The 57,671-nt window shown below is 52.4% G+C and carries 48 protein-coding genes, 7 tRNA genes and 1 rRNA gene (1 of these 56 running past the window's edge); 24 read left to right on the top strand and 32 right to left on the bottom strand.

The annotated features are described in order from the left end of the window. Positions 1-1,809, bottom strand: the 5' portion of a protein-coding gene (polA, locus tag L4D79_RS26270; RefSeq protein ID WP_428656043.1) for a DNA polymerase I. It extends 963 nt beyond the left edge of the window; only the first 1,809 of its 2,772 coding nucleotides appear in the window; the start codon lies at positions 1,807-1,809; the stop codon falls past the left edge of the window. A gap of 324 nt (positions 1,810-2,133) precedes the next feature. On the opposite strand from polA, the gene elbB reads away from it, so the two are divergent. Then, entirely contained in the window at positions 2,134-2,784 is a 651-nt protein-coding gene (elbB, locus tag L4D79_RS26265) for an isoprenoid biosynthesis glyoxalase ElbB (protein ID WP_428656041.1), read from the top strand. A gap of 243 nt (positions 2,785-3,027) precedes the next feature. On the opposite strand, the gene L4D79_RS26260 is transcribed toward elbB, so the two are convergent. The 4 genes from L4D79_RS26260 to recQ form a co-directional block, all read right to left on the bottom strand. Beyond that, positions 3,028-3,474 (bottom strand): GNAT family N-acetyltransferase, encoded by a 447-nt coding sequence (locus tag L4D79_RS26260; RefSeq protein WP_428656039.1) that lies wholly within the window; start codon positions 3,472-3,474, stop codon positions 3,028-3,030. A gap of 88 nt (positions 3,475-3,562) precedes the next feature. After that, the gene (locus L4D79_RS26255) at positions 3,563-4,258 is read right to left on the bottom strand and encodes a 7-cyano-7-deazaguanine/7-aminomethyl-7-deazaguanine transporter (RefSeq protein WP_428656036.1); all 696 of its coding nucleotides are present in this window, start codon (positions 4,256-4,258) and stop codon (positions 3,563-3,565) included. A 109-nt stretch (positions 4,259-4,367) separates the two neighbouring features. After that, positions 4,368-4,673 (bottom strand): DUF3630 family protein, encoded by a 306-nt coding sequence (locus L4D79_RS26250; RefSeq protein WP_428656034.1) that lies wholly within the window; start codon positions 4,671-4,673, stop codon positions 4,368-4,370. A 311-nt stretch (positions 4,674-4,984) separates the two neighbouring features. Then, on the bottom strand, positions 4,985-6,829 hold the full coding sequence (gene recQ, locus L4D79_RS26245; RefSeq protein ID WP_428656032.1) for an ATP-dependent DNA helicase RecQ: 1,845 nt from the start codon (positions 6,827-6,829) through the stop codon (positions 4,985-4,987). A 243-nt stretch (positions 6,830-7,072) separates the two neighbouring features. Here recQ and rarD point away from each other — a divergent pair, with 243 nt between their 5' ends. The 4 genes from rarD to ggt all read left to right on the top strand — a co-directional run bounded on the left by rarD (position 7,073) and on the right by ggt (position 11,556). Then, positions 7,073-7,987: an EamA family transporter RarD gene (gene rarD, locus L4D79_RS26240; RefSeq protein WP_428656142.1), complete on the top strand. Its 915-nt coding sequence runs from the start codon at positions 7,073-7,075 to the stop codon at positions 7,985-7,987. 113 nt (positions 7,988-8,100) lie between these two features. Beyond that, a complete protein-coding gene (locus tag L4D79_RS26235) occupies positions 8,101-8,895 on the top strand; it encodes a helix-turn-helix domain-containing protein (RefSeq protein ID WP_428656030.1) in 795 nt (264 codons plus the stop codon). 113 nt (positions 8,896-9,008) lie between these two features. Continuing rightward, positions 9,009-9,668 (top strand): LysE family translocator, encoded by a 660-nt coding sequence (locus L4D79_RS26230; protein WP_428656140.1) that lies wholly within the window; start codon positions 9,009-9,011, stop codon positions 9,666-9,668. A 118-nt stretch (positions 9,669-9,786) separates the two neighbouring features. Next, positions 9,787-11,556, top strand: a complete 1,770-nt coding sequence (gene ggt, locus L4D79_RS26225; protein ID WP_428656027.1) for a gamma-glutamyltransferase — start codon at positions 9,787-9,789, stop codon at positions 11,554-11,556. Between the two features lie 128 nt (positions 11,557-11,684). On the opposite strand, the gene uvrD is transcribed toward ggt, so the two are convergent. Beyond that, entirely contained in the window at positions 11,685-13,856 is a 2,172-nt protein-coding gene (gene uvrD, locus L4D79_RS26220) for a DNA helicase II (protein ID WP_428656024.1), read from the bottom strand. Between the two features lie 335 nt (positions 13,857-14,191). Between uvrD and L4D79_RS26215 the strand changes: the two genes are divergently transcribed. Genes L4D79_RS26215 through L4D79_RS26195 form a run of 5 tightly spaced genes read left to right on the top strand, consistent with a single transcriptional unit; the run spans position 14,192 to position 16,840 of the window. Next, entirely contained in the window at positions 14,192-14,458 is a 267-nt protein-coding gene (locus L4D79_RS26215; protein WP_428656022.1) for a BufA1 family periplasmic bufferin-type metallophore, read from the top strand. A 45-nt stretch (positions 14,459-14,503) separates the two neighbouring features. Continuing rightward, positions 14,504-14,764: a BufA1 family periplasmic bufferin-type metallophore gene (locus L4D79_RS26210; RefSeq protein ID WP_107351351.1), complete on the top strand. Its 261-nt coding sequence runs from the start codon at positions 14,504-14,506 to the stop codon at positions 14,762-14,764. After that, on the top strand, positions 14,765-15,634 hold the full coding sequence (gene bufB / locus L4D79_RS26205; protein WP_428656019.1) for an MNIO family bufferin maturase: 870 nt from the start codon (positions 14,765-14,767) through the stop codon (positions 15,632-15,634). It abuts the gene before it with no gap. Beyond that, a complete protein-coding gene (locus L4D79_RS26200; RefSeq protein WP_428656015.1) occupies positions 15,615-16,391 on the top strand; it encodes an HvfC/BufC family peptide modification chaperone in 777 nt (258 codons plus the stop codon). The genes bufB and L4D79_RS26200 overlap by 20 nt, the downstream gene beginning before the upstream one ends. Then, positions 16,385-16,840 carry a DoxX family protein gene (locus L4D79_RS26195; protein ID WP_428656012.1) on the top strand — a complete coding sequence of 152 codons (456 nt, stop codon included), beginning with the start codon at positions 16,385-16,387 and terminating at the stop codon, positions 16,838-16,840. Before L4D79_RS26200 ends, L4D79_RS26195 begins: the two co-directional genes overlap by 7 nt. Before the next feature lie 155 nt (positions 16,841-16,995). Here L4D79_RS26195 and yigB read toward each other — a convergent pair whose 3' ends face one another. From yigB to lptM, 6 genes are read right to left on the bottom strand one after another with little or no spacing between them, the layout of a single operon-like run. Beyond that, complete coding sequence (yigB, locus tag L4D79_RS26190) at positions 16,996-17,718, bottom strand: 5-amino-6-(5-phospho-D-ribitylamino)uracil phosphatase YigB (protein ID WP_428656009.1); 723 nt, start codon at positions 17,716-17,718, stop codon at positions 16,996-16,998. Positions 17,719-17,747: 29 nt separating this feature from the next. Next, positions 17,748-18,659, bottom strand: a complete 912-nt coding sequence (gene xerC, locus L4D79_RS26185) for a tyrosine recombinase XerC (RefSeq protein ID WP_428656006.1) — start codon at positions 18,657-18,659, stop codon at positions 17,748-17,750. Next, positions 18,656-19,360, bottom strand: coding sequence for a DUF484 family protein (locus L4D79_RS26180; RefSeq protein ID WP_428656004.1), 705 nt, complete (start codon positions 19,358-19,360; stop codon positions 18,656-18,658). The genes xerC and L4D79_RS26180 overlap by 4 nt, the downstream gene beginning before the upstream one ends. Continuing rightward, complete coding sequence (gene dapF / locus L4D79_RS26175; protein ID WP_428656137.1) at positions 19,357-20,187, bottom strand: diaminopimelate epimerase; 831 nt, start codon at positions 20,185-20,187, stop codon at positions 19,357-19,359. The genes L4D79_RS26180 and dapF overlap by 4 nt, the downstream gene beginning before the upstream one ends. 14 nt (positions 20,188-20,201) lie before the next feature. Further along, the gene (gene lysA, locus L4D79_RS26170) at positions 20,202-21,455 is read right to left on the bottom strand and encodes a diaminopimelate decarboxylase (RefSeq protein ID WP_428656002.1); all 1,254 of its coding nucleotides are present in this window, start codon (positions 21,453-21,455) and stop codon (positions 20,202-20,204) included. A gap of 26 nt (positions 21,456-21,481) precedes the next feature. Next, the gene (gene lptM / locus L4D79_RS26165; protein WP_428655999.1) at positions 21,482-21,601 is read right to left on the bottom strand and encodes an LPS translocon maturation chaperone LptM; all 120 of its coding nucleotides are present in this window, start codon (positions 21,599-21,601) and stop codon (positions 21,482-21,484) included. 78 nt (positions 21,602-21,679) lie between these two features. Between lptM and cyaY the strand changes: the two genes are divergently transcribed. Continuing rightward, positions 21,680-21,991: an iron donor protein CyaY gene (gene cyaY, locus L4D79_RS26160; protein WP_107351361.1), complete on the top strand. Its 312-nt coding sequence runs from the start codon at positions 21,680-21,682 to the stop codon at positions 21,989-21,991. 61 nt (positions 21,992-22,052) lie between these two features. On the opposite strand, the gene L4D79_RS26155 is transcribed toward cyaY, so the two are convergent. Then, complete coding sequence (locus L4D79_RS26155) at positions 22,053-24,611, bottom strand: class I adenylate cyclase (RefSeq protein ID WP_428655996.1); 2,559 nt, start codon at positions 24,609-24,611, stop codon at positions 22,053-22,055. 411 nt (positions 24,612-25,022) lie between these two features. Here L4D79_RS26155 and hemC point away from each other — a divergent pair, with 411 nt between their 5' ends. Genes hemC through L4D79_RS26135 form a run of 4 tightly spaced genes read left to right on the top strand, consistent with a single transcriptional unit; the run spans position 25,023 to position 29,152 of the window. Continuing rightward, complete coding sequence (gene hemC, locus L4D79_RS26150; protein WP_428655994.1) at positions 25,023-25,955, top strand: hydroxymethylbilane synthase; 933 nt, start codon at positions 25,023-25,025, stop codon at positions 25,953-25,955. Then, positions 25,955-26,722 (top strand): uroporphyrinogen-III synthase, encoded by a 768-nt coding sequence (locus L4D79_RS26145; protein WP_428655992.1) that lies wholly within the window; start codon positions 25,955-25,957, stop codon positions 26,720-26,722. The genes hemC and L4D79_RS26145 overlap by 1 nt, the downstream gene beginning before the upstream one ends. Next, positions 26,715-27,968, top strand: a complete 1,254-nt coding sequence (gene hemX / locus L4D79_RS26140; protein WP_428655990.1) for a uroporphyrinogen-III C-methyltransferase — start codon at positions 26,715-26,717, stop codon at positions 27,966-27,968. The genes L4D79_RS26145 and hemX overlap by 8 nt, the downstream gene beginning before the upstream one ends. After that, the gene (locus L4D79_RS26135) at positions 27,965-29,152 is read left to right on the top strand and encodes a heme biosynthesis protein HemY (RefSeq protein ID WP_428655988.1); all 1,188 of its coding nucleotides are present in this window, start codon (positions 27,965-27,967) and stop codon (positions 29,150-29,152) included. The genes hemX and L4D79_RS26135 overlap by 4 nt, the downstream gene beginning before the upstream one ends. Before the next feature lie 351 nt (positions 29,153-29,503). On the opposite strand, the gene L4D79_RS26130 is transcribed toward L4D79_RS26135, so the two are convergent. The 3 genes from L4D79_RS26130 to L4D79_RS26120 all read right to left on the bottom strand — a co-directional run bounded on the left by L4D79_RS26130 (position 29,504) and on the right by L4D79_RS26120 (position 34,031). After that, positions 29,504-29,986: a hypothetical protein gene (locus L4D79_RS26130; RefSeq protein WP_428655986.1), complete on the bottom strand. Its 483-nt coding sequence runs from the start codon at positions 29,984-29,986 to the stop codon at positions 29,504-29,506. An 82-nt stretch (positions 29,987-30,068) separates the two neighbouring features. Then, on the bottom strand, positions 30,069-30,839 hold the full coding sequence (locus L4D79_RS26125; RefSeq protein WP_428655984.1) for a class I SAM-dependent methyltransferase: 771 nt from the start codon (positions 30,837-30,839) through the stop codon (positions 30,069-30,071). Positions 30,840-30,899: 60 nt separating this feature from the next. Next, positions 30,900-34,031 (bottom strand): EAL domain-containing protein, encoded by a 3,132-nt coding sequence (locus L4D79_RS26120; protein ID WP_428655982.1) that lies wholly within the window; start codon positions 34,029-34,031, stop codon positions 30,900-30,902. 137 nt (positions 34,032-34,168) lie between these two features. Here L4D79_RS26120 and asnC point away from each other — a divergent pair, with 137 nt between their 5' ends. Next, positions 34,169-34,630 carry a transcriptional regulator AsnC gene (asnC, locus tag L4D79_RS26115; RefSeq protein WP_428655980.1) on the top strand — a complete coding sequence of 154 codons (462 nt, stop codon included), beginning with the start codon at positions 34,169-34,171 and terminating at the stop codon, positions 34,628-34,630. A gap of 102 nt (positions 34,631-34,732) precedes the next feature. On the opposite strand, the gene hemB is transcribed toward asnC, so the two are convergent. The 12 genes from hemB to L4D79_RS26055 form a co-directional block, all read right to left on the bottom strand. Next, positions 34,733-35,782: a porphobilinogen synthase gene (hemB, locus tag L4D79_RS26110; RefSeq protein WP_428655978.1), complete on the bottom strand. Its 1,050-nt coding sequence runs from the start codon at positions 35,780-35,782 to the stop codon at positions 34,733-34,735. 48 nt (positions 35,783-35,830) lie between these two features. Then, complete coding sequence (tatD, locus tag L4D79_RS26105; protein WP_428655976.1) at positions 35,831-36,628, bottom strand: 3'-5' ssDNA/RNA exonuclease TatD; 798 nt, start codon at positions 36,626-36,628, stop codon at positions 35,831-35,833. Between the two features lie 63 nt (positions 36,629-36,691). Next, positions 36,692-37,633 (bottom strand): ABC transporter permease, encoded by a 942-nt coding sequence (locus L4D79_RS26100; protein WP_428655974.1) that lies wholly within the window; start codon positions 37,631-37,633, stop codon positions 36,692-36,694. 3 nt (positions 37,634-37,636) lie between these two features. Further along, positions 37,637-38,614, bottom strand: a complete 978-nt coding sequence (locus tag L4D79_RS26095; RefSeq protein ID WP_428655972.1) for an ABC transporter permease — start codon at positions 38,612-38,614, stop codon at positions 37,637-37,639. Between the two features lie 89 nt (positions 38,615-38,703). Beyond that, on the bottom strand, positions 38,704-40,260 hold the full coding sequence (locus tag L4D79_RS26090; RefSeq protein WP_428655969.1) for an ABC transporter substrate-binding protein: 1,557 nt from the start codon (positions 40,258-40,260) through the stop codon (positions 38,704-38,706). A gap of 92 nt (positions 40,261-40,352) precedes the next feature. Next, entirely contained in the window at positions 40,353-42,071 is a 1,719-nt protein-coding gene (locus tag L4D79_RS26085; RefSeq protein ID WP_428655967.1) for an ABC transporter ATP-binding protein, read from the bottom strand. 564 nt (positions 42,072-42,635) lie between these two features. Next, positions 42,636-42,711, bottom strand: a tRNA-His gene (locus L4D79_RS26080). A gap of 99 nt (positions 42,712-42,810) precedes the next feature. Then, positions 42,811-42,887, bottom strand: a tRNA-Pro gene (locus tag L4D79_RS26075). A 127-nt stretch (positions 42,888-43,014) separates the two neighbouring features. Continuing rightward, positions 43,015-43,090: transfer RNA gene (locus L4D79_RS26070), tRNA-His, on the bottom strand. A 9-nt stretch (positions 43,091-43,099) separates the two neighbouring features. After that, a tRNA-Pro gene (locus tag L4D79_RS26065) sits at positions 43,100-43,176 on the bottom strand. A gap of 61 nt (positions 43,177-43,237) precedes the next feature. Further along, positions 43,238-43,313, bottom strand: a tRNA-His gene (locus L4D79_RS26060). Positions 43,314-43,348: 35 nt separating this feature from the next. Next, a tRNA-Arg gene (locus L4D79_RS26055) sits at positions 43,349-43,425 on the bottom strand. 292 nt (positions 43,426-43,717) lie between these two features. Between L4D79_RS26055 and L4D79_RS26050 the strand changes: the two genes are divergently transcribed. Then, entirely contained in the window at positions 43,718-44,128 is a 411-nt protein-coding gene (locus L4D79_RS26050; RefSeq protein ID WP_428655964.1) for a c-type cytochrome, read from the top strand. Between the two features lie 94 nt (positions 44,129-44,222). Here the strand turns inward: L4D79_RS26050 and rep are convergent, their stop codons facing one another. Beyond that, entirely contained in the window at positions 44,223-46,238 is a 2,016-nt protein-coding gene (rep, locus tag L4D79_RS26045; RefSeq protein WP_428655962.1) for a DNA helicase Rep, read from the bottom strand. Positions 46,239-46,422: 184 nt separating this feature from the next. Between rep and L4D79_RS26040 the strand changes: the two genes are divergently transcribed. The 4 genes from L4D79_RS26040 to ubiK all read left to right on the top strand — a co-directional run bounded on the left by L4D79_RS26040 (position 46,423) and on the right by ubiK (position 51,663). Further along, complete coding sequence (locus L4D79_RS26040) at positions 46,423-46,989, top strand: TetR/AcrR family transcriptional regulator (protein ID WP_428655960.1); 567 nt, start codon at positions 46,423-46,425, stop codon at positions 46,987-46,989. Positions 46,990-47,023: 34 nt separating this feature from the next. After that, positions 47,024-48,130: an efflux RND transporter periplasmic adaptor subunit gene (locus L4D79_RS26035; RefSeq protein WP_428655958.1), complete on the top strand. Its 1,107-nt coding sequence runs from the start codon at positions 47,024-47,026 to the stop codon at positions 48,128-48,130. A 12-nt stretch (positions 48,131-48,142) separates the two neighbouring features. Then, positions 48,143-51,262, top strand: coding sequence for a multidrug efflux RND transporter permease subunit (locus tag L4D79_RS26030; RefSeq protein ID WP_428655955.1), 3,120 nt, complete (start codon positions 48,143-48,145; stop codon positions 51,260-51,262). 131 nt (positions 51,263-51,393) lie between these two features. Then, positions 51,394-51,663 (top strand): ubiquinone biosynthesis accessory factor UbiK, encoded by a 270-nt coding sequence (gene ubiK / locus L4D79_RS26025; RefSeq protein ID WP_428655953.1) that lies wholly within the window; start codon positions 51,394-51,396, stop codon positions 51,661-51,663. Between the two features lie 70 nt (positions 51,664-51,733). Here the strand turns inward: ubiK and ilvC are convergent, their stop codons facing one another. Continuing rightward, entirely contained in the window at positions 51,734-53,218 is a 1,485-nt protein-coding gene (gene ilvC / locus L4D79_RS26020; protein WP_428655951.1) for a ketol-acid reductoisomerase, read from the bottom strand. A 131-nt stretch (positions 53,219-53,349) separates the two neighbouring features. Between ilvC and ilvY the strand changes: the two genes are divergently transcribed. The 3 genes from ilvY (at position 53,350) to L4D79_RS26005 (ending at position 56,969) form a co-directional block, all read left to right on the top strand. After that, a complete protein-coding gene (gene ilvY / locus L4D79_RS26015) occupies positions 53,350-54,228 on the top strand; it encodes an HTH-type transcriptional activator IlvY (RefSeq protein ID WP_428655949.1) in 879 nt (292 codons plus the stop codon). Positions 54,229-54,249: 21 nt separating this feature from the next. Next, positions 54,250-55,455: a Rossmann-fold NAD(P)-binding domain-containing protein gene (locus L4D79_RS26010; RefSeq protein WP_428655947.1), complete on the top strand. Its 1,206-nt coding sequence runs from the start codon at positions 54,250-54,252 to the stop codon at positions 55,453-55,455. A 284-nt stretch (positions 55,456-55,739) separates the two neighbouring features. Further along, positions 55,740-56,969, top strand: coding sequence for an erythromycin esterase family protein (locus tag L4D79_RS26005; RefSeq protein ID WP_428655945.1), 1,230 nt, complete (start codon positions 55,740-55,742; stop codon positions 56,967-56,969). 408 nt (positions 56,970-57,377) lie between these two features. Here the strand turns inward: L4D79_RS26005 and L4D79_RS26000 are convergent. Together L4D79_RS26000 and rrf are read right to left on the bottom strand one after the other, a co-directional pair. Next, positions 57,378-57,454 (bottom strand) — tRNA-Asp (locus L4D79_RS26000). Between the two features lie 65 nt (positions 57,455-57,519). Then, positions 57,520-57,635 (bottom strand): 5S ribosomal RNA (gene rrf / locus L4D79_RS25995). Between the last annotated feature and the right edge of the window lie 36 nt (positions 57,636-57,671).

The following is a 57,671-nucleotide window of genomic DNA, read 5'->3' as shown; positions in this document are numbered from 1 at the left end:
GGTCGAAGGTGTACCTGATGGTGTTTTCTTTAGCACCGGTAGGCCCATCTTTTCAAACAGGATAGCCTGCAACTGCTTCGGTGAGCTCAAGTTGAACTCATCACCCGCAATCTCATAGGCCTGCTTCTCCAGCTCATCAAGGCGGACGGCAATCTCGGTAGACTGTGCGCCTAGCTGCATGCTGTCAATCAGTACTCCAGTGCGCTCAATACGCGACAACACTGGTACCAATGGCATTTCAATCTCTTCAAATACCGATTTGAGCTTTTCATCAGCATTCACTTTTTCAACCAGCAGGTTATGAAGACGCAGGGTAATATCGGCATCTTCCGCCGCATAAGGGCCAGCTTGCTCCAAATCAATCTGATTGAAGGTCAGCTGCTTCTTGCCCTTACCGGCAATGTCTTCAAAGCTAATGGCTTTGTGCTCAAGGTAGCGTAGCGACAGGCTATCCATATCATGGCGGCCGACCACACTGTTGAACACGTAAGACTCCAGCATGGTGTCAAAACGGATTCCCTGCATTTCAATACCGTAGCGGGCAAGAATACTGGCATCGAACTTGAGGTTCTGGCCTACCTTGGCACGCTCAGGATCTTCCAGCAACGGCTTGAGCTGTGCCAGAACCCAGTCACGGTCCAGCTGGGCCGGGGCATCAAGGTAATCATGGGCAACCGGCACATAGGCCGCTTTGCCTTCTTCGACCGCGAACGACACGCCTACCAGATTAGCCGTCATGTAATCAAGGCCATCGGTTTCGGTATCGAACGCCACCACATCGGCGCTATTCAGCTGTTCGAGCCACTGATTAAAGGTCTCTTCATCCAATACGGTTTCATAGCCACTGCGGTCAATCACGGGTGCCACCGGCTTGGCATCAGCTGCAGGTGCCGACGCTTTTTCATCGGCCACAATACGGCCATCACTACCGTCGAGCATTTCAGACAACCAGCGGCGGAACTGCAACTGACCAAACAATTTGGTCAGCTCATCGGTATCCGGCGTGCTTTTCACCAACTGTTCAGGGGTCACATCGAGCTCAACATCCAGCTTGATGGTTGCCAACTCGTAGGACAGGTATGCTGCCTCTTTATTGTCCTGCAGTTTTTTCGGCATGGTTTTCGAACCACGGAAACCCAATGGCGGGATATCATCGAGGTTGGCATACAATGCATCTAGGCCACCGATCCCCGTCAGCAGGGCCTTGGCCGTTTTCTCACCCACACCCGGAACGCCCGGAATGTTATCGACCTTGTCGCCCATCAGGGCAAGGTAGTCGATGATCAACTCTGGGCCAATACCGAACTTATCAACAACCCCGGCCGGATCCATCACCACATCCGTCATGGTGTTGATCAGAGTAACGTTCTGATCAACCAACTGGGCCATATCTTTATCACCGGTACTGATCAAGACCGGCATACCGGCCTTTGACGCCTGGCTGGCCAAGGTACCAATCACGTCGTCGGCTTCAACCCCGGAAATCGAAATCAACGGTAACCCCATGGCCTTGATAACGGCATGAAGAGGCTCGATTTGAGAGCGAAGATCATCCGGCATCGGCGGACGATTGGCCTTATATTCCGGATACATATCATCTCGGAATGTTTTTCCTTTCGCATCAAAAATGACGGCAATATGCTCGGTAGAAAACTGGCGCAGCATACTGCGCAGCATATTCACCACACCATAAACAGCACCGGTTGGTTCACCGTCTGAATTAGTGAAGTTGGGCGCAGCATGGTAGGCACGATAAAGATAAGATGATCCATCAATCAGAATAAGTGGATTTTCTGGGATAGTTGCCATAAAGATAGTCTTATATCCGGGGGATGAAAGAGATAGGACACTAGGATGCCATGACTACCATCAACTGTTAACTGCTGTTTTCCAATCCGGGCCCTACATCTGTGGATAAGTTTGTTGGTAGTTCATTTTAAAGCGTTGATCAATTTATTAGACATCAAAAATAGCCACCATAAAAACATTAAAATACAGTAACTTAAATCAATATCGCTCATTTGATCCACGATCCTACAATGATCGTTAATTGTGGAAAAAGTTAACAGTGCGTTCTTAAATAAGATGATCTGAGAGTAAAAATAGACAAATCTGACGATAAAGGGAGCCATTATGAAGAAAATCGCAGTTATTTTGAGCGGCTCAGGGGTGTTTGACGGTGCAGAAATCCATGAAGCCGTTCTCTCCCTTCTGGCTATCGAGCAAGAAGGGGCCAGCTGGCATTGCTTTGCCCCGAATATGGATCAACATCATGTGATTAACCACCTGACCGGTGAAGAAATGGCAGAAACACGAAATGTGCTGATCGAGGCAGCCCGGATCGCCCGTGGTCAAATCGACGATCTGGCGACCTTGGAGCCCAGCCAGTATGATGGCCTGCTGCTACCCGGCGGCTTCGGGGCAGCCAAGAACCTGTCAGATTTTGCCTTCAAGGGGAGTGAATGCTCCATCCACCCCGAAGTTAAACGGGTGTGCCAGCGGTTTGCCGAGGAAGAAAAGCCTGCCGGCTACCTGTGTATCGCCCCAGCCATGATCCCGCTGATCTATGGCCCGGGAGCAAAAGGCACCATAGGAACGGATCCGGATACCGCCAAGGTGTTCAACCAAATGGGCGGCGAACATATCAAGTGCCCGGTGAGTGACTACGTCCTGGATCAAAAGCGTCGCCTGCTGACCACCCCCGCCTATATGCTGGCCGGTAGCGTGTCTGAGGCAGCAGAAGGGATCAATAAACTGGTCAAGGAATTGGTAAAAATAGCCTGAAGCCGTTCAGCAAAAATAACGCGGTAGATAAAGAAAAAGCGGCACTACTTTCCATCTTAAACCGGAAGTAGTTGCCGCTCAGCAGAAGGGATAGTCGTTTTTAGCCCTACACTAAAAACCCACCCTAGCTAAAGTACACTGGAAGCAATGTGAGCAATGTCGTGCCTTCAACCAGAGCCGGTTTGAACCGTTCTCGTTGAGTGCGAGTTAATAATAACCATTCTCATTTAAGATGCAAGCATTTTATTGAGAATTATTTTCATTTAGTTGCTTGACGAAATGCAGCCTGAAGTCTTCAATGCCATCTTTCTTTTCTAAGTGCTCGATTTGATAGTTATTTTTAAGCAATAAACGCAACATATCAGGAAATCGATTCCGGGATTTCACCCTCAATACCTGATAGCCTTGGGCCAACACCCACGCCTCCTGGGCCTCAAGCAGTGCCTGTGCCACACCTCGACGGCGGCCAGCCGGCGCAACCCCACCCAGCCAGCTGTAAAAACAGTCTTCCGACAGCTGGTAACCGATCTTGACCCCAGCCAATTCACCATCGATCTCAGCCACTAAAATCAGAGCCCGGTGGACACGGAGTCTCCGCTTTAGTTCATCTTCGGTAGCGGGACGAGCAAACTCAGTGATCGCGGCCAACACCGTTACCGCTTCTTCAATACTGGCCTCACGGATATGCATATTAATTCCTCTATACCAAATTGAATAAGGCCAGCAATGCTGGCCTTAAACTGTGCTTATTATGGTTCGAAACCCAGAGATGGGAAAGCTAGACACCCAAGGTGCGGCGCGTTTGCTTGTCATTGCTCTGTTGGGCCGATGGCAATGTCGTCAGCTTGTTGATCAGATAATTGAGCAACACCCCGTACATAGGTACAAACAAACCAAGGCTGATCAGCAATTTAAATCCATAATCCACCAAGGCGATCTCGACCCAATTCTCTGCCATGAAGGCATCAGGACTGTTGTAGAACGCAATCGCGAAGAAAGCCAAGGTATCGAGGGCATTACCGAACAAGGTCGAACAGCTCGGGGCGACCCACCACTGCTTGGTCTGGCGCAGCCGGTTGAACACCGACACATCCATGATTTGTCCCAGCAAATAAGCCATGAAACTGGCTATCGCGATCCGGGCAACAAACAAGTTGAATTCAGTGAGGTGACCTAGGCCCTGATATTCCCCTTGGTAGAAGAGTACCGACAGCACATAGGAAATCACCAGCGCCGGCATCATTACCCTGAGGATGATCTGCCTTGCCATTGCCGCACCAAAAATACGTACCGTCAAATCGGTCGCCAGAAAGATAAACGGAAAGGTAAAGGCGCCCCATGTCGTATGGAATCCCATGACCGTAAAGGGAAGCTGAACCAAATAGTTACTTGATGCGATGATCAACAGGTGGAAAACCACCAAGAAAGAAAGAGCCTTGCGCTGCTGCACAGGCGAAAATTGAGAAGTCGTCATTGTCAGACCTTTTTGTCATTGGGGGAGAGGGAACCCAAAACACTACTGCCAGCTCTCACACCGCCAGTAGCAACCGAAGGCGGGGATTATACACGCTTTGCGTAGCGATTCACCTTTTTGCCAGTAGCCCGGCGAGGAATAACAGTGTTTCTTGAGCTTCACTGTCGAGCCCTTCCAGCCACATCTGGCCACTGTAATGCTCACCCTTTAGCAGCAAGCGGCAGCCTTCAAAATCCACCAGCCATACATGCAGGTCCGCATTGGGCTCCTTTTCCACCACTGTCATCCCAAGCTGTTGCAGCAGAGTCTCTGCCACCAAGGCAAAGTTATCATAGTCGAACTCGGGCCCACCGATCTCAAGCAGTTTTGCTGCGGTATCCAATCGGCGACACCAATAGTGCGAGCGTGCTGTCATAGTGCTTTATTCCTTTTGGCAATGCTTGGCTACAGAAAGTTTCCTGTAACCAATTGTTTCTGTGAGTATCAAGCAATAACCAGCCTCTAGCCAAGGGACGAGGTTCATGGTTTTATGAAGATGTTGCTGATTGGGGAGACCCGGTTAGCAACCGGTGAATTTAACATTCTCACCAAATACGCAAGCTGTTTTGTAGCGAACAGAGCATGCTGGGGCTAAGCCCCTGTTTGTATCTAATACGCATTTTATACCGGACGTGGATTGTCCGGTATTTTTTTGCCCGGCCCGTACCCTCCGACTCAGAAAACAACTCAGAAGCCAACCTCTTCACCCGCAGTCAGGTGATCTTCAATCAGCCCCAAAAAGGCATTACCGTATTTTTCCAATTTACGGTGACCAACACCGTTGACCGACAGCAACTCACCCGCCGAGGTCGGCAAACGCTCAGCCATCTCCATCAAACTGGCATCATTGAATACCACGTACGGCGGCAAATCTTCTTCATCGGCAATCGCCTTGCGCAATTTGCGCAGCTTGGCGAACAGCTTCTTGTCGTACTGGCGGTTGGCCATCTTATCGCTCTTGGCACTGCGTGCGGCAATATCGAGCCTCGGTACCGCCAGCTCAAGGGGAACCTCTCCACGCAGTACTTCGCGAGCTTTGGCCGTCAGCTGCAAAATCGAACTGCGGACAATATTCTGGGTCAGGAAACCACGGTGGATCAGCTGGCGCAAAATACTGACCCAAAACTCATGGCTGTGCTCACGGCCAATGCCATAGGTGCTCAGTTTATCGTGGCCATATTCACGGATACGCTGATTCTGCATACCACGCAGTACTTCCACGACATGGGTAATACCGAAGCCTTGATTAACCCGGTAGACACAGGAAAGCGCTTTTTGCGACACTTCCAGAGCATCGAAATGCTTAGGCGGATCAAGGCACACATCGCAGTTTCCACAAGGCTCTTCCCGCGCTTCGCCAAAATAATTCAGCAACACCTGGCGGCGGCAAGTCTGGGCCTCGGCAAACGCCCCCATGGCATTGAGCTTGTGGCTTTCCACCAGCTTCTGGGAGCCGTCTTCTTTCTCATCCAGACAGCGGCGTAGCCAAGCTAAATCTGACGGATCATAAAACAGGATCGCTTCGGCCGGTAAGCCATCTCGGCCTGCTCGTCCGGTTTCCTGATAATAGGATTCAATATTACGCGGGATATCATAATGGACCACAAAGCGGACATTGGGTTTGTTGATCCCCATTCCGAATGCCACCGTCGCCACCACGATTTGGACATCATCACGCTGGAAGGCTTCCTGTACCCAAGCCCGCTCGTCATGATCCATACCGGCATGATAGGCAGCAGCACGGATCCCGCTCTGGTTTAACTTTTCGTTGATCTGCTCCACCCGCTTACGGCTATTGCAGTAGATAATACCGCACTGACCGCGTACCCCTGCCAGATAACGGGTCAACTGAGCCATCGGTTTGTATTTTTCCTGCAGGGTGTAGCGGATATTCGGCCGGTCGAAGCTACCGAGATAGGTATGCTGGGACTGCAGGGCCAAACGGGAAACAATATCTTGCCGGGTAGTGTCATCCGCTGTTGCCGTCAGGGCGATCACCGGCACCTCGGGAAAGGCCTGGCGCATGCTGCCAAGAGCGGCATATTCCGGCCTGAAATCATGCCCCCACTGCGAGATACAGTGCGCTTCATCCACCGCCACCATACTCAATGGCAAGCTGGCTAGACGCTCGGAAAAATCACGGCTGAGCAGGCGCTCTGGCGAGACATAGACCAACTTGATCTGGCCTTGTGCCATCGCCTGAAAGGTATTCTGCATCTCGTCCCATGACATGGTGGAATTGATACAGGCCGCAGCCACCCCATTGGCCTTTAGCTGGTCCACCTGATCTTTCATCAAAGAAATCAGGGGGGACACCACCAGTGTCAGCCCGTCACGCAACAAGGCCGGAATTTGGTAGCACAACGACTTGCCGCCACCGGTCGGCATGATCACCAAGCAATCCTGTCCGGATACCGCCGCCTCGATCACAGGCTGCTGGCCCTCACGGAACTGCTGGTAGCCGAACACATCCTGCAGCACCTGTTCACAGGTCGTTGGGCTTTCGGTCTGGCACGGCTGGCTTGCTGGCATAACGTTCTCATTGGCGCGGGTGACCCGAAACGGGGCACCTGAAAATGGACAAGGCTGGCTATTCTATACCATTCAGATCGCCGATGGGAGTCACCTCCCGCCCAATTCATTTCCGCTCCCTGCGGCCAGGGCTGCTGATGAAAAAGACAATAGTATTGAGATCGATCACGTTTTATACTGCGCCTGTATACGCAACTGAATATTTATTTCTCTCCCGCCAGTCCGGCACCAACTTTTCAGGTAATCATGGAAGCGCAAAATACCCAAACCCAGCGCGGCGTCATCCTCGCCCTAGCGGCCTACACCATGTGGGGGATTGCCCCGATCTATTTCAAGTCCCTCCAGCATGTCAGTGCACCGGAAATTCTCAGCCACCGGGTGATCTGGTCGTTTGTGTTTCTCGCGTTATTGTTGATGGTTAGCAAGGGGTGGGGGCAGGTCCGGGCCGTGCTAGGCCGACCTAAAGTCGTCATGCTACTGTTGGCAACCTCTTTGCTGGTTGGGGGGAACTGGCTGATTTTCATCTGGGCGGTAAACAACAATTACATGCTTGATGCCAGCCTCGGGTATTACATCAACCCACTGTTCAATGTTCTGCTCGGGATGTTTTTTCTCGGCGAGCGCCTCCGCCCGCTGCAATGGGTCGCAGTGGCATTGGCGGCAACCGGTGTGGCAGTCCAGCTGATCCAGTTCGGCTCATTGCCATGGATCGCTTTAGCACTCGCGACGAGCTTCGGCCTCTACGGCTTGCTTCGCAAAAAGGTCAACCTCGATGCCGCCACCGGGCTGTTCATGGAAACCAGCCTATTACTGCCCCTGGCGCTCGGCTATGTCTTTCTCTTTGCCAACAGCCCAACATCGGACTGGGCTACCAACGCCACGAGCACCAACCTACTGCTAATGGCAGCCGGCATCGTCACCACCCTGCCACTGCTGTGTTTTACCGGTGCAGCCACCAAGCTCAAACTCTCGACCCTGGGCTTTTTCCAGTACATCGGCCCGAGCCTGATGTTCCTGCTGGCCATCACTGTCTATGATGAAAGTTTTACCGCCGATAAAGGCTATACCTTCGCCTTCATCTGGGCGGCGCTGCTGATTTTCAGCATTGAAGGGTTACGTAACCACCGCAGCCAAAAGAGACAGTCTGCCTCCCGCTAGGTTGACGATTTGCGAGACGGTGCTGTTAATTTTTTACAAGCCGCACCGTCATCGCTATGGTGTACTCACACTCAGAAAATGACTGTCAATGAGCATCAAGGGGGGAACGCGTTATGAATAAAATCAGTCATCGCAAAAGCCCCATTGACGAAATCAGCCTGATCGATGCCCATTACCAGAGCTTTGCTTTTAAACGCCATTATCACCTCGATTACCATTTGGGCCTGATCACCCAAGGCCAGCAGCAGTATTACTATAACGGCAGCAAGCACATCGCAGGCGCCGGGCAACTGGTGATCATGCCGCCGGATGAAATCCACGACGGCCAAGCCAAAGAGCAATCGGGTTACCAGGTCAAAGTCTTTAGCATTACCCCCGACTGGCTCAGCCAGCAAGCCGAAGAAGTGTCCGGCAAAGGCCATTTCTGTTTCCCGCAAAATAATATTGCCGATCACGCACTATTCCAGCAGCTGGCCCAACTCCATCAACAACTGGACAACCCGTTGGTCTCGCAGTTGGCCAGAGACAGCTTGCCGGTAGCGTCCTTTTCCTACTTGCTGACCCGTTACGGTCAGGTTCGCGAAACCAGTGTCACGGCGTTAGGTAATAAAGATCTACACCAGCTACGCGACTATGTGATGGCACATCTGGATCAAAAAATCAGCTTGAAGCAGCTCGCAAGCCTGTGCGATCTCAGCCCATCGCAACTATTGCGCCAATTCAAAAAGGCCACGGGCATGACACCGTACGCCTGGCTAGCCCGGTTGCGACTGGAACATGCGATGGCACTGTTGAAAGCAGGCTTTAGCAGCACCGAAGTGGCCTATCACGTCGGCTTTTACGATCAGGCCCACTTCACCCACGCCTTCAAGCAAACCTTCGGCGTCGCCCCTTCGCAGATCCAGTAAGGCTTTATCCGGCAGTTTGTCATTTTTTTACAAGCATCCAATGCATGACTACGGCATGCTTCGACTTACGGGGCATACCGCCCTATTGTTTGAAGGATGACATACCCGTAATGATCAATGAAATGACCACCCTCGCCACGCTGGTAACCGTCCATATCGTCGCCCTGATGAGCCCGGGGCCCGACTTCGCCTTGGTGGTACAAAACGCCGGCCGCTACGGCCGCCAGACCGGAATTATGATCGCCCTCGGCTTGTCACTGGGGATCCTGCTCCACTCTATCCTCAGCCTGACCGGCGCCAGCTTGCTGATCCACCAGCATCCGATGTTATTTGCCTTGCTGCAAGCCGCGGGCGGCAGCTACCTGCTATGGCTCGGGATCGGCGCGCTCAAAGGCACGTGGCTGCACTACCAGCAACGCCACCAGCCCACTGAAAAAAAGACAGCTAAAACAACTCAGCGAGTACTTGCTAACCGTAAGCAAGCCTTGGCCAAGGGCTTTACCACCAATATCCTCAACCCCAAAGCACTGGTTTTCTTCATCAGCCTGCTATCGACGTTAGTGCCGGCCAGTATGTCCCTCGGTGGCAAGGCGACGGCAATCGGCTTGTTATGGGGAACCTCGTTCCTGTGGTTTGCCCTGCTGGCCTGGCTATTGACCGGTGCTCGCCTGCAACAAAAACTGCAGCGCTGGACACCATGGATTGATGCCACCTGCGGCGCCTTGTTCACTCTTATCGGCGGCCTGATATTGGCCAGCATCATCGTGCAGTAAACTTTGCCAACTTAATACCTCCACAGGTTGACCCGCTGCACAAAAAACAGCCACCAGTTAGACACCATCCCTTTCCTTACTTAGGCTAGCTACAGCCTAAGTAAGGAGTAAAAGACCCATGGAATGGAACCACCGACACCGGGTTGCCCTGCTGTCAGCCTGCCTGCTGACCCTGCCTGCGACCACCTTTGCCAAAGACAGCCAGCAAAGTGCCGATCAGCTCGCCCCGGAAGCGGCAACCGGCCTCACCGAACAGCAAGCAGTAACGGGCAAAGATTGGATGATCGCCTCGGCGAATCCATACGCCAGCGAAGCCGGCGCCGAGATCCTGCGCCAGGGTGGTAATGCCATTGATGCTATGGTCGCCACCCAGCTGGTACTGGGCCTAACCGAGCCCCAGTCCTCCGGCATCGGCGGCGGGGCATTTATGGTGTACTGGGATCAGAAAAAAACAGCCCTGACGACTTTCGACGGCCGTGAAACGGCACCGTTCGCCGTCACTCCCCTGCTGTTCCAAGATGACAAGGGCCAACCGCTGCAATTCTTCGATGCCGTGGTCGGCGGCCGCTCGGTCGGCACCCCCGGCACCGTCAGATTGATGTGGTATACCCACCAGCGCCACGGAAAATTAAACTGGAAAAAACTGTTTGATCCTGCGATCCAGCTCGCCAAGGACGGTTTCAGCGTCAGCCCGAGACTGGCGGCACTGGTCGAAAAAGACCAAGCCCACCTGCAACGCTTCGAAGCGACCAAAGCCTATTTCTTCAATGAAGATGGCACGCCGATTCAAGCCGGCCAAACCCTGAAAAACCCGGAATATGCAAATACCCTACGCCAAATCGCCGAGCGCGGGGCCAGCGCCTTCTACACTGGCGATATCGCCAAAGATATCGTCAAAGCGGTCCGCACCGCACCTGGCAACCCAGGTGTACTCAGCACCATGGATCTCGCCACTTATCAGGTCAAGGAGCGGCCTGCCGTCTGTGCCCCTTACCGCCAGTATGAGATCTGCGGTATGGGGCCACCGAGCTCCGGTGCCCTGACGTTGGGTCAGATCATGGGGATGCTCAGCCACTATCCCGTTGATGAACTGGGGCCAGACAGCCTAACCAGCTGGCGCTTGCTCGGCGACGCCTCCCGCCTGGCCTTTGCTGACCGCGGCCGCTATATGGCCGACAGCGATTATGTACCGATGCCCACCAAGGGCTTGCTGGCCGATGACTACCTCCAACAGCGTGCAGCCTTGCTCAACAATGATAAAGCCTTAGCCAAAGCCGAAGCAGGCAACCCACCGTGGGATCATGCCCTGCGCTATGCGATGGACGAGTCGCTTGAGCTACCCTCGACCAGCCACTTCTCGATTGTCGACAAGGACCGCAACGTGATCTCCATGACCACCACCATCGAGAACGGCTTTGGCTCCCGGGTAATGGTACGCGGCTTCCTACTCAACAACGAGCTGACCGACTTTTCCTTCCGCAGCCATGACGACGGTAAGCCGATAGCCAACCGGGTCGAGCCCGGAAAACGTCCCCGCTCCTCCATGGCTCCAACTATCGTGATGCAAAAAGGCAAGCCATACCTTGCCATCGGCTCACCGGGCGGCAGCCAGATCATCGGCTATGTTGCCAAGACTCTGGTCGCCCACCTCGATTGGGGAATGGAGCTACAGCAGGCCATCAACCTGCCGAACATGAACAACCGCTTCGGCCCGTTTGAACTGGAAGCCGGTACTGACGCAGAAAGCTGGGCACCCAAATTGGAAACCCTCGGCTTCACCGTGAAGATCAAGGAGCTCAACTCCGGCGTTCAAGCCATCAAGCTCGACGGCAAGACCCTGACCGGTGCTGCCGACCCGCGCCGCGAAGGCAAGGTCATCGCGAAATAAGCTCACCACCGGATAAGAAGCACCCCCGAGTGAAGTAAACCGGCATAAAAAAACCCGTGGCATCCGCCACGGGTTTCCTGTTTTCTTCGTCCGGCTAGCGTCGAGCCAGCCATTATTCTCTTCGGCGATTACATCGGCTCAAGCTTGGCGTATTGGGTCACCAACCATTTGATACCCTCACCGTTGAAAGCAACCTGCACCCGGCTCTGGGCACCGCTTCCCTCAAAGTTGATGATAGTCCCTTCACCAAATTTAGGGTGCTGGACGCGCTGACCAAGGGTATAACCCGTTTGATTAAAGTTATCGTTAACCTGGGTCTGGCTGAAGCGTCCGCTGCTGGCAGGACGCGAAACCTTGGCCTTCATCCGCACTTCTTCGACAAACTCTTCCGGGATCTCGCGGATAAAACGCGACGGCTTATGGAAGTTATCCTTACCGTAAAGACGGCGCATTTCTGCATGGGAAATATAGAGCTTCTGCATCGCACGGGTCATCCCCACGTAACACAAACGACGCTCTTCTTCCAAGCGACCCACTTCCTCGGTGGTACGCGAACTCGGGAACATCCCTTCTTCGACGCCGACCATAAATACCACCGGGAATTCCAAGCCCTTGGCACTGTGCATGGTCATCAGCTGGACCGCATCTTCGAACTCATCCGCCTGACCTTCACCGGCTTCCAGCGCAGCATGGGACAAGAACGCTGACAGCGGACTCATCTCCTCGGCTTCTTCCGGGATCTCGAACTGGCGAGTTGCGGTAACCAGTTCCTCGAGGTTTTCGATTCGCGCCTGAGCTTTCTCGCCTTTTTCCTGCTCGTACATCGCACGCAAACCAGAATTGCGGATCACCTCGTCGGTTTGCTGGTACAGCGGCAGTTCACGGGTATCATCTTCCAGGGCGTTGACCAACTCGATAAAGCGACGCAGCGAGTTGGCAGCACGGCCAGCCAGCACTTGTTCTTCCAGCAAGGCAACACTGGCCTGCCACATAGTCGCTCCGCGGTCACGGGCTGTCATGCGGATCGTTTCCAGCGTGCGATCACCCAAGCCACGGGTCGGAGTATTCACTACCCGCTCAAACGAGGCATCATCATTACGGTTGGCAATCAATCGCAGGTACGACAGGGAGTCTTTGATTTCCTGACGCTCGAAGAAACGCATACCGCCATAAATCCGGTACGGCATCCCCGCCTGGATCAACGCTTCTTCCAATACCCGCGACTGGGCATTGCTGCGATAAAGCAGGGCCGCTTCGCTCAAGGCCCCCCCCTGATCGCGCAGCTCTTTGATTTTACCGACCACAAAACGAGCTTCATCGAGCTCGTTGAAGGCCGAGTAAATCGAGATCAGCTCACCTTCGGCCCCCTCAGTCCACAGGTTCTTGCCCATTCGCTCGTTGTTGTTGGCGATCAGGCCATTGGCCGCTTTCAGGATGTTAGCGGTCGACCGGTAGTTTTGCTCAAGGAAGATTGAACTGGCCCCCTTGAAGTCATTGAGGAAGCGCTGGATGTTCTCCACCTTGGCGCCACGCCAGCCGTAAATTGACTGGTCGTCATCACCGACAATCATCACATTACAGTCCGGGCCGGCCATTAGGCGCAACCAGGCAAACTGGATGTTGTTGGTATCCTGAAACTCATCCACCAGAATGTGCTTAAAGCGGGCCTGGTAGTGTTCGCGGATATGTTTGCTGCGCTGCAGCAACTCGAACGCACGCAACAACAACTCGGCGAAATCGACCAAACCGGCACGGTCACACGCTTCCTGGTAGGCCGTATAAAGGCGCAGCCAGGTTTGTTCGACTGGGTCATTGAACGAATCAATGTGCTGCGGACGCAGGCCTTCGTCTTTCTTGCCATTGACGTACCACACTGCCTGACGGGCCGGCCACTGCTTCTCGTCAAGGTTCTGGGCCTTGATCAAACGGCGCATCAAGCGCATCTGATCGTCAGAATCAAGGATATTGAAATCTTCCGGCAAGCTGGCATCCAAATAGTGGGCGCGCAGCATGCGGTGGCACAGGCCATGGAAGGTGCCGTTCCACATACCCGCCGACGAACCGTGCATCAGCTCATTGATCCGGCCTCGCATCTCGGCTGCCGCCTTGTTGGTAAAGGTCACCGACATGATGGAGTAAGGCGAAGCCTGCTCTATCGTCATCAACCAGGCAATGCGATGGACCAAAACCCGGGTTTTACCACTCCCGGCGCCGGCCAAAACCAGGTGGTTACCCAACGGTGCCGCCACCGCCTCGCGTTGCTTGTCATTCAGGCCATCTAACAGAAGTGAAACGTCCATCGCTCTCTACTGGTTATTTATACAATGGTGATGATTATAACCGCAAAGCCCCCCACGATGCGAGAAACCTCCTCTAGGCCCCTCTTCCAGCCAACAGATGACAACGCAGCCAATACAGCGTGTTAAAAATTTCACCTTATCAACCTCTTGCCAGATTGTTTTGTTCTATGCTTGGAATGACTCAACGTTAACGAAAAGTTAAAAAATTCAAGAAAGGATGAAAGTTATTCCCGACTCCCCCTTTCTTATGTACCGAGAGCACCAACAGGTGCCAGTTAATCAAAAGGAAATATTGCATTTTCCTGCAACAGTCAGCGTATTTAAGAGGAATGAACATGAAAAAGACCACCAACATTGCATTAGCAACTGCAGTAACAGGCCTGATTGCACTCGCCGGTACCGCTATGACCACCACCACCGCAGTAGCTGCCGAGGAGAAAGAAAAGTGCTACGGCGTGGTGAAAGCAGGCAAGAATGACTGTGCCACCAAAACCAGCTCTTGTGCTGGCACCTCGAAAACCGACGGCCAGAAAGATGCCTTCGTGATGGTTCCTAAAGGCTTGTGTGATCGCCTTGCCGGCGGCTCAACCAGCTCATCGTAACCCTTGCCCCTAACCACTTGATAACACTCAAATGAAGGAATCATTATGAAAAAGTCTAATCTAGCTGTTGCTACTGCGGTTTCTGGTTTACTGGCCCTGGCCGGTACGGCACTAACGCCTTCTGTTGCGGTGGCAGCAGAAAAAGAAAAGTGCTACGGCGTGGTCAAAGCCGGTAAGAACGACTGTGCCACCAAAACCAGCTCTTGTGCCGGGACCTCGAAAACCGATGGTCAGAAAGATGCTTTCGTCATGGTGCCTAAAGGCCTTTGCGATCGTTTAGCCGGCAGCTCTAAAGAGGCCAAGTAATTGAGCGGATTGTCTCCTGACAGGATGGTCGGGGTGGGGCTTCGCTCCCCCCACATCCATCACTTTCTCTCTGAGCGGCCGGCTATCGGCTGGCTGGAAATCCACAGCGAGAATTTCTTTACGTCCCACTCGCCGGCCCGCCAGCAACTCAGGGATATAGCCAACCACTACCCCATTAGCTGCCATGGGATCGGGATGTCGCTCGGCTCTGCCGATGCACTGGATCAACGGCATCTGACCCAACTCAAACAACTGGTGGATGAGATCGACCCGATAGCTGTCTCCGATCACCTCAGTTGGAGTTCGGTCGACGGTCAGTTCTTCAATGACCTGCTACCACTTCCTTATACCGAAGAGGCACTGGCTCACTTCTGCCACAAGGTCGAGCAAGTGCAGGACGTCCTCGGCCGCCAACTATTGGTCGAGAACCCATCCAGCTACCTGAGCTTCAACCACTCCACTATTCCGGAATGGGAATTTCTGCGGGCTGTCCAACAGCGTACCGGATGCGGTTTGCTACTCGATCTCAACAACATCTACGTCAGCAGTTTCAACCACGGTTTCGATTGCCAAACCTATCTCGATGCGATCGACCCGCAGACCGTCAAGGAAATTCACTTAGCTGGCTTTACCGTCAAGCAATTCGAGCAAGGGGAGATCTGGATAGACACCCACAGCCGCCCGGTCAGTGAGCCGGTCTGGCAGCTCTACCGCCAGTGGGTACGCCAGCGCTTCACCCTCCTCGGCGGGGTGCCCACACTCATTGAGTGGGATCTCGATATCCCTGATCTCGATGTGCTACTAGGGGAAGCTGGTAAAGCAGAACAAATTATTGCTGAGGAGGCCAGGGATGGGATCTCCGCAGCCTAAACGCCTATATCAATTGCAACAGAACTTTGCCGACGCCCTGCACTACCGGCCGAGTCCGGCCACTGATGCCGTTGCGGCTGGTCAGTTTGGCCCAGAGCAACTGATACAGATCTACCGTAACAACTTTATTATCAGCCTGTCAGAAGTGTTGGAAGCCACCTACCCCTGCTGCAAGGCCGTCGTCGGCGACGAATGTTTCGCCCAACTCGCCCGCCAGCATGTACTGACCTATCCTCTCGGGGAAGGCAACGTGACCGATTACGGTGACAGCTTTGCCGATACCGTTTCCGCCCAGCCGTCGGTGATTGAGGCGGTTCCTTATCTGGCCGAACTGGCCCAACTGGAGTGGCTGGTTGACCGGGCCAGCCAGCATACCGCTATCACACCGGACTTTCCGTTTGAGCAACTGTCCCAGATCACCGAGGACAACCTCGGCCAGTTGACCCTGGAGGTGGCCGAGCCCACCTACAGCTTCGATGGGCACTATCCTGTCGCCAGCCTGTGGCAGATGATCACAGAGAATCAAATAGAACCGCTTGATATGGCCCTGCCGGAGTCGGTCATTATCCAGCACCGCCCGCAAGGCATGGTGGTGATCACCACAACCACTGCGGCGACGGCTTTGTTACGCCTGTGCCAGCAAGGTCGTTCACTGGGCGAAGCTGACAGCTCCATGCTGGCCATTCTGGGCGAGCTGATCCAACAACAACTTTTCACCCGTATCCACGGCTTGCCTGAGGGAGAGCGCACATGCTGAATTTTCTCAAACAAATCGATATCACGGCCCAGCGGATCACCGAACCTCTGATCCCCTTATTTCTACTGTTCACCCGCCTTTGGGTCGCATGGGTGTTCTTCAAGTCCGGGATGGTGAAATACAGCAGCTGGGACAGTACCCTCTACCTGTTCGAGTATGAATACCAAGTGCCGCTGATCCCCTGGCAAATCGCTGCCTATATGGGCACCGCAGCCGAGCTGATCCTGCCTGCATTCTTACTGCTCGGCCTGTTCACCCGGCCGATGGCACTGGCGCTGTTTATCTTCAATATTATTGCCGTAGTGTCCTACCCGCTATTATGGGAGAAGGGCTTCTTCGACCACCAGCTGTGGGGGATGATGATGTTGGTCAACGTGTTCTGGGGAGCCGGGATGATTTCCGTCGACCATTTGATCGGCAGCAAGCCGAAACAGTCCCTGCTGCAGTAGCTTGTTTCCGCAATAGACGAGCAATGTAATTCATTCATCTGGATAGAAGTTTCAAAAACGCGTAGATACATCCATGTAGCTCTGACTCGCCATCCATGGCGAGTAGGTTTTGAAACTTCATCCAGAAAAATGAAGCTCAAGTTAAATCACTCTAATTAGTCACTCACCAAAGCCAACAACTGTGAAAGCTGGTTGATTTCGACATCCGGCAACCACTTGGCGCGCGGCTCTCGACTTAGCACCCGTTGCTGGTCGTTGAACCAGCAGGCCTTGAAGCCGTTTTGCTTGGCACCACCGACATCGGTCACCAGGTGATCACCAATATGAAGGATATCCCCCGGGGCAATACCAAGGCCTACTGCCGCGCTGGCAAATAAATCGGGCTCGGGTTTGGCCAGCCCATCACGGCCCGCCATCAACACCCCATCAAAATACTGCGCCAACCCTATTTTTTCCGCATCGACATTACCATTGGTAATGGCCACCAGCGGCAACCGCTGTTTGAGCTGCGCCAATACCCGATGGGTTTCTTCGGGGACATCCACCTGATTTCTGACCGCGAGTACTACCGCCACGCCTTCTGCCGCAGCTTGCTCGGCGGCCGACAGGGGGTAGCCCAATTGCATAAAGCCAATCTTGAGCAATTCAAAGCGCCATTGGGTCACATCATGGCGCAACATAGGATCCGCCTTGGCCAGGCGCATTTTCAATTGCAGCCAACCGGCTCCCCCCATCCCTTTCGCCCTCGGATGGTTAACTGCCAGCCAATCATGCATCGACTGCTCGGCCCGGCGGATCACCGGTCGGTTATCATAGAGGGTATCGTCAAGATCAAAGGTCAGCGCCTTTGGCGTGGAAAAAGGTCGGTAAAACTGCATCAGCGGCTACTCTCGAAAGCTGCCCTAGCTCAACGCTTGTTGCGCTTGGCACGGGGATGGGCTTCATCATACACCTGTGCAAGGTGCTGGAAATCCAAGTGGGTATAAATTTGGGTGGTCGAGAGATTGGCATGGCCCAGCAATTCCTGAACCGCCCGCAGATCCCCCGAGGACTCAAGCATGTGGGTGGCAAAACTATGGCGCAGTTTGTGCGGATTAATATGGCTCGAAACCGCCTGCTTCTGACCCCACTCCGCCATCCGCTTCTGCACATTGCGGTTGGAGATCCGCTGGCCCAGTTTGGACACAAACAAACCCGGCTCGCCGGAAGAAGCCAATTGCCCCCGCACCTTCAGCCAGTGCCCGACCCATTCACGCGCCAGTCCGGCAAACGGCACAACACGTTCTTTGTCGCCTTTACCAATCACCCGCAAATCGCCTTTGCGCAGACTAACATCTTTGACATTGAGGCTGACCAGCTCCGACAAACGCAAGCCGGCACCATACATCAGCTCCATCATTGCCCGGTCGCGGATGGACAGGGGGTCATCATCGTCAACACTGAGCAGCTGATCCATTTCATCGACATCGAGGTTCTTCGGCAATGGTCTTGCCTTGCGCGGCGCAGATACGCCCTTGGCCGGGTTGGCCTTGAGGACACCTTGCTGGACCAGGTAATCGAAAAAGCTACGCAATGCCGACAACCGTATCGACAGGCTGCTGGCCTTGAGGCCATCCCGCATTCCCTTGGAGGCAAGCTGGCGAACCCAACCGGCATCGACGGTCTGCCAGTTATCGACACCCAATGCCACCAGCTGCTCGGCCAATGTCGTCAGCTGGCGTTTGTAGTTTTGTTGGGTATGAAGGCTAAGCTCCCGCTCACTGCGCAGGTATTCGTAAAATCGCTGCAGCGGCTTTTCCAGACCGGAAGGCAGGCTCACTCAATCACCTCGCGGGTATATTCCCAGTGGTGGATAAGCTTGGCGAGGACCATGGCCAGCTGCTCGACGAACAGGGTGTCCATGTTCGGCTGGAAATGGCCACCATCGGCACTGGCAAAGCTCAGCACACCGAACGGCCTGTCATTGCCTAGCGGCAACACCAAAAACGATCCCAGCTGCGGCGGCTGGTCAAACAGCAGCTCCGCTTCAAGCTTACGCAGCCGACCCAGGTAGACCGGGCGGGACGCCAGGCGTGAACGGCTGAAACTGTCGAAACTGCGGCGCTCGAGAAACAGGTTATCATCAAGGCTATCAAACAGGCGCAGGCTGACATTGAGATTCAGCTCGTCGGCCAGTGTTTCCAATACACACAATGCCTGGTAGATATTATGAGTTTGGAATAGCTGCTGCTGCGCCTTGGCAAAGGTATGGAAAAGCTGGCTGTTGTGGGTCGCGGCCCCAACCAAGCCGGAAATTTTCTCTTCCAGCTCGCCGACATTACTGCGCAGGCGCTCAAGTTGGATATCAACCAGCGACACCACGCCGCGGTCGGCATGGTGGACCTGGATCCGGCTTAGCAGCTCTGGGTGGCGAACAAAGAAGTCAGGGTTAGCCAGCAAAAAGTCTGCCACCTCCTGCTCGTTCAACGAGACGGCATCCTCATCGGGGGTACATACGTCAAGCTGAGATATATCGGTCATAATACAATTTGTCCATCAAACACGTGCGTTGCCTCACCAGTCATATACAAAGGCTTACCCTCCCCGGGCCAGCGGATCTGCAAATCGCCCCCCGGCAGCGACACCTTGACATTATCGTCCAGCAGCCCCTGCGTCCGGCCAATTGCCACCGCGGCACACGCCCCGCTGCCACACGCCTGGGTTTCACCGGCGCCACGCTCATAAACCCGCAGTTTCACTTCGTTGCGGTTGATCACCTGCATAAAACCAGCATTAACCCGCTCGGGAAAACGCTCGTGGGATTCCAAGATCGGCCCCAACGTCTCAACCTCCGCGGTCTCGACATCGTCCACCACGGTAACACAATGCGGATTACCCATACTGACGGCGCCGCAGAACACGGTTTTCTCGCCAGCCCGCAGGATATAGGTTTTCTCACTTTGCTTGGCACGGAAAGGAATTTTAGCCGGGTCGAACTCAGGTACCCCCATATTCACAGAGACTTGGTTGTCGTTCTCCAGCTTAAGCACCATTTTACCGCCTTTGGTGCTGACCGAAATGTGGTATTTGTTGGTCAGCCCCTTCATCCAAACAAAACGGGCAAAGCAGCGGGCACCGTTGCCGCACTGTTCTACCTCGCTGCCATCGGCATTGAAGATCCGGTAATGGAAATCCGTCTCGGGATCATAGGGCGGCTCGACCACCAACAGCTGATCGAATCCTACCCCGCGGTTGCGATCAGCCAAACGCCGGATCGCATCCGGCGAGAAGAACACGTTCTGGGTCACACAGTCGACGACCATGAAATCGTTACCCAGCCCATGCATTTTCGAAAAATTAACCTGCATGTTGTTCCTTCTCGTTATTCTGGCAACAGGTGCTCTGACTGCCACAGCTGCGCGAGTTCTTCACGCTCACGCACCACATGGGCCTGGTTGCCATCAACCATGATCTCCGCCGCGCGCACACGGGTGTTATAGTTCGACGACATCACAAAACCATATGCCCCAGCAGAGCGTACCGCCAGCAAGTCACCGGTTTCCAAACACAGTTCGCGATCCTTGCCGATGAAATCACCGGTTTCGCAAATAGGTCCCACCAGATCATAAGAAACCTTCTGACCGTTGCGCGGGATAGCCGGCACAATATCCTGCCAAGCTTGATAAAGCGTTGGGCGGATCATATCGTTCATCGCCGCATCGACAATGGCAAAGTTCTTGTGCTCGGTGTGCTTGAGGTATTCAACCCGCGTCAGCATTACCCCGGCATTGGCAGCTATAGCCCGGCCCGGCTCGAAGATCAGCTCCAAGTCTCGGTGCTCGGTCAGACGCGCCATCAAGGCTTTGGCATACTCCGAAGGCTGAGGCGGACGCTCATCGCTGTAGGTCACACCCAAGCCGCCCCCCACATCAAGGTGGAGGATCGTAATGCCTTCAGCTTTAAGGGTATCAATCAGGGCCAGTAGACGGTCGGTCGCATCGATAAATGGGTCAATGGCTGTCAGCTGCGAGCCGATATGGCAGTCCATCCCCGTCACTGCAAGGTGCGGTAGGCGCTGGGCCAAACGGTAAACTTCCGGCGCCCGCTCAAAGCCAATACCGAATTTGTTGTCGCGTAGGCCGGTCGAGATATACGGGTGGGTCTGGGCATCAACATCCGGATTGATCCGCAGCGATACCGGTGCGACTTTACCCAGCTCACCGGCAACCTGATTGAGCCGCTCCAGCTCAGGTTCGGATTCTACATTGAAACACTTGATACCAAGCTCCAGGGCGCGCTTCATTTCCGCTGCGGTCTTGCCGACTCCCGAGAACACCACCTTAGCCGGATCGCCACCTGCGGCAACTACTCGCTCCAGCTCGCCACCCGAGACGATATCAAAGCCCGATCCCAGCCGCGCCAATACATTAAGTACGCCGATATTGGAATTTGCCTTCACGGCATAACAGATCAGGTGGGGGTGATCAGCCACCGCTTGGTCAAAAGCATGCCAATGACGCTCGAGCGTCGCACGCGAGTAAACATATAGCGGAGTGCCAAAACGGTCAGCCAAATCGGCCAGTGGAATCTCTTCGGCCCATAGCTGGCCATCTTGCTGATAATTAAAATAATCCAATGTAGTCTCTTCCCTGTCTGAACCGTTTATTGATTGTTCTGCTGTTGCTGCTCGCTGTCGTCAGGCATGTACAGTGCCCCGCTCTGACCACAGCCGGTGAGGGCCAGTACGCCCAACACCAAAATCGCTAATAAACCTTTACGCATTTTTGAAAGCCAGTGATTATCATTTCATTGCCCTCTATAATCGCACCCACACTAGGAAAAGCAATAGGACGATCGGGGATGAATGATACAGAGTTTCATAAGTTAGCAGATGAAGTGCTGATGAGCATTGAAGAAGGCATCGACGAATCCGGTGCCGACATCGAATACGAAACCACTGGTAATGTGTTGACGCTGGAATTTGAAAACCGTAGCCAAATCGTGATCAACCGCCAAGAGCCGTTACACGAGATCTGGCTGGCGTCGAAATCCGGCGGCTACCACTTCAAGTACAAGGATGGCAAGTGGCACTGTACCCGCAGCGGTAACGAGCTGATCGCCCTGGTCAAACAGGAGTGCTCACTGCACGCCGGTGAAGCTGTCGATTGGTAAGCCTGACTACCGACCAACCCAAACAAAAAAGCGGAAGCCTAGGCTTCCGCTTTGTTTTTCTCTAGCGCGTCAGATTGGTATTCATCAGCGGCTGAGGTGTCACCACAGGTCGTCGCGATGGCTGCTGGCCGCTCTTGTAAGGCAGCACTTGCGGTGCGCCATTCTCGCTATGGACAATGTCGTAGAACTGCGGCAGGTTGAAATTGATAAAATTAGCACTATAGCTGAAACGATCATGCGCCGAGGTGTAAAAGCGGTTCACGCCATGCACCATTTCATCCTTGTCGCCACTACACTGACGATAAACCTCAATGCGGTTCGATTCATCCAGAATGTAGATATTAAAGCCGGAATCGCAATCTTCGAAGAAGAACTGGATCAAACCTTCACTGGCGTAGGCATCGACAATTTCCGGCGGATGCGGCTCGTCAGTCTTGCCCATCACCAAGTTGGCGGAGCCAAGCAACTTGTTGGTCGAGATACAGCTGTAGAAATCGACGGAATTTTCCAGCTTCTGCACCGACACGCCACGACGCTCGAAGAATAGGCCGTGGGTCTGGCGAGCAATGCGGATCGCCTTGAAACGGCGACGCTTTTCCTGCTCAACCGGCTTGAGGCGCATCTCGATACACTCGGCAACCAACTGATACACCAAGTTGCGGATCAAGCCACGCATGTGCTTGCTGTAACAAAATACGTCCACCGACTCTGGCGGCAACGCATCCTGATGCATCTTGCCCAATACGGTCTTCAATGCATCCAGCATGGCATTGTCACCGGTGAAGTTCAGAGTACGCACTTCGTTCCACGAGTTGCGGTACACCAAATCGACACTGCCCACCAAGCACATTTGGTCTGGGCCATAGCTGAAGATATCGGTATTTTTGAAATCAAATTTGACCGAGCGGCTGCGCAGCCGGGTCGTAGGATCGTTCTCCAGATTGACAAACAACCCAAGCTGGCGAATTTCACAGGGACTCGACAGCGCCTGCAAACTCGGTTGCGGACGACGGATCGGGAACGTATTACGAATATCACTGACCAACTGGTAAAGCTTGTCGATATCGACGGCCGAGTCGCGTACCACGTTGTGCAGGCAAGTCGATTCGGTCAACAGCCCATTGAAATAGGCCCAAGCCACTAGCTTGCTGAGGTAGCGGTTATGCTCCAGCGCAGGGCGACCCATGATAGCCATCGGATCAAGCGATTGCTTGTAGAGGTACCACCCCGCGGTATTGGTTCTGCCGGCCGGTACCTGGATCAGGCTTAGATCCTGCTCGTGCAAGTCCGGGGACAGCTGTGGGTTGAGCAAGGTCACCTTGCCCGGCAGCACCTCGAATGCCGCGTACAGCTTACGGGCCAGAATACTGATGTCTTCCGGGCTGATCGCCGAGGTAATGTTATTCCGGCGGGCAAAACGGATCAGGTTACGGTAGCTGAGCATCAGGGCATCAAGCAGCTCGTTGTGCGCGCTCTTGACCTGCTCGACCTTCCAGTCGCGGCGACGGTCTAGCTCTACAAGTACCTCTTGTGGCCACTGCCATTCGTCGGTCAGTTCCTGCAACACCTTACGGCGCCACGGTACCGAGCCAGACGCCGGCTCACGGGTCAGCTTTTCATGGGTTTTGAGATAGAAGCAACGACGAACCAGATCCAAACGACGGTGATCATCAATACGCTCAAGGTAACGGGTCACCTTCTCCAGCATCAAGTAATAGGCATCCATGCAGAACTCGGTGCGGTCAATAGCGAAGAAACGCCGTTTACCGTCGACACTGAGCAGCTGGGTATGCGGATATTCCCACGAATAGGCTTCAAGCAAAATGGCTTTCAGTACCGACTTATATGGCGAATCAATACTTTTGTAGAGTTGCCACAAGCTGGAGCCGAAATACTCCTCGGCCGGGATGCGCGACAGCCCGCCAAAATCAATCCATTCATCACGATGGATATACCCGCCATTTTCGAGATAGCAGATGTAGTCATCGTAACACTCCTCCATTTCCGGCGGCACCATGAACCATAGCAGGCGCTGGCCAGCGAGGTTGACGGCAGAACGGTAGAACTCATCAAGCAGCAATAAATGCTGGCTCGAACCACAGTTTTCACCGGTCATCTGCTCAGAGAAGTTTTCACGGAAGCGATTTTCGTCGATCAGGAAGAAGTTAGCCTCAACCCCCTGGGCCAGTGCCCATTCGGAGATCACCGCGCATTTGGCATCAAGCGCTTGGCGGCTTTCAGCTGGCATGTCGGTCCGGATACAGACCCAGATATCGAGATCGCTGGTGAGGCTCTGACCCAATGAGGCGGTACTGCCCATGGCATAGAGCCCCTGGATAGGGTGAATATCATTTGCAGGAGGAAAAATCGGAGTAGCACAAGCCAAGCCACAGTCATCGATCAACTGTTGCTGCTGCTCTGTGGCAGTAAAAGACGCAATCCCCACCGGTACGTCCTGATCAAGATAGCCAGGTACCGCCGGGTGATTATAGTGAAGTAGAACTGGCAACAGGTTGAACACCTGTACAGACTGCGGAGTCATGGCGCCACGCGCCCGCTCGAGTCTTAGCTCGTTGAGCTGATCCAATCTACCTTTAAGCGTTTCAATATAGTTCTGCAAATTACTCTTCCAAGAGCTACCAGCTTGAGAGCGGCCCAAATCTTGTCATTAAAGCGGTTGAGATGGCTCGAACCAGGAGTAAAAACGTGATCAATCTAACAGTTTTTGTATTAACCGTAAAGATAGTGCCGTTTTATGACAGGTTATGAATGGACTGAAATGTTGCCAGCGGACCTTTCCGTAGTCGCCTTCCCTCAAACTAGTACAAGCTCACCAAACCGCCACTTTGCGATCGGTTATCTGTATACCGCCGAGGACATATGTGACCAATATCACATTAATTACAGTTTATAGCAAGACAATATTGCCCCAACGCACTCACAGCCACACATCAATTACCATCCCCGCCCAGTAGTGGTAGGATTAGAAGCAATAATGATAGTGCCCAATTACATATATGGACCCGATCCTATGACCGATACCCCAATCCGTATTGCCACGCGCAAGAGCCCGTTAGCTATGTGGCAAGCCGAATTTGTCAAAGCTGCTTTGGAGCAAGCCCACCCCGGCTTGCAAGTCGAACTGGTTCCTATGGTTACCAAAGGCGATATTATTCTCGATACCCCGCTGGCAAAAGTGGGTGGCAAAGGGTTGTTTGTCAAAGAGCTGGAAGTTGCCATGCTGGAAGGCCGTGCCGACATTGCCGTGCACTCGATGAAAGATGTCCCGGTAGAGTTCCCTGAAGGATTGGGCCTAGTCACCATCTGTGAGCGTGAAGACCCACGTGATGCTTTTGTGTCCAACCACTATGACAACCTGGCGCAACTGCCAGCCGGTGCCGTAGTAGGAACATCAAGCCTTCGCCGCCAATGCCAGCTGCGTGCCCAGCGTCCTGATCTGGTCGTTAAAGATCTGCGCGGCAACGTCAACACCCGCCTGCGCAAAATGGATGACGGCGAATATGATGCCATCATTCTTGCCTGTGCCGGCCTCATGCGTCTGAAAATGGAAGATCGTATCCGCGAAGCCATCGCCCCGGAAACCAGCCTACCTGCGGTTGGCCAAGGCGCCGTTGGCATTGAGTGCCGCCTCGACGACACGCGCGTACGCAAACTGCTGGCCGCGTTGAATCACCAGGACACGGAAACCCGCGTATTGTGCGAACGCGCCATGAACAACCGCCTGCAAGGTGGGTGTCAGGTGCCAATCGGCAGCTATTCGGTACTGGAAGGCGATCAGATTTGGCTGCGCGCCCTGGTCGGTGAGCCTGACGGTAGCCAGATTGTCCGCGGCGAAGTCCGTGGCCATCGCGATGACGCCGAAAAGCTGGGTCTCGAGCTGGCCGACCAGCTGTTGGCTGATGGGGCCAAGACTATCCTCGACGAGCTTTACGGCAACGCCTAATGACCATACTGATCACCCGCCCGGCACCGGAATGCCACCAGCTAACGCAGCAGCTGACCACCGCGGGGATCAGCGCTATTGCCCAGCCCCTGCTGGAAATTCAGCCGGGGCAGCAACTTCAAGACCTACCTAACGCTCTCTCACACCTAAAAAATGGCGATTTCCTGATTGCCGTCAGTGTTCACGCAGCCAACCTAGCGCACAATTACATGATGTCGGTAGGTGCCAGTTGGCCAAAAAACGTGCATTATATAGCGGTCGGCCAGAAAACCGCCGCAGCGCTGCAAGACTATACAGGACAAGCCGTCCTGACCCCGTCCGAGCGTTGCGACAGTGAGGGACTGTTGGCTTTGCCAATATTGTCAGATGTAGCTGAGCGACAAGTGCTCATTCTACGCGGCAATGGTGGGCGCGAATTGATCTACCAGCGCCTTTGCCAAGGTGGAGCCGATGTCTCCTATTGCGAGACTTACCAGCGCCGTTGGTTACCGCTTGATGGCCCGGCCCTGAGCCGGAGTTGGCAGCAGGCCAACGTTGACACCCTGGTCGTCACCAGCGGTGAACAACTTGACCAACTGGTCAAGCTAATACCAGACAGCGCTATGGCTTGGTTTCTTAACTGCCAGCTATTCGTACCAAGCCAGCGAATCGCCGATCAAGCTCTCGAGCTTGGTTTTCGTTTAATTTCCAATGTGGGAAGCGCGGCCAATGGCCCGCTGTTCACGACCCTAAGCAAAATAGGCACAATGGGAAAATCGGATGACTGATAAAAAAACCAATAATGAAAACCCTGCAGATAAACAACAATCCGCAGCAAACAATACCAATAAGCAAGGACAAGCCAGTGCCAAGGCACAAACGCCAAAGCCAGCCGCCGAAAAGAAGCCAGCTCCTGAACAAAAACCTGCCGCTGAAAAACAGGTAAAAACAGAGCAGCCAGCGCAACCGGCCGCCGCCGCATCAGCCAGTCAACCGAGCGCAAAACAGGGTGGCAGCAAAACCGGTGCGATTGCTATCGCCTTGGTCATCGCCCTCGGTGCCGGCCTGTACTACCACGGCCACCAACAGACCCTAACTCAAAACAGCCAAATGGCAGCTTTGCAGCAAGAAATCTCCCAGCTTCAATCACAGCTCCAGTCATCTCTCAAAACGTCCCAGCAAGAAACCCTAAGCCAGGTCAATACCAACCTGCAGCGCACCGAAACGTCGATTGAGCAGCAGGAAAAGTCGATTACCGGCTTGCAGATGGCCCTATCAGAAATGAAAGGCCGCCGCCCGAATGACTGGCTGCTGGCTGAGGCCGACTACCTGGTCAAGATGGCCGGTCGCAAGCTATGGCTGGAACATGACACCGCCAGTGCCACTATTTTGCTTGAATCTGCCGATCACCGTATCGCAGAGCTTAACGATCCAAGCCTCACCCCTATCCGCCAGGCGATGCATACTGATATCACAGCGCTGAAGGCCGTCGCCCGTATTGACCGTGATGGCTTAGTACTGCGCCTGACCAGCCTCCAGGAAGAAATTGGCAAGCTACCACTGGCCAACGCAATCCTACCAGAAGCCGAAGCGGTAGAGACGACTGAAGTGTCTACCTCCGTCGACGATTGGAAGCAAAATGTGATGACTTCACTGAAGAACTTCAGTGATCACTTCATCACTTACCGCCAGCGCGACGGCAGTGTTATCCCTCTACTGACACCGAAGCAAGACTTCTACCTGCAGGAAAACATCAAGTCCAAGCTGGAAACCGCGATCAAGTCGGTATACCGCGAGCAGGGCGAGCTGTACACCACGTCACTGGCCATGGCCAAAGACTGGGCTGAGCAGTTCTATAATATGGATGATCCTGCCGTTCAGAGCTTCATCGCCACACTAGAGGCACTCGGCCAAGAGAACATCGAAGCCGACTATCCTAGCAAGCTGCAGTCGCAAGCGCTGATCACCGATACCATCAGCGATCGTCTACGCCAGCAGGTGAAACCGCTTAGCACAGAGGAGAACCCTGCATGATCAAACTGCTATTGCTGGTCGCCGCACTGATTGCCGGTATCGTTGCCGGCCCGATGCTGGCCGGAAACCAAGGCTATGTGCTGATCTCTGCGGCCAACCAAACGGTGGAAATGAGCCTAACGACACTGATCATCCTGGTGGTCGTGCTGTTCGGTGCTTTCTTTCTGCTGGAGAATATCCTCAAGCGCCTCTTCTCACTGGGTAGCTCAACCCGTGGCTGGTTCTCGGGCCGCAAAACCCGCAAAGCCCGCCTGCAGACCTCTGAAGGCCTGACCAAGGTGATTGAAGGTGACTGGAAGCAAGCTGAGAAACTGGTGGTCAAGTCAGCCAAGCACAGCGATGCACCGCTGCTAAACTACTTAGCAGCCGCCGAAGCGGCACAAGGCCAAGGCGATGCCAGCCAACGTGACGAATACTTAAAACTGGCAGCTGAAGTCGATGGCCAAAGCCTGGCCGTCGCCCTGACCCGTGCCAAGCTTCAGTTTCGCCAACAGCAATTTGAACAGGCTGTTGCCACCCTGCAAGATATCAAGCACGACCACAGCCGTAACCCTGTGCTGTTGACCCTGCTGAAAGACTGCTACGTGCGTCTGGAAGACTGGAAACCTTTGCTGGCACTGCTTCCCCAACTCGAGAAAGCCGGTGTGGTAGACAGCGAAGAAGCAGCCAAACTCGAGGCGAAAGCCGAGTGCGGCATTATGCACCATATCGCCAAACAGCAAGGCAGCGATGGTCTGATGGGCCACTGGAACAGCCTGAGTCGCAAGACCAAGCAGCGTCCTGATCTAATTGCGTGTTTCGTCAAGCTGATGAGCCAATACAACGCCGACAGTGAAGCCTATACCGTGCTGCGTGATGCGCTGAAAAAGAACAATGACGAGTCGTTGATCAACCTTATCCCAGCCCTGAAGCTGGCTGATAACCACCCCGCGATTGTTCGCCTGCAGGACTTACTCCGCTATGACAGCAGCAACCCGAGCACCCACAGTGCACTGGGTCAGTTGTTCATGCGTGAAGGCAAGCTGGAAGAAGCCAAAGAGCATTTCGAGAAAGCCATCGCCCTACGCAGCGATGTCGCTGACTACGGCTACTTGGTTGAAGTGATGGAGCAACTTGATGACAAACAAGGCGCTGCCGAATTGTCACGACAAGCCCTTACTCTGGCGCTACCCGCCAAAAGTTAACAAAACAACAACATAACATTTTGTAATTAAAAAGCACCCGAACGGGTGCTTTTTTATACTTAAAAGCAATAGATTATGTGTCCTGTCGCGAATATTTGTTTCTATTTGTTAACAGGCGTTTCAACCTATATCCATCCCATTGCTAGCATTTTGTAAACAGGTTTCAATAGGGGTTCACGTTGCTCAACAGATGGATACTTAACTATGGATATGCTTCCTGCGTTAATCGTTTCTGGCATCATTGTTTCTGTGATCACTTGCCTGATGACAGCAGTACTGATCAAAGAATCATAATTGCTCAGAACAAAAAAACCTCCGCCAGGAGGTTTTTTTATGTCCGTCGACTACCCGTTATACCGAAGCTTGAGCCTTCACCATAGCCTTGTGGTAGCGGCGGGTCGCCTTGATGGCCTTCTTCAACTGCTTGTTCTGCTTTTTCGCCAGTTTCTTGAGTTTTTTAAGCTGCTTGGCTTTCTTCTTTGCCGCTTTACGGCTCGCAGCCACTGCCGGATGCGAGGCAATAACCGGCGCTGGCGCATCTAGCTCGGTAGCCAAAACAGGCGCTGGGGCAGAAGTCCGCGATAAAGGGGCCACGTTGGTAAGCTCAGAGACCGTCGCCGCCTCAACCGCTTCGACCGCAGCCAGGCTCGGCTTGACCACGTGAGCCATCTCATTCGGGCGTTTCAGGGCGCTGGGCTTACACAAGTAGCCTTTTTCCGCTGCCACACGCGCACAACTACTGCACATATAATTCGCCGTACTGACCATCCGGCTGATGGTGGAAAACTGGGCCGCGATCTCAACCCGGCGGTATTTACATAACGACTTTGCCATTCCCTCATCTCCGGCAGCCCGGCCCACTGTCAGGCCGGAGTAACTATTCTCATTACAATATACCGCCGCTAACCGCCAACGGCTACTTCATTGCTGCTTTGACATACACATCGAAGCGGTTTTTCTTGGTTTCGATAGCTGTCGCAGGCTTTTGCCCTGCCAAAAATTCGGCATAATCCGGCCGCTTGACAACCACTCGCTTAGTGGCCAGTGCCAGAGCCGGTTCCAGCAAAGCGTCAGCATCAAGATCCGCCCCCACCAAGGTTTGGAATACCCGCATTTCCTTTTTCACTAACGCCGATTTTTTCTTGTGTGGGTACATCGGGTCGAGGTACACCACATCCGGCGCCACGAAGTCAGGATCTGCAGCAAGCTGCTCGAGAGCATTATGGCTCGATGCATGCAGCAGGGTCATCCGCTCGCTGATCCAACCACCGATTTCACAATCAGCTTTAGCGCGGGCCAAACCGTCGTCCAGCAACGCGGCCACCACCGGGTGGCGCTCGACCATCTGTACCTTGCAGCCAAGCGAGGCCAAGACAAACGCGTCACGCCCAAGTCCTGCCGTGCCATCAACCACGGTTGGTGTTACGCCCCCCTTGAGACCGACCGCCTTAGCAATCGCCTGACCCCGGCCCCCCCCGAATTTACGCCGGTGTGCCACAGCCCCACTCGCCAAGTCGACATACACCGCCCCCAGCTTGGGCTCGTCTAACTTACGTAGCTCCAACCGTTCAGCTGTCAGTACCAATGCAAACACGCTGTCCGGATCATGGGATAGCCCCCAGCGTTCAGCCAGCAGATCAAGTTCAGATTGACGTTCAGGGGACTCAGAAATTAAGGCTAGTTGCACACACACACTCCGGTAAATACAGCACCTGCCAGCCAAACACGGCAGGCATTAAGCCGCGGATTATAACACCTCTTCACGCTGGCTCAATTGAGCGACCAGTTTGGGCAGTGGCTGTGGGCGGCCGAATAAATAGCCCTGGGCATAATCCACGCCCAATTGACCGAGCTTGGCAAGGATCGCCTCGTTCTCGACAAATTCAGCTACCGTCTGCTTGCCCATCTTCTTGGCCAGTTCATTGATCGCCTTCACCATGGCAAAGTCGACTTCATCATCGGCGATATCACGAACAAACATACCGTCGATCTTGATGATATCGACTGGCATTTTTTTCAGATAGCCGAACGATGACAGTCCCGAGCCAAAGTCATCGAGCGAGATCCGGCAGCCCAGCTCTTTGAGCAAGGTAAATGAACGGATCGCCTCGCTCATATTGCCAATCGCCGCCGTTTCGGTAATTTCCAAGCACAGCTTCTGCGCCGGTAGGGAAGACAAGCGTATCTTGTCCTGCAGGAAACGGACAAAATCGCGGTCACCAATTGACTGCCCCGAGAGGTTAATCGCGCACATATCCAATGCAGCGACCGCGCTCGGGTGCGCCTCCAGCCAATCAATTGCCGCATTCACCACATAGCGATCAATGCGGTGGGCAAGGTTATAACGCTCGGCAGCCGGCATAAATAGTCCTGGAGATATCATCTCGCCGTCATCATTACGGATCCTGACCAGGATTTCATAATGGTGCCCCTGGCTGCTTGAGCTCAGCGGCGAGATTTGCTGGGCATAGAGATCCAACCGCTGTTCGGACAACGCCCGGCGGATCAGGCTGACACACTCCATTTCCAGCTCTCTCCGGCGCAGCTCCTCATCATCCGGATGGTAAACATGCAGCCGGTTACGCCCTTCATCTTTGGCGGCATAACACGCCGTATCAGCCTGGGCATGGACCTGCTGGCTCGAGCCGGCGGTCTCATCTATCATCCGCAGGCCAATCGAGGCACTGAAGCTAAACCGGGCGGTCTGCCAGTAGAACTCACTCTCTTCGAGTAGCTGCAAAATCTCACGGCCAAAGGCCACGGCATCAGCCAACTGACAATCGGTCAGGATCACCGCAAACTCATCACCACCAAGGCGAGATAATACCGCCTGCGCCGGGGTGATCTCCTTGAGCATCATCGCAACCTGCTTGAGGGCCTCATCACCGGCTTCGTGGCCGGCAGTATCATTGATGATTTTAAACTGGTCCAAGTCAATATACAGCATAGCATGCTGGGCATGGTGCTCACGGGCTTCAGCCAATGCCTGCTCCAGCGACTGCTCGAAGTGGTTGCGGTTATACAGATCAGTCAGGTAATCATGGCAGGCTTGATAAGCGAGTTGCTCTTCCAGCGCACGGGTCGAGGTAATGTCTTCTCCCACCACCAGCAGTTGGCGGTTCTGCGCCTGGCGGATCGTTTCTCTGATCCATACCGTGCGGCCATCGGCACAGCAATAGCGCAGTTTACGCCGCCACACCCGCTGACCACCATTATCCAGTGCCGAACTAATATAGCGTTGCGGCTCGGGCTCGCCGCCCTCATAGAAGCCGGCGACCTTGTGGCCGAGCAAATCTCGCTTGCTATAGCCCAGTAGATCGGCGGCAAACTGGTTGACCGACTGGATACGAGACTGGCGGTCTACCGTCAACAGCATCACCGGCTGCTGCTCATAGAGCAATCGGTAACTGGCCTCACGTTCACGCAGCTTTTCCTCCATCTGGTGACGGGCCGTCACATCGCGAGCCTCAAGCAGCAGCTGGACTTCGCCACTCTCACCGGCCGGCATCCGCTTGATCACGACATCCAGCATCCGGCTGCCATCTTCATGGCTCTGGATATCAATTTCCAGCCGCACCGGCTGACTACAAGCCTGGGTCACGGCCCGGCTTAGCTTCAGGGCAGCCTCAGGACTCCAACAAAACCAACGCCACAGCGGCCGGTCATACTTGACTACCGAGCGCCCGACCAGTTCATGCAAGGCCAAATTCCCCGATACCAACATGCCCGCCTTGTCGAAAATGCCGATAAACTGGAAGCTTTGATCAAAGACCCCTTCAAACAGTGCCCGGCTCTCCTGCAGGCGCTGCTCACCTTTGCGTAACCGACTGATCACCATCACCAACAAGGCGATAACCCCTCCCATCACACTCAAGGCAACGGTCAATACTCGAATTTCGTTCTGGTAGCGGTGGAACCAGCTTTCCGGCTGGTTGATAACCAAGGTTTCGTTGTTATCGATTTCCAGCCCCCAGCGCACCACCTCGGGGTAGTTGAAAATCTCTTTGCCTGTACTGCGGATAAACGTCGGGAAGCGGGTCACCTTGCCATCCAGCAGCTTGACTAACATTTTGCCGATCTGGCGGCCTTTGTCGTATCCGCCCAGCATCACCCCACCAACCACCCCGTGGTTAAGCATATATTTATAGGAGGCATATACCGGCGCAGAGGCTCTGGCAGTGAGTTGTTCGAGAAACTCGTCGCTGTTGACATACTGACCCTGGCTGTCCTGGAAATAGCTCAGAAACAGAATCGCCGAGCGGGCAGGCAGCGCTTCCGACTCCGCCAGCACCGACTCAAAACTGCCGTCCTGGATCCTGACCACCTCGAGATCAAGGAAATTGACCGCCAAAAATTCATCGACCCCTTTCCACAACGCCCGGCCGGTAACGGTATTGTCAGCGAGCACATACATGCTCCGCAAATCAGGCTGCACCGACAACGCCAGATTGATATTGGCGGACGCATCGGTCTGGTCAAGGATCCCAATAACATTCTTCAGTTGTTTGTGCTTGTGAGGGTGGTAGTCATTGATACCGGCCAAAATAACCGGTGTTTCACCGACCTCATCCGATAACTGGTTGATCAGCCACAGAGCATTGTCGTCAGTGGCAACAATGGCCCTATAATTCTCCCGCCTTAGCTTAGTACGGTAAATATCCAGCAGCTCATTGAGGTACGCTGGTGACTGATAACGCTTGCTGTCCATATAGTTGACATGGAGCGAGACCCCCTGTGTATTGGCAACTGATTCCAAGCCAGCCTGAATACCGTCCGTCCAGCGCATTCCCTTGTGGTAAGAGTGGATCACCAAGGTATCGTAGGCCAACGCCTTGAGCGGTAACCAGCTGAGAAGAAACAAAAGAACAATCAAGCGCATAAGGGTCAGGGGTCCTGTCTATCAGTTGCAGGGCCAGAAACAGGCCAAACGATTATTTTTTAATATAATTTAGCGACATAGCGTGGCGACAGTATAAGATATGAACAAGCACGTATAAACCAAGGATTGCTTCTACCATGACCAGCCAGATTCGAATTGATGATCTCGACCGGGAAATCCTCAATACCCTGATGAACGATGCCCGTACCCCCTATGCCGAAATGGCCAAGCGATTCAATGTCAGCCCGGCCACAGTCCATGTCCGGGTCGAGAAAATGCGTGCCGCTGAAATCATCACCGGCACCGAAGTGATCATCAACCCCAAACTGCTCGGCTACGACGTGTGCTGCTTTATCGGTATCAACCTCAATGCCGCGCGGGACTACCACTCGGCACTGGCCAAGCTCAATGAACTCGACGAAGTGGTCGAGGCCTATTACACCACCGGGGCGTACAATATCTTCGTCAAGTTGATGTGCAAATCGATAGAAGAATTGCAGTACGTGCTGATTGACAAGCTGCAGGCTATCGACGAAGTCCAGTCAACCGAAACCCTGATCTCGCTGCAAAATCCAATCAACCGCAACGTCCACCCCTAACCATCTGCGATTGTTCTGCGCCAACAAAAAGGGCCTGCACGCTAGTGCAGACCCTTGCTATCACAGTCAGTAAGTAAAGACTTACCTTGTGTTTCACACCGGCTATTCGCCGAGGTTATCCAGCTCTGCCTGACGGGCAGCGGCATCTTCAGCCAGCCATTCAGCAACAGACTTGGCAAAGTAGGTCAAGATACCATCGGCACCCGCACGCTTGAAGCACAGCAAGGACTCCATCACCGTTTCGCGCTCTTTGAGCCAACCGTTCTGGATCGCCGCCATGTGCATCGCGTACTCACCCGAGACTTGATAGGCAAAAGTCGGAACCTGCAGCTCAGTTTTCACCCGTCGCACCACATCTAGGTATGGCATACCCGGCTTGACCATTACCATGTCAGCGCCTTCGTTGACGTCCATGGCCACTTCATGCAGCGCTTCATCGCTGTTGGCCGGATCCATCTGGTAGGTCTTCTTGTCACCCCCCTTGAGGTTACCTGACGAGCCGACCGCATCACGGAACGGACCGTAATAGTTAGAGGCATACTTGGCAGAATAAGCCATGATTTGGGTATGCACATAACCGGCTTCTTCCAGCGCTTCGCGGATTGCACCGATACGGCCATCCATCATGTCCGACGGCGCGACAACGTCAGCGCCGGCTTCGGCATGAGACAGGGCCTGCTTGATCAGCACGTCAGTCGTGACATCATTGATCACATAACCATCTTCATCGATGATGCCGTCCTGACCATGAATAGTGAACGGGTCGAGAGCAACATCGGTGATCACGCCCATTTGTGGTACATGTTCTTTAAGCAGGCGTACCGCTCGCTGGACCAGCCCTTCAGAATTGAAGGCTTCCGCAGCACAGGTCGACTTAAAGTCTTGCGATACCACCGGGAACAAGGCAATCGCAGGCACACCCAGCGTGGCCAGGTACTCGGCTTCCTGAAGCATCAGGTCAATAGACAGACGCTCGATCCCCGGCATAGAATCGACGGTTTCTCGACGGTTCTTACCCATCAGGATAAACATCGGGTAAATCAGGTCATTCACAGAAATCTGATTTTCGGCCATTAAACGGCGGCTAAAATCATGCTTGCGCATGCGACGCATACGGCGTGCCGGAAACGCGCCCTGGATAGATACAGACACTGCATACTCCTTTTTGGGTTAAATCGCTTTACTTGGATCATACCACCGTCATTCAGTGGCTGTTGATCCGATATTAAAAAATGCCTGGGTGGTAACATACGCATGGGCCATCACCTGCTCGGCTTGCTGACCGCGACACTCAGCAATCACGGTCGCGATATGGGGCAAGAACTTGGGCTCATTGCGGCTCGATTTCGGCTTGGGACGGTAATCTCGCGGCAGCAGGTAAGGGCAGTCGGTTTCCACCATCAAGCGGTTATCTGGGATGTCGGCAACAATCTCACGCAGCTCGGTACCGCGGCGCTCGTCACAGACCCAGCCGGTGATCCCGATGTGCAAGTCCAACGCCAAGCAGTCCTGAAGCTCTTGCCGAGTACCGGTGAAGCAATGCAGTACCGCTGCCGGCAGCTTATCCCGCCACGGCTTGAGAATAGCCACAAAGCGTTCATGGGCATCACGGCAGTGCATGAAAACAGGCATATTGAGCTCAGCGGCCAATGCCAGCTGGGCCTCGAATACCGCTTCCTGCTGCGGTCTTGGGGAGAAATCACGGTTGAAATCAAGTCCACACTCACCAATGGCCACCACTTCTGGGTGAGCCGCCAGCTCGCGGATCTCGGCCAGCGCCAAGTCTTGGACGCTTTTGGCATCATGGGGATGCACACCGGCGGTGCTGTAGGTATAGCCCGGCCACTGACGGGCCATCACTACGGCCTGTCGGCTTTCTTCGATACTGGTACCGGTAAGAACAAGGCCGTGGACACCCGCTGCTTTGGCGCGTTCCACGACCTCTTCACGGTCTTTATCAAACCGGCTGTTAGTCAGGTTTACCCCGATATCAATCATCGTTGTTCCCACTTATTTTCTAAGCAATGGGAACAACTTAATGAATATCGCTACGTTTTGCTATCACCCTTTGTAAATTTTCGGGTTAAAGACATCACGCAACCAGTCACCCAACAGGTTGATCACCAGCACCAAGGTGATCAGAACCAGTCCAGGGAAGGCGGTGATCCACCATGAGCCTGAGAAGATATAGTTAAAGCCGATACTGATCAGCGAGCCCAACGACGGCTGGTCGACCGGCAAGCCTAGACCGAGGAAGGAAAGAGCGGCCTCTGACATGATGGCATTGGCAACCTGTACGGTTGAAATAACCAAGATCGGTGACAAACAGTTAGGCAAGATATGGCGGAACATGATCCGCGGTGCCTTAAAGCCCATCACCTTTGCCGCTTCAACGTATTCTTTCTTTTTCTCGGCCAATACCGAGGCCCGTATCGTCCTTGCATACTGCGGCCATTCGGCAATACCGATAATCACCACCAGCATCACCACCGCATACTGGGCAAACAGCTCAGCCCCCAGTGCGGTACGGAAAATGGCCGAGACAATAATGGCCACCATCATGGTCGAGAACGATAGCTGGACATCCGCAAATCGCATCAGGAAGCTATCCACCCGGCCACCGAAGTAACCTGCACTCAAACCGATAACCACCCCGAGTACCAACTGCAGGCCAACGGCCAGCAAGCCGATCGTCAGCGACAGGCGGGAACCATATAGAATGGTAGAGAAAATATCTCGTCCCTGATCATCGGTCCCCAGCAGGAACCGGCTATCTCCCTCTTCCATCCAGGAAGGAGGCAGCTCTGAGTCCATGATATCAATGGACGACAAGTCATAGGGGTTAGTCGGGGCAATCACCGGTGCCAACAATGCTGACACGGCAAAGACCATAAACACCGCAAAGCTAAACATCGCCACTTTGTCTTTACGGAAATAATAGAGAAAATCTGACTGCTTGAAACGCTCCCAACGGCTTGGGGCAGCGGCGGTTGTACTACTCATAACTTACTCTCCCTTGCCAGTCAGGTTTACAGTCGGGTTTACTAGGCCATAAAGCAGGTCAACAATGGTATTGGTGACGACAAAAATAAGGCCAACGAAAATCACATAGGCGGTGATCAACGGGGTATCGACCCGGTTAATCGCTTCAAGGAACAAGAGCCCGGTCCCTGGCCATTGGAAGACTGTTTCCGTCAAAATGGTGTAGGCGACCATGGTACCGATTTGTACCCCGCCCACTGTCAGCACCGGCAGCATGGTATTTTTCAAGGCATGCTGGTAGTAAATTTTATTCATTGCCAGACCCTTGGCCTTGGCAAACTTGATGTATTCAGAGCTCAGCACTTCGAGCATTTCAGAGCGTACCAAGCGGATAAACAGCGGCAGCATGATAGATGCCAGCGCGATGCACGGCAGCACTAAGTGACGTATACCGTCAAGGGTAAAGTAGCCCGACTCCCAACCAAGGACATTGGCAGTCTCGCCTCGCCCGTAGGAAGGCAGCCAGCCGAGCTCTATCGAAAACACATACATCAACATGATGGCGGTCAAAAAGACCGGTATCGAGATCCCGATGCTACTGAAAGCCATCACGGCCTTGGTAAAGAAACTATTGGGGTGGATTGCCGAATAGACCCCAAGCGGGATCGACACCACGATAATGATCAGAGTCGCCCCAAATACCAGTTCCAGGGTTGCCACCAGCTTATCGAGGATCACCTCAGCAGCTGGCCGCTTGAAGAAATAGGAAGTGCCCAAGTCACCTTGCAGTGCATCACCGACAAAACGGCTGTACTTGGTAATAAACGGATCGTTAAGACCCAACTCGTCGCGAAGTTGTTGACGTTCAGCTTCTGATACAGACTGTCCCACCAGCTCACGCAGCGGGTCGCCAAGGTTATCCTGAATGGCAAATGCCACCAGACTGATCACAAACATCACTATCAGTGCCTGAAACAGGCGCTTGACCAGAAACGTAAACATTCCCTGCCCCTTTTTTCATCCATAAAAATCAACACCGGCACTAACGCCGGTGTTGGCAAGCCTACTGGTTACCCAGCAGGCCGATACTGTTACTCATCAACCACTAGATCACCGAAGTACGGGAAGTTCATCGCGTTGACAATAGGCTTGATGTTCAGCTTGCTGCTTGCACCCCAAGCCAGGTTCTGCCAGTGCAGAGGAACAAAGGCTGCATCGTTGTAAAGGGTAGCTTCAACCTGCTGTAGCATCTGGGCACGCTTAGCCGGATCCGTTTCTACATTTGATTCCTCAACCAGCTTGTCAACTTCGGCGTTCGAGTAGTAGCCACAGTTGTACTGACCCTTACCCGTCTCTTCGTTACGCGTCATAGTGAGGAACTCAGAGAAGTTCGCCGAGTCTTCAGTATCCGAATGCCAGCCGATCATCATCATATCTGCCGCACAGACATCAAACTCAGGCCAGTACTGGGCTTTAGGCAGCGTCTTAAGATCGACCTTGATACCAATCTTCGACAGCATTGCCGCAGCAGCCTGCGCCACCTTGGCATCGTTCACATAACGGTTGTTCGGTGCCATCATGGTCAGACGGAAGCCATCTTCATAGCCGGCTTCTTTCATCAGCTCCTTGGCTTTCTTCACATCAAAGCGCGGTACTAGCTTTTCATCGTAACCAGCGTAACCTTCTGGGCCCTGCTGGCCAGCCGTCGTTGCGAAGCCTCGCATGATACGCTGGACAATACCGTCATTGTTGATGGCATGGACAATGGCCTGACGAACACGTACGTCCTTCAACGCTTCATTCGAGTTTTGGTTCATCTGAAAAGTGATCAGTCGGGTACCCGAAAGGGTCACCAGATCCACATCTTTCGCACCTTCTACGCGTTTGTGGTCGTTCGGTGCAACCGGTGCAATCATGTCCACACCACCTGACAGCAACGCAGCAACACGGGTTGCGTCTTCTTTAATCGGTACCAGCGTTAGCTTATCGACGTTGCCTTTTGATTCCTTGTCCCAGTAATCAGCAAAACGTACGAAGTCAACCTTCACACCCTGCTCACGAGCTGACACGATAAAAGGACCGGTCCCCGAGACATTGGTCGATGCAAAAGAGCTACCGTGCTTAACCACCTCAGCTTTATCTTTACCGCCTTCGGTTTGGCCGGTGTAGAACTTGCTGTCCATCGGGAAAATGTAGGTCGCAGTCTGCAGCACCAATGGGTACGAACCTTTAGAGATCAGCTCAACGGTATAATCATCGACTTTCTTCAACTCGGTGTACGGTTCGAAGATGGCCTTGAAATCGGGTGACGACTTCAAACGATTGAAAGTCCATACCACATCATCAGCCGTCATTTCGTTGCCAGAGTGGAACTTCACGCCTTTACGCAAGGTAAATTGGAACGTCTTGTCATCAACGCGCTTCCAGCTCTCCGCCAAGCGAGGTTCAAAGTCAAAATCCTGGGTGTAGCGTACCAATGGGTCAAAGACCATATGAGACATCTGCAGCGTACCGCCAGATAACTGCTCATGTGGGTCAAGCGATACCGGGTCAGCATCATAGGCGACTTTGATATCGGCAGCGGCGGCACTAAAGCTCAGGCCGGCAGCCATTAGGGCAACGGCCAACTTGGTCTTGATGGTTTTCATTGCATAGCTCCTTTATGCGGGGAGGTAACTCCCTTGCTGTTGTGTTTGCTTTTGTTGTGTCCAGTGCCGCTGCAAGCAGCGGCATCAAATGGTTAAGCTAACTTCAGTCCTTCCTGGCTCAAGCCCTTGAATTCTGGCATTAGCGAGATAAGCTGTCGGCTGTACTCATGCTGCGGCGCGGTGAACAACTGTTCGGTCGGGGCGACCTCCAGCAAGGTGCCCTTCTGCATCACACCGATGCGATCACACATCTGGCGGATCACCGGGAGATCATGACTGATAAACAGCATGGTCAAGTTCAGCTCATCCTGAAGATCTTTGAGTAGGTTGAGAATCTGCGCCTGAACCGAGACATCCAGCGCCGACGTCGGTTCGTCACAAATCAAGAGGCGGGGACGGGTAGCCAATGCCCGGGCAATCGAAATCCGCTGACGCTGACCACCAGAAAATTCATGCGGGTACTTCACTCCGGATGCACTCCCCAATCCTACGTGGTCGAGCAGATCATTTACGATTTGACGCGTCTGGCTGTCACTTTCGGTCAGTTTATGGAAACGAATAGGTTCAGCGATAATATCGGCAACCTTCATCCGCGGGTTCATAGAGGTATAAGGGTTCTGGAACACCATCTGCATCTGGCGACGCAACGGACGACGCTCGGCTTCACTTTTCAGTGCAGTCAGGTCGACGCCTTCAAAAGTGATTTTACCGGTGTTAGGCGGGTACAGACCGGTGATCGCTCGGGCGATGGTCGACTTACCGGATCCCGACTCACCCACCAAGCCGAAGGTTTCACCCTCAAAGATCTCAAAGCTAACATCATTATTCGCCTGAACGTATTCACGACGACTTTCGAAAAAAGAATCCTTGGTGACAAAGCGCAGGTTAACATTCTCGACCTGCAGCAAGGCGCCAGTATAACTGCGTTGATCTTCACTTTGTCCCAGCCAATGGTTTTTCACATCAAGCTGGCTCATTTCCTGGGCTTCTTCGATATAGCTCACCTGCGGGAAGCGTTTGAGCTTGATATCCGAACGCGGCACCGCCGAAATCAGGCTTTGGGTATATGGGTGATTCGGGCGGCACAACACCTGCTCCGTCTCACCGATTTCCACCAAATCACCGCGATACATCACAGCAACCCGATCGGTTACGTTGGAAACAACCCCCATATCATGGGTTACCAACATGCAGCCGACGTTTTTCTTTCTACATAATTCACGAATAAGGTTAAGGATCTGATCCTGAATTGACACATCCAACGCCGTCGTAGGTTCATCGGCGATGATCAGATCGGGTTCGCCCGCCAAAGCAATCGCAATCACTACCCGCTGACGCATACCGCCTGAAAACTGGTGCGGATACTGCTTGATACGCAACTCCGGCTGCGGGATCCCGACTTGCTCCATCAAGTTAATGGCCCGCTTCACCGCCTCTTCCTGACTGACTTTCAGGTTGGTAACAATTGTCTCGGTCAGCTGTTGCTCAACCGTAAACAGAGGGTTGAGCGAGGTCATCGGATCCTGGAAGATAAAACCGATCTTCGAGCCGCGCACCGAGCGCATCTGCTCCGGTTTCAATCCCGAGATCAGTTCGCCATCAAGGTAAACATCGCCACTCGCCACCCGGCCCGGAGGGCTGAGCAAATCAATCACCGCATTGCCCACGGTCGACTTACCGGCACCGGACTCACCGACCACACCAACAATCTCCCCTCGCTCTATCGAAAACGAGAGCGATTTTACTGCCGCATGAACCCCATGTCGTGATGGGTATTCGATACGCAGGTTTTTCACATCCAATAAAGCCATTACCAGACCCCAACTGCTCGGCAGTGTTCTGCCCTGTCTGAAAAATTGAATCCCTTCTTTCAGCATAATTTGCTGAATATATGTTCAGGACATAATCTGTCAAATATTTCACAAAAAATCAACAACGCACAAGTAAAAACCAGTAATACGAATAAAAAAAGAATAAATAATCACATTATAAGAAAGAAGAGTAAGAAAAAAGGAGCAAAAATAGATTTAACCTCTGCGCATAACACAGACAACCAGTAGTGAAAGCCACTGCAAATCCAGTTATATGATATAGCTAACACTTTTTAATTTTGCATAAATATACAAAAAACAAAAATCAAAGATTAACAAACCAGAAACAAATGCCGTTCAATTACCATAATCTGAATCTATATCTCGCATAACACTTACAAAATAGAAGGGTAAGCTGTAACAAAACATTATTGGCAGTAGATCACACTATCAAGAAGAGGGGATATTGAGTCCAATAGCAGCAAAACCACGGCTAAGGGGGAAGTCGTAGATAGGCAAAGAAACGAAAAAAGCCCCGTCATTTCTGACGAGGCTTTCTAAGAATGGGGTGGCTAACGGGATTTGAACCCGCGACAACCGGAATCACAATCCGGGACTCTACCAACTGAGCTATAGCCACCATTGTTTGTGGTTAGTTAAAAGGGTGAAATTCCGATTAACCAAATACATCTCTAGGATGTATAAAAGCCTCGCCGTTTCTGACGAGGCTTTCGAAGAGTGGTCGGTGAAGAGGGATTCGAACCCCCGACCCTCTGGTCCCAAACCAGATGCGCTACCAAGCTGCGCTATTCACCGACAAAATTCTGTTTACTTGGTTTTGCTCCAAGAGGATAACCCTCTGGTCCGCTATTCCCAAGAGCCATGATGCACTATCAAACTAGGCTATTCACGACAAGTGCTTCAATAATGAAGTCTTTAATAATGGGGTGGCTAACGGGATTTGAACCCGCGACAACCGGAATCACAATCCGGGACTCTACCAACTGAGCTATAGCCACCATTGTAAGTGGTCGGTGAAGAGGGATTCGAACCCCCGACCCTCTGGTCCCAAACCAGATGCGCTACCAAGCTGCGCTATTCACCGACTTAATTCTGCTGAGGTTTTCACCCCTAGATACTGATATTATAATCAATACCTTTAAATATGGGGTGGCTAACGGGATTTGAACCCGCGACAACCGGAATCACAATCCGGGACTCTACCAACTGAGCTATAGCCACCAATGTTACTTTTGCCGATACGATCCTGTCCGGAATGGCGCGCCCGAAAGGATTCGAACCTTCGACCTTTGGCTCCGGAGGCCAACGCTCTATCCAGCTGAGCTACGGGCGCATGCCCTATCGGCGGAGGTGAATATTACGGATCGGGGACCTCCTCGTAAAGTGTTTTTTTTGGTTTTTTTCTCGTTCGCTGCAAATATAGGCAAATAACTGTTGATTCGCATCATACAAAAGCAGCCCCCTAGTTTATCACGGCGAAAATAGGCGATATACTCACGTTGTTTTTACAAATTAAACATTCTGTAAATAATCTCTGCCTTGTCTCAACAGTTTGACTAACAACAAGCACGAAATAAGACTGTGGCAATAGCACATAATGATCTGGAAGTGTAAAGGTGAGCTCAATGGAATTTTCTCTTCGACAACTTATGGTAGCGGCCGTTGCTGCCCTGGCATTGACCGGCACTGCAGTGGCAGCCGATATGTCAGATGAAGCGATCGCAGAACGTATCAAACCGGTAGGCTCCGTTTACCTTGAGGGTGATGCCCCTGCAGGCCCTGTCGTGGCTGCCGGCCCTCGTAGCGGCGATACCGTCTACGGTACCTTCTGCGCAGCATGTCATGGAACTGGAGTAATGGGCGCACCAAAGATTGGTGATTCAACTGACTGGAGCCCTCGCCTTGCCAAAGGCAATGATGTACTGGCTGACCACGCCATTAACGGCTTCAATGCCATGCCAGCCAAGGGATCATGCATGGACTGTAGCGATGACGAAATCATTGCCGCCATCGACCATATGATCGAAGGGCTGTAATTCAACTCTCTCCCCGACAACGAAAAAAGCGAGTGCCAACCGGCCCTCGCTTTTTCTTTATATGCTGCCTTGTCCTGAAATACGCTTGTCAGCGCTATTTCTTAAACATCGCCCGGATATTGGCTATATGGGCCTGGCCCTTCTGCATCCGCTGCTCCTGGGTCATTGGCTTTTTATCAGCCTCCCACTCCAGATCATCTTGCGGCAACTCAAACAAGAACCGGCTTGGTTCGGGTTTGATTAATTCACCGAACTGACGACGCTCCTTGCACAGGGTAAAGGTCAGCTCCTTCTGGGCACGAGTGATCCCCACGTAGGCCAAGCGACGCTCTTCCTCGACATTGTCTTCATCAACACTGGTTTGGTGAGGCAAAATCCCCTCTTCGCTGCCAACCAGGTAAACATAAGGGAACTCCAGGCCTTTCGAGGCATGCAGGGTCATGAGCTGAACCTGATCGGCATCATCGTCGTCTTCACCCCGCTCCATCATATCGCGCAGGGTCAGACGCTGAACCACTTCCTTGAGGGTCTTCACTTCCTGATCGTAGTTATCACCTTCAAGGTCAGCAGTGATCCAGCTATACAGATCCGAGACGTTCTTCATTCGCATCTCGGCCGCTTTCGGACTAGGCGATGTCTCATACAACCAGTCTTCGTAATTAATATCCCGCACCAACTGACGCACAGCTGCGACAGTATCGCCACGCTCGGCATTATCGGATAACTCGACCACCCAACGGGTGAAGCGCTGCAAGGACTCCAGACCACGGCCCGACAAATGCTGCTCCAGCCCCATTTCGAAGCTGGCGGCAAACAGGCTCTTACCTCGCATATTGGCATAGGTACCGAGCTTCTCCAGTGTCACTGGGCCGATTTCACGGCGTGGGGTGTTGACGATACGCAGGAAGGCATTGTCATCATCCAGATTGGTCAGCAGGCGCAGGTACGCCATGATGTCTTTGATCTCGGCCCGTGAGAAAAACGAGGTACCACCGGAAATTTTATAGGGGATCCGGTTTTGCATCAGGGCTTTCTCGAACAGCCGCGATTGGTGGTTACCACGGTATAAGATGGCATAGTCCTTATACTGGGTGTTGTTCAAGAAACGATGGGCAATCAATTCCCCCACCACTTTTTCCGCTTCATGCTCTTCGTTCTTGGCGGTGATCACCTTCAGCATCTCACCGTCAGGGATCTCCGAAAACAAGCTTTTTTCAAACACGTGCGGGTTGTTGGCAATCAAAATATTCGCAGTACGCAGAATACGGCTGGTCGAGCGGTAATTCTGCTCCAGCTTGATAACCTTCAGGCTAGGGAAATCTTTGCTCAGTTGAACCAAGTTTTCCGGCTGGGCACCACGCCAAGAATAGATAGACTGGTCATCATCGCCAACCACAGTAAAGCGGGCACGTTCACCCACCAGCAACTTAACGAAAATATACTGGCTGGTATTGGTATCCTGGTATTCATCAACCAGCAGGTAGCGGATCTTGCTCTGCCAACGCTGACGAACCTCTTGGTTATCACGTAGCAACAACACCGGCATCAAGATCAGATCATCGAAGTCCAAGGCGTTATAGGCTTTCATCTGCCTCTGGTACATCTCATAGCAATAGGCGAACATCTGATCGCGTTCACTTGAGGCATGCGCCTTCGCCTCTGCAGGCGACAGCATGTCATTTTTCCAGTTGGAAATCGTCGACAATAACTGTTTAAGCAAATCCTTATCGCCATCAATCTGCTGCTCGGTCAACTCCTTGAGCAAGGCCATCTGATCTTGGTCATCGAACAGTGAAAAACTCGCCTTGAGACCAAGTGATTTGTATTCACGGCGGATAATATTGAGTCCCAGAGTATGGAAGGTCGATACCATCAACCCCTTGGCTTCCTGCTTGCCAAGCGTCTGTCCGACCCGCTCCTTCATCTCTCTGGCTGCCTTATTGGTAAAGGTCAATGCCGCAATGTTACGGGCTTTGTAGTCACATTGCTGAACCAGATAGGCAATTTTATTGGTGATCACCCGGGTTTTTCCCGAGCCAGCGCCGGCAAGGACCAAACTCGGTCCAGCGACGTATTTTACCGCTTCGTTTTGCCTTGGGTTCAGTTTCATTGACTTATCCTATGTTGATCATCGGTCAGCAGGCGCATTGTAGCGGGTTCACCGCCATTGTCTATTCGCCTACCTATTAAGCCTGCTTATCCGGACGATATAAAAAATTGCTTGCACATATAATCAGGCACCATAAAATGATGAATGAACATTCATTCACCATCTTTATTTACAACTGCCTTTTATGAGTGACAAGAAAAAACGCATTCTCCAGGCAACGGAAACGTTACTGGCAGAACATGGCTTTCACGGAATTTCGATGCAAATGGTGGCCAAGGAGGCAGGGGTGGCCGCAGGGACGATTTATCGCTACTTCGAAGACAAAGATGATCTGTTGCACCAGCTTCATGATCACATTTTGGCTCATGTCGCGAACAAAATCAGCCAGAACGTGTCAGATGACATGCCGTTACAGCATAGGTTTCGCACTATGTGGTTAAACATCTGGAACATGGCGACTCAGGAAGATGCCCCATTGATCAACCGTGGCCAATTCGAGAATCTACCCCGGCGCGAAAGCCATGAACAAAAATTATTAGAAAAGAAAATGTTCGCCAAGGTGAATACGTTATTCGAGGAAGGGAAGGCTTCTGGCCTGTTCAAAAACCTCGATAACGAACTCTTGAGCGCACTAAGCCTTGAGCCAAGCGCTTGCTTGGCTCGCAAACATATAAACGGCATTTACAAGGTCAATGATGACGCGCTAGAAGCAGCCATCAAAGCCTCATGGGACGCCATAATTCAGCATTAACATTACATTAGCTAACTTCGGAGCACACCCAACAATGAAAAAATGGATAGTGATGCTACTGATCGCGATTCTGCTTTTTGGCAGCGTGATTGGTTTCAATCTCTTCAAACAACAAAAAATCGCCGAATACATGGCCAGCATGCCTGAGCCAGAGTTTCCGGTCACAGTGACTACCGCCGATCCGGGCAATTGGGTTCCAGCCATCGAAGCGATCGGCTTTATCGAACCAAACCAAGGCGTCACCATTACCACCGAAGTTGCAGGCGTGATCCAAACTCTCGACTTTGAATCCGGTGCAGCTGTCAAAGCGGAACAACAGCTACTGGCGCTGGACTCCGACGTTGAAGCCGCCAACCTGAAAAGCACCCAGGCTCGCCTTCCAGCCGCCAAGGCCAAATATGAACGCTACCGCGGCCTATTCAAGAAAGGGTCTATCTCCAAAGAAGCCTATGATGATGCCGAGGCGTCGTATTTCTCACTGGTTGCCGATATCGAAAGCCTGAAAGCGACCATTGAGCGCCGTACGATCAAGGCTCCGTTCGACGGTGTGGTCGGCCTACGTAATGTATTCCTCGGGGAATATATTCAGCCGGGCACCGATGTAGTGCGCCTAGAAGATACCTCACTAATGAAGTTGCGCTTTACGGTTCCCCAAACCGATATCTCAGATATTCACTTGGGTCAGGACGTTGAAATCTTTGTTGATGCCTATCCGGAGACCCCATTTAGCGGCAAGATCAGCGCGATTGAGCCCGCGGTGAACTACCAGAGCGGTTTGGTACAAATCCAGGCGGATATCCCTAACAACGAAGGTCAGCTTCGTAGCGGTATGTTTGCCCGTGCCCACATTATCCTGCCGACGCTGGAAGACCAAATCATCCTGCCACAGACAGCAATTACCTATACCCTGTATGGCGATAATGTCTATCTGGCCGGTGAGGATGAAAACGGTGTCCTTCGGGTTACCCAATCCGTCATCAAAGTCGGTGAGCGCAAAGGTAACAGTGTCCATATCCTAGAGGGTGTGAAAACTGGTGATACCGTGGTCACCTCTGGGCAAGTACGCCTGAGCAACCACGCCAAAGTCCGTGTGGTAGAAAGCAACTCGCTGGAAGCCCCAGCTGAAACCCCAATGCTGTGATCCGGAGGATACATGCGCTTTACAGATGTTTTTATTAAACGTCCTGTGTTAGCGGTATCGATCAGCTTTTTGATCGCCCTTCTTGGCCTGCAGGCAATCTTCAAAATGCAGGTCAGGGAATACCCTGACATGACTAATACCGTAGTCACGGTTACTACCAGCTACTACGGCGCCAGTGCCGATCTGATCCAGGGTTTTATTACCCAACCATTGGAACAGGCCATCGCACAGGCTGACAATATCGACTTCATGACCTCATCATCGGTGCTCGGTTCATCGACCATCACGGTCACCATGAAGCTGAATACAGACCCGAATGCGGCTCTGGCAGATATTCTTGCCAAGACCAACTCGGTCCGTTCCCAGTTACCGAAAGAAGCAGAAGATCCAACCGTGACCATGTCGACGGGATCGACAACAGCGGTAATGTATATCGGCTTTACCAGTGATGAATTGGTTTCAAGCCAGATCACCGATTATCTAGAGCGAGTGATCAACCCGCAACTATTTACGGTCAACGGTGTCTCCAAAGTCGACCTGTACGGCGGGATGAAATATGCCCTTCGCGTGTGGTTGGATCCGGCCAAAATGGCGGCCTACAACCTCACGGCAACAGACGTGATGAACGTTCTGAACGCCAACAACTACCAGTCCGCCACCGGACAGGCGACGGGTGAATTCGTGCTGTACAACGGTACGGCCGATACCCAGGTCAGCAATACCGACGATCTGGAAAAACTGGTCGTATCCACCAAGGAAGGTCAAGTGATCCGCCTCGGTGATATCGCCAAGGTGTCACTGGAGAAGAGCCATGATGTCTATCGTGCTTCTGCCAACGGTGAAGAGGCCGTTGTAGCAGCGATCAACGCCGCGCCAAGTGCTAACCCGATCAACATTGCCGCCGATGTCTATGAGCTGTTGCCGGAACTTGAACGCAACATGCCAAGCAACATCTCGATGAACATCATGTATGACTCGACCATTGCGATTAACGAGTCCATCAATGAGGTTATCAAGACCATTGCCGAGGCAGCATTGATCGTACTGGTCGTGATCACCTTGTTCCTCGGCTCGTTCCGTGCGGTTATTATCCCGATTGTGACCATTCCGCTCTCGCTGATCGGCGTTGCCATGGTAATGCAGGCATTTGGTTTCTCGTGGAACCTGATGACTCTGCTGGCCATGGTATTGGCTATCGGTCTCGTGGTTGATGATGCAATTGTGGTACTGGAAAACGTCGACCGTCATATCAAGGAAGGGGAATCGCCGTTCCGTGCAGCGATTATCGGTACCCGTGAAATCGCCGTGCCGGTTATTGCCATGACCCTAACGCTAGGTGCGGTATATGCGCCTATCGCGATGATGGGCGGGATCACCGGCTCACTGTTCAAGGAATTTGCCCTCACTCTGGCCGGTGCGGTATTCGTCTCGGGGATCATCGCCCTGACACTTTCACCGATGATGTGTTCGAAAATGCTGAAGGCCAATGAAAAGCCAAGCAAGTTCGAAACTACAGTGCACCATTTCCTGGACCGCATGACCAACCGCTACGAGAAAATGCTTGGCGGGATCATGAAAATGCGCCCGGTGGTCATTGTCTTCGCACTACTGGTATTCGGTGTTATGCCTGTGCTGTTCAAGTTCATCCCGAGTGAACTGGCACCGTCGGAAGATAAAGGCGTACTGGTTATGATGGGCACCGCCCCATCAAATGCCAACCTCGATTATATCGAGAACACCATGGGCGAAGTGAACCGTATGCTGGTCGAACAGCCAGAAGTCGCCTTTGCTCAGGTTTTCTCAGGGGTACCGAACTCCAACCAGGCCTTTGGTATTGCCTCGATGGTACCGTGGAGCGAACGTGAAGCGAGCCAGGCTGAAGTGGTCAAGCGAGTGACGGACTTGGTGAAGGACGTCCCGGAAATGGCTGTCACGGCATTCCAGATGCCAGAGCTGCCTGGTGCGGGCTCAGGCTTGCCAATCCAGTTCGTGCTCACTACACCGAACAGCTTCGAGAGCCTATTCCAGATCAGTAGCGATATTTTGGGTAAGGTAAAAAGTAACCCAATGTTCGTCTACTCGGATCTCGATCTGAACTACGACTCGGCAACAATGAAGATCAAGATCGACAAGGACAAGGCCGGCGCCTATGGCGTGACGATGCAGGATATCGGTATCACCCTAAGTACCATGATGGCCGATGGTTATGTCAACCGTATCGACCTCAATGGTCGCTCTTACGAGGTGATCCCACAGGTAGAGCGTAAGTACCGCCTTAACCCTGAATCACTCAAGGGCTACTATGTCCGCGCCGCTGACGGTAATGCAATCCCGCTGGGTAGCTTGGTGACTATCGACGTTGTGTCTGAACCGCGCTCGCTGCCACACTTCAACCAGCTGAACTCTGCAACTGTCGGTGCCGTTCCTGCTCCGGGTGTTGCGATGGGTGATGCGATCAATTGGTTCCAGAACGAAGCAGCCAGCACCCTGCCTTCAGGCTACCAGTATGACTTCATGGGTGAAGCCCGTCAGTTTGTGACCGAAGGTAATGCGCTGTACACCACCTTTGCCTTGGCATTGGCGATCATCTTCCTGGTTCTGGCTATCCAGTTCGAATCGCTACGCGACCCACTGGTTATCATGGTCTCAGTACCGCTGGCTATATGCGGTGCCCTGATCGCCTTGGCATGGGGCGCAGCCTCGATGAATATCTACTCGCAGGTCGGCCTGATCACCCTGATTGGTCTTATCACCAAGCACGGTATCTTGATTTGTGAAGTCGCCAAAGAAGAGCAGCTGCACCACAAAAAAGACCGAACGGCAGCCGTCATGGAAGCGGCGAAAATTCGTCTGCGTCCAATTCTGATGACCACGGCTGCAATGATTGCCGGTCTGATCCCGCTGCTGTACGCCACCGGTGCCGGTGCGGCCCAGCGCTTCAGTATCGGTATCGTTATCGTTGCCGGTCTGGCTATCGGTACGGTATTCACCTTGTTTGTACTGCCGGTGATTTATTCTTACCTTGCGAGCATTCATAAGCCGCTGCCAGTCTTTGTCGAGGATAAAGACTTGGAAAAGCTTAAGCGTGCTGATGAAGCACGCAATGCCCTGAAAGAAGCGCACGATTGCTAATCGAAATACAGTGAACAAAGAGGCCGTTTTTAACGGCCTCTTTTATTTTGTACCAACAGCAACGACAATCCTGTTATATTTGAATAAAATAACGACAACAGATGAAATGCCGTTACGGAGTTAACTAAGCTATGTTTGATCCAAAGAAACTTGAGCAAGTGGCCAAGCAGATCCAGGATTCCATGCCTCAGCCAGTCAAAGAGTTGGGCAACGATGTAGAACAGAAAGTTCGCCAAGTGATCCAAGCACAGCTTGGTAAACTGGATGTTGTCAGCCGTGAAGAGTTTGATGTACAGACCCAGGTCCTGCTGCGTACCCGTCAGAAGCTATCAGCGCTTGAGCAGAAGCTCGATGAGCTAGAAGGCCGCATGGCACCAAAGGCAGATGCCGAGCAGGAGTAACCTTGCGAAATTGCCAACAAAAAGCCCGGATAATCATCCGGGCTTTTTTTATACTTGGCTTTGGGGGAAATTAGCCGCCCACTGCGATGCGCTTCATGTCTGTCATGTAGCCGCGCAATTCTTCACCGATATACTCAACCGGGTGGTTGCGGATAGTATCATTCACTGTGATTAGCGTTGCGTTATCAACCTGGTTCGATGTCTCACCTAGGCCCTTACCGATCACGTCCGTGCCTACCGATGGCATGAACTTCTCACGCAATAGTGGCGTGGCAACATTGGCAAACAGGTAATTACCGTATTCAGCGGTATCAGAGATCACCACGTTCATCTCGTATAGGCGCTTACGGGCAATGGTGTTGGCAATCAGTGGTAGCTCGTGCAGTGACTCATAGTAAGCCGACTCTTCGATAATGCCTGAAGCGGTCATGGCTTCGAACGCCAGCTCAACCCCAGCGCGCACCATCGCAACCATCAAGATGCCGTTATCGAAATACTCTTGTTCCGAGATCTCTACGTCACTATCTGGGTAGTTTTCAAACGCCGTTTCAGCCGTCTCGCCACGCCAGCCCAATAGGTTAACATCATCATTAGCCCAGTCAGCCATCATAGTACTAGAGAAGTGGCCAGTAATAATGTCATCCATATGCTTGTTGTAAAGCGGACGCATAAGATCTTTCAGCTCTTCAGAAAGCTCAAAGGCTTTCACTTTTGCAGGGTTAGACAGGCGATCCATCATATGGGTGATACCACCGAACTTCAGTGCTTCGGTAACCGTTTCCCAACCGAACTGTAGCAGCTTACCGGCATAACTCGCATCGATACCATCAGCAATCATCTTCTCGTAGCAAACAATTGAGCCTGCTTGCAGCATGCCACAAAGGATAGTCTGCTCACCCATCAGGTCAGATTTTACTTCAGCAACGAAAGAGGACTCCAATACGCCAGCACGGTGACCACCGGTTGCTGCAGCCCATGCCTTGGCAATCTCAAGACCATCACCCTGAGGGTCGTTTTCTGGGTGAACCGCGATCAGTGTTGGCACACCAAAGCCACGCTTGTACTCTTCACGGACCTCGGTGCCCGGACACTTAGGTGCAACCATGACAACAGTAATATCAGGGCGGATCTGCATGCCTTCTTCAACAATGTTGAAACCATGAGAGTAGCCAAGGGAAGCACCTTGCTTCATCAGTGGCATTACTGTTTCAACCACATTGGTGTGTTGCTTGTCCGGCGTTAGGTTAACAACCAAATCCGCTTTCGGGATCAGCGTTTCGTAGCTACCTACTTCAAAACCGTTTTCTTTCGCATTCTTGTAAGATTGGCGCTGCTCGTCGATAGCAGCCTGGCGTAGGGCGTAAGCCACATCAAGGCCAGAGTCGCGCATGTTAAGACCTTGGTTCAGGCCCTGGGCACCACAACCGACGATAACGACTTTCTTGCCTTTAAGGTAATCAGCCTCGTTGGCAAACTCGTTGCGATCCATGAATCGGCAACGACCTAGTTGATCTAATTGCTGGCGAAGATTTAGGGTATTGAAATAATTAGCCATAACAGCAAACTCCGTGAATTCTATTCCTTGGGTCGACAGTACTTGTCGAATAATCCGATAGTAGATCACGCAGTAAATTGCGCAAAGTGATATATTCACAATAAGTCATTGCAAAAAGTGCAACATGGAAGATGAACATAAAAACCTTGCAGTTATTCCTTCACCTGTGCGAGTCGAAGAGCTTTAGCCAGACTGCTCAGGCCATGCATATCAGCCCATCCGCCCTCAGCCGGATCATCCAGCGCCTCGAAGAAGACTTAGGCCAAACCCTGTTCGTCCGTGACAATCGAAGTGTCGAACTCACTTCTGCCGGCCAAACCCTCTTGCCAACAGCCGCACTCATTGTCTCGAATTGGCAGGAAGTCAAAGCTAAGCTTGCTGATCATCACCATAAACTACAAGGTAAGCTAAAACTCTTTTGCTCCGTCACCGCCAGCTATAGTCACCTGCCCGATATTCTCAACCGTTTCCGTCAACTCTACCCCCAGGTTGAAATCCAACTGCTCACCGGCGATCCCGCACAAGCTATTGATAAAGTTCAGCAGGATGAGGCCGATATAGCCATTGCAGCCAAACCAGACTCCTTACCGGGTAAAATGACTTATATCGAGCTCGACAATGTCTCACTGTCGGTTATCGCTCCGCTTCTCCCGCCACCGAGCCTGCAAAAAGCCTTGTCTGAGCCGCCAAACTGGGCCTGTCTGCCATTTATCTTACCGGAATCAGGCACCGCAAGGGATAAGGCTGATCGATGGTTAAAAAACAAAAAAATAAAGCCCAATATTTATGCCCAGGTCGGCGGTCACGAAGCGATTGTTAGCATGGTAGCCCTAGGCTGTGGCGTGGGAATTGCCCCTGATGTGGTGATTGAGAACAGCCCGGTAGGCAATAAGGTCAAACGGTTAGAAAAAGAGAAGGTACAGCCGATGCAATTGGGACTGTGCTGTAAACAAAGCCGACAAAATGAACCCTTACTTTATGCGCTACTGAATCTTTTTGGCTGCAATTAATTTATCAATGGAATAATAATAATGTCCCAACCAATCTTAACTCATTCGTACTACTCTGATTTTTATGCAGCCAAAGGCTACGACTTCCTAAAGCAAATTGCGCAATGCTATAACACACCACAGAAGCTTATAATTTTCTCAGTCATGCACTGCTACGAAGGCTCGCTGCCTTATATCAATGTCCTAGCAGAGCTTGCCCACCAATTAGTTTTTATCCCCAAAGGGGCAACGGACAGTGGTAACAGCACGATTAAAGCCACAATAAAGAAACTACCAAGTTGTACTATTGCCAATAATGCAATAACCAAAGAGCACCTTAGGGATCCCCTTGCAGCCGAAGACTTTATCCGCCAACACATCGAGGCGGACAGCAAGTTCCTTCTGCTCGATCACGGCGGTTACTTCTCTCACGCCATCGAACACCTTGGCAACGTCTTTCAAGAACAACTCGTTGGCATCACTGAACTCACCGCCAATGGCTTGTACAAGTACCTTAACCGCAACTTGAACCACCCACTGGTCACTGTCTCCCACCTCAGTATCAAGGCTCCTGCTGACTACGAGGCTTCAGAGTGCATTGTTCATTATTCCGATCAGATCCTGCGTGAAGAGTTTGGCTTGAAACTCAATAACGACGGGTTTCTCAAGGTGGGGGTTATTGGTGCCGGTAACCTTGGCTGTGGCGTGATTCAATACCTTAAGGGTAAAGCTATTGGCAATATTCTTGTCGCAGATATTGACCCAAGAAGGCTGACCCAGTTTCCCCGCAACGGCGTACAGGTCAGCTCAATAGAGCGATTGCTCAACGAGTGTAATTTGATCTACTGCTGTACGGGTAATGGCGCGATCCCAGAGCACCACCTTGATACCATCAATGACAACACCTTCATTGCCACGGTGACCTCGGCCGATGATGAGCTCAATCTGCCAAGCCTGATAGCCAATGGCGCGCTAATTGAGGTAGGCGGAAATAAATTGATCCGGGAATATCAGACGCGGCAAGGCCATCGCCTTTACCTTCTTGCCGGCGGTGAATCTGCCAATACCCCGTTCAAAACCGGGATGGGTGATCCTACTCTGTATTTATTCGAAGCTGCGCACATGTTGGCAGGGCTACAGCTACTTTGCCAGCCAGAAGATTTCAAACCGGGGATCCAGCCATTAAACGAGAGTGACGAGACCGCCATTGCCGAACACTGGTTACGGCACTTCTATAACTACCAGTAAGGCTGATATAACTTTCAGATATGCAAGCCCGAGTCTTTCGACTTGGGTTTGGTATATGCATCGCGCTTAGCAGCGCATACGCACCCTCCATACAGTCCATGCACCCCGATATGGTTTTTATATCAAACAGTTTTGAAAGCCTATTTACCCATTTCCTGCAAAATAAAAACCTTCTCGCATTTCTTCTTTTCTATTCGTATACTCGTCGCATTTTAAGTCAATGCAATATTTTCAATTTAAGACAACAACTTATCATCATAAATTCAAATGATGGAGATCTTAAAATGAAAGGACTCAGATATCTTCTACTACCTTTGATAATCGGATGTAATTCGCAAGATTCAGAAGTTAGATTAAGTATTTACCCACTCACAAGCACCAATATTAATTCTGACAATACAGAGTTAACTGAATTTGTCGCGGCCACCAAAGGCTATGACATAGTAGGGCTAGGTGAAATGAGCCACTTCGGTTCAAAAGCTTTCAGCTTACGGGCACGAATGATAAAAGCGATGCATCAGGAAAGTAATTTAGATGTCGTCGCCGTTGAAGCAGGGCTTTATGATGGTTTGGTAGCTTGGCAAAATTATCTAACTCAAAAGCAAACTTTACTGGATGCGGTTACTGGCCCTGATGCAAACTATATGTTTGGGCATCGACTCAGCTTAGAAATGGCAGATCTATTTAACTATGTAAATGACATTGACCAACAGGGTAGCAATCCACTTATCCTTACGGGCTATGATGCACGAATCAACAGCGATCCAGGCTGTAGTATCATGTTTGATGAGTTGGCCTACTACCTCAACAAGAACAACCTGCATGTCAGTGATTTTGAAAGCATCAAAAACTTAGCACCGAAGGCAATGTGCTCCTGGTACTATCCACATGACCCTTACAGCAAACAAGATCACAAAAGTCTTGTCCCCAAGCTTAAAGAGTTACAAGAAGTGCTTGCCGCACAAAAATCAGTGGAAACCATTCCCCCCTATAACCCAAGCCAGCCACGCCCTTTTCGCCAATACGCCTCATTCTGGCTACAAATTGCCAAGAGCTTAAATGCTCATGTAAAGTTTATTCATCACAATTTTGCTCATAAGATTACTGATGCCCAGTCTGCTGAAAACCTCCTCTGGCTGAAAGAGGAATGGTTTCAAAACCCCGGTCAAATATCGATCTGGGCTCACAACTCCCATGCAACCCCTTACTTTGGCTCATCCGTAATCGATGCAATAAACCTAAGCTATCCTGATATTTCGACTTACAGTATGTTACAGCTCACTTATGGTGGCTATATTGCAGCCCAGACTCCGGATACTTCCAAATGGGAATCAGAGAAAATTGCTATTCACTCACCAACAGGCTCATTAGAACAGAGGCTTTATACGGCTGGATATCCCGATAGCTTTATCGATCTTAACTCTCCCGCAGGAGCAGCACTCGAAGGTGTTCCTAATGGCGTAGATAGTATTTTGTTTATCCCAGAGGAAAAACCGGCAACACCAAGGTGGTAATAAATACCGATAGAAAAATAGTACTGCATAAGTGATAGAAACTATTGGTATCAACCAACAGAGTGAAGGGTTATGTAAAGCGGGGCTCATTCGACCGTAGGGCGAACATATCCGACAGATGTAAAAAAGCCCGAGTCTTTCGTCGGGGACGCCTAGTCTCGGGCTTAGTATAAGCGGCTGGGCCGGCACTCCGGTGGGACTCAACGCGCACGGCCAGTGCCGCGACTAAAGTGCGCAGCACTTTTAGGGCGCACAGAATGCAAAAAAGCCCCGCTATTTCTAGCGAGGCTTCTTAATAAGTGGCGGAGCGGCCGGGCTGGCGCACCAGCGGGACTCATTCGCCTGCAAGGCGAACATATCCGACAGGTGTAAAAAAGCCCGAGTCTTTCGACTCGGGCTTAGTATAAGTGGCGGAGCGGACGGGACTCGAACCCGCGACCCCCGGCGTGACAGGCCGGTATTCTAACCAACTGAACTACCGCTCCACACGGTGATAAACATGTTCATGTCTATCCGATACACGTCGTTCAATACGTATATCTAAATTGGAGCCTGGCGATGTCCTACTCTCACATGGGGAGACCCCACACTACCATCGGCGCTATTACGTTTCACTACTGAGTTCGGCATGGGATCAGGTGGGTCCATAATGCTATGGTCGCCAAGCAAATTCTGTTTATTCACCGCCCCCCGGGCAGCAAA

The organism is Photobacterium satsumensis (genome assembly GCF_050336935.1).
GTDB classification, from domain to species: Bacteria; Pseudomonadota; Gammaproteobacteria; order Enterobacterales; family Vibrionaceae; genus Photobacterium; species Photobacterium satsumensis.
This window is presented reverse-complemented; position numbering and strand designations above follow the sequence as displayed.

Excerpts from the sequence above, each read along its gene's own strand:
- L4D79_RS26200 (WP_428656015.1), top strand. The coding sequence starts at position 15,615 with ATGGGATCTCCGCAGCCTAAACGCCTATATCAATTGCAACAGAACTTT.
- L4D79_RS26030 (WP_428655955.1), top strand. The coding sequence starts at position 48,143 with ATGCGCTTTACAGATGTTTTTATTAAACGTCCTGTGTTAGCGGTATCG.
- lptM (WP_428655999.1), bottom strand. The coding sequence starts at position 21,601 with ATGCGTAAAGGTTTATTAGCGATTTTGGTGTTGGGCGTACTGGCCCTC.
- ilvY (WP_428655949.1), top strand. The coding sequence starts at position 53,350 with ATGAACATAAAAACCTTGCAGTTATTCCTTCACCTGTGCGAGTCGAAG.
- hemC (WP_428655994.1), top strand. The coding sequence starts at position 25,023 with ATGACCGATACCCCAATCCGTATTGCCACGCGCAAGAGCCCGTTAGCT.
- uvrD (WP_428656024.1), bottom strand. The coding sequence starts at position 13,856 with ATGGACGTTTCACTTCTGTTAGATGGCCTGAATGACAAGCAACGCGAG.
- L4D79_RS26215 (WP_428656022.1), top strand. The coding sequence starts at position 14,192 with ATGAAAAAGACCACCAACATTGCATTAGCAACTGCAGTAACAGGCCTG.
- tatD (WP_428655976.1), bottom strand. The coding sequence starts at position 36,628 with ATGATTGATATCGGGGTAAACCTGACTAACAGCCGGTTTGATAAAGAC.
- L4D79_RS26010 (WP_428655947.1), top strand. The coding sequence starts at position 54,250 with ATGTCCCAACCAATCTTAACTCATTCGTACTACTCTGATTTTTATGCA.
- L4D79_RS26050 (WP_428655964.1), top strand. The coding sequence starts at position 43,718 with ATGGAATTTTCTCTTCGACAACTTATGGTAGCGGCCGTTGCTGCCCTG.
- L4D79_RS26130 (WP_428655986.1), bottom strand. The coding sequence starts at position 29,986 with ATGGCAAAGTCGTTATGTAAATACCGCCGGGTTGAGATCGCGGCCCAG.
- L4D79_RS26035 (WP_428655958.1), top strand. The coding sequence starts at position 47,024 with ATGAAAAAATGGATAGTGATGCTACTGATCGCGATTCTGCTTTTTGGC.
- rep (WP_428655962.1), bottom strand. The coding sequence starts at position 46,238 with ATGAAACTGAACCCAAGGCAAAACGAAGCGGTAAAATACGTCGCTGGA.
- L4D79_RS26145 (WP_428655992.1), top strand. The coding sequence starts at position 25,955 with ATGACCATACTGATCACCCGCCCGGCACCGGAATGCCACCAGCTAACG.
- cyaY (WP_107351361.1), top strand. The coding sequence starts at position 21,680 with ATGAATGATACAGAGTTTCATAAGTTAGCAGATGAAGTGCTGATGAGC.
- L4D79_RS26090 (WP_428655969.1), bottom strand. The coding sequence starts at position 40,260 with ATGAAAACCATCAAGACCAAGTTGGCCGTTGCCCTAATGGCTGCCGGC.
- L4D79_RS26085 (WP_428655967.1), bottom strand. The coding sequence starts at position 42,071 with ATGGCTTTATTGGATGTGAAAAACCTGCGTATCGAATACCCATCACGA.
- L4D79_RS26095 (WP_428655972.1), bottom strand. The coding sequence starts at position 38,614 with ATGTTTACGTTTCTGGTCAAGCGCCTGTTTCAGGCACTGATAGTGATG.
- L4D79_RS26005 (WP_428655945.1), top strand. The coding sequence starts at position 55,740 with ATGAAAGGACTCAGATATCTTCTACTACCTTTGATAATCGGATGTAAT.
- yigB (WP_428656009.1), bottom strand. The coding sequence starts at position 17,718 with ATGCAGTTTTACCGACCTTTTTCCACGCCAAAGGCGCTGACCTTTGAT.
- ggt (WP_428656027.1), top strand. The coding sequence starts at position 9,787 with ATGGAATGGAACCACCGACACCGGGTTGCCCTGCTGTCAGCCTGCCTG.
- L4D79_RS26235 (WP_428656030.1), top strand. The coding sequence starts at position 8,101 with ATGAATAAAATCAGTCATCGCAAAAGCCCCATTGACGAAATCAGCCTG.
- L4D79_RS26120 (WP_428655982.1), bottom strand. The coding sequence starts at position 34,031 with ATGCGCTTGATTGTTCTTTTGTTTCTTCTCAGCTGGTTACCGCTCAAG.
- elbB (WP_428656041.1), top strand. The coding sequence starts at position 2,134 with ATGAAGAAAATCGCAGTTATTTTGAGCGGCTCAGGGGTGTTTGACGGT.
- recQ (WP_428656032.1), bottom strand. The coding sequence starts at position 6,829 with ATGCCAGCAAGCCAGCCGTGCCAGACCGAAAGCCCAACGACCTGTGAA.
- ubiK (WP_428655953.1), top strand. The coding sequence starts at position 51,394 with ATGTTTGATCCAAAGAAACTTGAGCAAGTGGCCAAGCAGATCCAGGAT.
- L4D79_RS26260 (WP_428656039.1), bottom strand. The coding sequence starts at position 3,474 with ATGCATATCCGTGAGGCCAGTATTGAAGAAGCGGTAACGGTGTTGGCC.
- L4D79_RS26135 (WP_428655988.1), top strand. The coding sequence starts at position 27,965 with ATGATCAAACTGCTATTGCTGGTCGCCGCACTGATTGCCGGTATCGTT.
- hemX (WP_428655990.1), top strand. The coding sequence starts at position 26,715 with ATGACTGATAAAAAAACCAATAATGAAAACCCTGCAGATAAACAACAA.
- asnC (WP_428655980.1), top strand. The coding sequence starts at position 34,169 with ATGACCAGCCAGATTCGAATTGATGATCTCGACCGGGAAATCCTCAAT.
- L4D79_RS26255 (WP_428656036.1), bottom strand. The coding sequence starts at position 4,258 with ATGACGACTTCTCAATTTTCGCCTGTGCAGCAGCGCAAGGCTCTTTCT.
- ilvC (WP_428655951.1), bottom strand. The coding sequence starts at position 53,218 with ATGGCTAATTATTTCAATACCCTAAATCTTCGCCAGCAATTAGATCAA.
- L4D79_RS26195 (WP_428656012.1), top strand. The coding sequence starts at position 16,385 with ATGCTGAATTTTCTCAAACAAATCGATATCACGGCCCAGCGGATCACC.
- dapF (WP_428656137.1), bottom strand. The coding sequence starts at position 20,187 with ATGCAGGTTAATTTTTCGAAAATGCATGGGCTGGGTAACGATTTCATG.
- L4D79_RS26180 (WP_428656004.1), bottom strand. The coding sequence starts at position 19,360 with ATGACCGATATATCTCAGCTTGACGTATGTACCCCCGATGAGGATGCC.
- L4D79_RS26210 (WP_107351351.1), top strand. The coding sequence starts at position 14,504 with ATGAAAAAGTCTAATCTAGCTGTTGCTACTGCGGTTTCTGGTTTACTG.
- L4D79_RS26250 (WP_428656034.1), bottom strand. The coding sequence starts at position 4,673 with ATGACAGCACGCTCGCACTATTGGTGTCGCCGATTGGATACCGCAGCA.
- L4D79_RS26100 (WP_428655974.1), bottom strand. The coding sequence starts at position 37,633 with ATGAGTAGTACAACCGCCGCTGCCCCAAGCCGTTGGGAGCGTTTCAAG.
- L4D79_RS26040 (WP_428655960.1), top strand. The coding sequence starts at position 46,423 with ATGAGTGACAAGAAAAAACGCATTCTCCAGGCAACGGAAACGTTACTG.